The organism is Kribbella sp. NBC_00382, assembly GCF_036067295.1.
GTDB lineage: Bacteria > Actinomycetota > Actinomycetes > Propionibacteriales > Kribbellaceae > Kribbella.
Window position 1 is genome coordinate 3,381,878 of sequence record NZ_CP107954.1, and the last position, 53,966, is coordinate 3,435,843.

Consider the following 53,966-nt stretch of genomic DNA (forward strand, 5'->3'; position numbering starts at 1 on the left):
CGGTGCTGGAGGGCTTTGTAGCGGGGGAGCAGGTCGCGGGGGAATGGCGCCAGCGCCTCGGTGAACGGGGTGCAGGCCATCGTGGTGTCCAGGTGGACGTTGGGGTACGTCTCGGCGAGCTGTAGGTGCTCGGCGTACTCCGGCATGCCCAGGTGGGCGATGACCGCGGTGAGGCGGGGGTGCTTGCGAAGTACGTCGCCCATTGGGCCGGGGCCGGTGTGGCGGCCAGGGATCGGGCCGGAGCCACAGTGGACGACCACTGGTACGCCGGACTCGGCCAGCTGACCCCACACTGAGTCCAACTCGTCGTCGCGCGGGTCGTAGTCGCCGACCTGGACATGCACCTTGAAGATCCGGGTGCCCAGCTCCAGAGCTTCCTTCACGTACTGCGCTGCGCCGGGCTCGGGGTAGAAGGTGCCGCTCGAGACGCAGCCGGGTGTGGTCGCCGCGAACTCCCTAGCCCAGGTGTTGAGCGACTCGGCCATGTCGGGCTTGTGTGGGTAGACGAGTGCGGGGAACCGGCGTACGCCGAGGTCCTGCAGCGTCTGGAGCCGCTCGGCGACCGGTGTGCGGTAGGTGACCGGCCAGGCGGTGCCGTAGTGCTCCTCGGCCTGGTCGAAGTAGCCCCAGACGGCGTCCATCACGCGATCCGGCAGGAAGTGCACATGCACGTCCACCAGCCCGTCGAGCCCCAGCCGCTGCCACCACCCAGGCACCTCGTCATCACGCACGCCGCCACCCTACGTCCGCCGGTACTTGCAATAGCTACGTAACTACGTACTATCCACAATGTGGAGAACCCTGTGGATAACCGGCTCACAGAGCTGGAGGCGCGGATCGCCGCGCTGGAATCCGCCGCGTCGTCCACACCCCCGGAACAGGCGCTGCGAGAGCGGGCCGGGTGGGCGGAGCTTGCAGGGGTGCTGGGGGCTTTGGGGAGTCCGGTGCGGCTGACCTTGCTGGAGGAGATCAGCCGGGGGAGGAACACCGTCAGTGCGTTGAGCGAGGTTGACGGGTTGGGGACTAGTGGGCAGATCTATCACCACCTGCGGCAACTCACCGCTGAGGGCTGGCTCCACAGTCCTAGTCGCGGTACCTTCGCCGTCCCGCCACCTCGTGTGGTCGCCCTTCTGGCAATCCTGGAAGCACTGCAGAGGTAAGACTTGAAAGTATCTATTAGCGCGGGGATCGCCATCGTGGTCGCGCTAGCTGTCGTGGCCGGAGGTTGGCTGGTGCGGCCGCGGACCATCGAACTGGAGTCGGCCCGGACGGGTGACAACAAACTCCAGACCTACATCGACCAGCACTACAAGGGCGCCGGCCACCGGCTGGAAGTAGTTGTCATCGGCGACAACTCGCTGACGTTCGCGGGCCGCGGTGCCAACGAGCACAGCCCGTTCGAGGTCGGCTCGATCAGCAAGGGCTTCACCGGGCTGTTGTTGGCCAACTCGATCCACCGCGGTGAGGTCAAGCTCGACGACCAGGTCGGCACCCTGCTCCCACTCGACGGCGCCGAGGTCGCAACGGCGACTCTCGAAGACCTCGCGACGCACTACTCCGGCCTTCCGAGGACATCGACCAAACCGCTCGACGTGGCGCGCGGCCTGCTCACCACCCTCGACGCGGGCAACCCGTACCCGTACTCCGTCGACGACCTGATCAGCCAGGCCAAAGCCGACGCGGGCGGCCGCGGCCAACCGGCGTACTCGAACGTCGGTGCAGCCCTGCTCGGCCAGGCCCTCGCGCGCAAAGCCGGCCTGAGCTACCCGGACTTCCTCCGCGAGCGGCTGCTGCAGCCACTCGACCTCCAGGAAACCCACGTACCAACGACAATCGACGACGCGGCTCCGGCCGGCTACAGCTCCGGCGGGCGCAAGGAACAGCCGTGGATCCAGGACGGCTACGCCCCGGCCGGGGGCATCGTCTCCAGCGCAGGCGACCTCTCCCTGCTCGCCCAGGCGATGCTCCGAGGCAACGGAGTCGAGGCCCTGGCTCCGATCCGCGACTTCGAGGAGGGCGACCGCATCGGCTACTTCTGGCTCACGAGTCCGTTGGCCGGTACCGACCGCAAGATGGTCTGGCACAACGGCGGTACCGGCGGTTATCGCTCCTTCGTCGGTCTGGACCTCGAGAAGAAGCGTGCGGTCGTGGTGCTGTCCGACGTGGCCGCCGATGTCGACGAGTTCGCCACCAAGCTCCTGGCGGACCAGTCATGAAGTACTTCGCGATCGCCCTCGCCGTCGGCTACCCGTTGGTCGCCCTCTGGCAGATCCACACCAGAAAGCTCCGCGACCGCCTGGACCTGCTGATCGCCCTGGTGGCAGGCGTCCTCTTCCTGCTCCTCGCCCGTACCATCACCAACTGGCAAGAACTTCCGCCCTGGCTCTGGCTGGTAGCCCTCGCCCTGATGGCCGCGGCCACCGCGTACTCCGGCTGGGCCTGGCCAGACCTCCCCTGGCTCAGACCCACCCGCCCACGCCGCCGCGCAGTCTCCGCGACGATCCAACTGATCATCGCCGCGGCACTGCTGGCTCTGCTGGTCTAACCCTGGTCGGTCACCCACAGGCCGGTCAGGCCGCGGAAGTGGGCGAGGAACTTCTCCTGCTCGTGGGCCGGATAGGTGGCCGCGACCGTCTCGCGCAGGATGCGGTCGAAGTCGTCGCCGGAGACCCAGTCGACCAGCTTCGCGTCGAAGTCGGTCAGGTTCTCCGCGCACCACTCGTGGTACCTCGCGGTGTCGAAGTACTCGTCGGCGAGCGCGAGGTACCCCTCCAGCTTGGCGTCGTAGTCGAGCGACTCGTCGTCCGCGATCGCGAAGTACCGCTCGGTGTGCAGGTCGACCTTGGTCCGCCGGCCGGTCGCCAGCGAGAACACCGACCACTTCACCAGCGCGCTGATCGCCCACGGGAAGTAGTAGTGCAGCGAGGTGATCGCGACGTCCGGGCAGGCGTTCGCATAGTCGATCGGGTGCACCGAGTCGCCGGCCACCAGCATCTCGCAGGAGTTGAACTCCCAGCCGAAGAAGGCGTTCACGATCCGGCTGATCGCGACCGCCTGGTGGCCGGCCGACGGGCTGAGGAAGTCGTGCGAGACGGCGTACCGGTTGTGCATCGGCTCGTCCGGGCGGAAGTCCATCACCATCGTCTCGGCGCCGATCGACAGCGCCCGGGCGAACTTCTCGTACTCGACCGTGGCCTGCAGGTGCATCAGCATCTCGCCGGACTCGTCGTACGCCTTGTGCAGGTCGTCGGGGTTGTTGATCCGGGAGACGCCGCGCCAGCCGCCGCCGTCGAAGGGCTTCATGTACATCGGGTAGCCGAGGTCGTCGGCGATCGCGTCCAGGTCGAACGGCTTGTTGTACTTCTCCGACGTGTACGCCCAGCGCACGTTGTCGACCGGGTTCTTGAACGGCACCAGCACGGTCCGCGGGATCTTCAGGCCGAGGCGCAGCATCGCGCAGTACGCGCTGTGCTTCTCCATCGCCTGGAAGGTGAACGGCGAGTTGAGCAGGTAGGTGCCGTTCATCAGCGCGGCCTTCTTCAGCCACTCGCGCGGGTGGTAGTACCAGTAGGCGAGCCGGTCGATCACCAGCTCGACCCGGACCGGATCGTTCAGGTCGAACGGCTCGATGGTCAGCCGGTCGGTGCTGAACTCGTGGGTGGTCCCGCCGGCCTCGACCGGGCCGACCCGCCGCAACAGCGCTTCGAACGCCTGCGGCCAGTCCTCCTCGGCGCCGAGCAACAACCCGATCAGATGCTGAGAGCGGTCAGACACGTGGGACTCCTTAGCAGAATCGGGGCAGGTGATGAGCGAGCTGCTTGCGCCACCAGGGCCAGTCATGGGCTACGTCGTATCCCCAGAGGTCCAGCTCATGGGGAATGCCTTTGGCAGCCAGTACTTCGGCAGTGGCGCGCGCGGATGGCAGCGAACCGGTCGGGTGGGTCTCCCAGTCGCCCTGGCCGACCGTGAGCACCAGGAAGAGCCGCTGGCGCAGCCACTCCAGGTGGTCGCCCTCGAGGTTGGGCAGGTAGTCGATCGGGTTGTTGAAGTACGTCGCGTCGCCGCGCTCGCCCCAGGCGTGCCAGCTGGCCGCGTCGTAGTTGCCCGACTGGCAGATCGCGATCGGGAACAGGTCGGCCCGCTTCACCGCGAAGTTGAGCGCATGGAAGGCCCCGAGACTGCAGCCGGTGGTGATGATGTCCGACGCACCCGGGGTGTCGCTACCGATCGCCGGTACGACGTGGTCGAGGATCCACGACTCGTAGAGCCCATGCCGTCGCGCGCGCTCCTCCAGCGGGATGCTGCGGTCCGACCAGCTCACATGGTCGTACGAATCGACGCAGTACAGCTTGACCCGGCCGGCCTCGATCAGGTCGGCCACTGCCCCGACCATGCCGTTGTTCTCGTAGTCCCAGGCCCGGCCCTGCTCACTCGGGAACACCAGCACCGGGCGGCCGTAGTGCCCGTAGCGGATCAGTGTGCCGGGCCGATCCAGCCCTGGTGCATCCAGCTCAACCTGCTCACGCTCCATGCGCCTCACCCCTGTCCTAGTGTCGCCACCTTGCCATGTCTTTACCTCGTTTGCCTCGTCCCAGCGCGTCCTGCCACTGGGCCGAGGACGGCGACGACTACAGCGAGTACTGCGACCCCACCCAATGCCGTGGGCAACGACCATGCGCTGGACGCCGCACCGACGGCGGCCGGGCCGAGCAGGAAGCCCAGGTAGGCGATCGTAGTGACGGTGGAGATGGCACTGGCTCGCCGCTCAGGACCGGCCCAGGCGCCGGCCATGCTGATGATCGTGGGCGCGCAGACCGACGTACCGAGGCCTGCGACTGCTATGCCGACCAGTGCCAGCCAGGGGCTGCCCGCTGCGGCCGCTAATGTGCTACCGAGGGCTGCGATGACGCCACCGACTACTAGGAGTTGAGCTGGCTTCAGGCGACGCAGGAGGACGTTGCCGGTGAGTCGACCCGTGGCTGCGGCGGCTGCGAAGACGGCTGGTGCGCTGGAGGCGAGTGCCGGTGCCGCACCGAGAGTGGTGTCGAGGTGTACGGCGCTCCAGCTCTGCCAGGCGTTCTCGACCACGAAGGCGAGGGCGCAGAGACCACCGAAGACCAGTAGGGCCGGTTCGAGCCTGCGAGGCGCCTTGCCCTGCACTACCGGCCTGATCTTGGTTGAGCCGGGTGCGAGGACTAGCGCGACCACCAGAGCGACTACGACGAATACTCCGCCGAGTACCGGCAGTGCACCGGCTCCGGCGGCGCGGAGGGCCGCAGTACTGAGACTGGCGACGACTACCGCGATGGAGAAGAGGCCGTGGGCCAGGTTCATTAGTGGCTTGCCGCTGGCGGCCTCGGCGGCGGAGCCGGTCGCGTTGATGGCTACGTCGGTCGCACCTGAGGTAGCGCCGAGCAGGAAGAGTGCACCGCCCAGTGCGACGGCTGAGCCGGCCAGTGCGGGCAATACGCCACAGGCGGCGAACAGTAGGACGGCTACGGGCAGCACCACACCGCCGTACCGGTCGATGAGGTAGCCGGTGAAGCGCATGGAGAAGAGGGCGCCCAGGCCGACGCACAGCAGCGCACCGCCCAGTTGTGCGTCGGTGACGCCTGCCTCGGCCTTCACCGCGGGCAGGACCGCGCCCCAGGCACCCCAGAAGAGGCCGAACGCACCGAACCCCGCGAGCGTTTTGAGCACTCAGGCCCAGACGCGGTTGAGCAGATTGGTCAGGCAGGGATCCAGCACGTCGCGCCAGGCGGTGAAGTTGTGCATGTCGGGGGTCTCGTCGAAGGCGACCTGCAGGCCGAGCTTGGTGAGCTGGGCGGCCATCACGCGGTTGTTGTGTACGTTCTCCTCGGGCGTCCCGGCGGTCATCGAGATCGCTGGGTTGCTCGGGAACGCGGTGGTATCGAGTACTTCGTGGACGAAGGCGGTGACCTCGGCGTAGTACTCGAACTTGGACTCCTGCGGGTCCGTGTCGAGCGTGAAGAACGACCCCGACTGGAGGAACAGTCCGGCGAAGGTGCCGGGGTGGTGCCATTCGGCGTACAGGGCGGCGAGCGCGCCGAGGCTCGCACCCATCAACACCGGCTTCTTGCTCCGGTACGACGCGGTCAGCATCGGCAGCACGTGCTGCGTCAGGGCTTCCGCGTACTCCGGATTGGCGGCGTACCAGAGGTTGCGCGAACTCGGCCGGATGAGGGCCAGCCGCAGCGGCGGCAGCGTGCCGTCGGCAACCATGGCGCCGACGTAGTGGGTCAGCCCGGCGTACGCGGCGAACTCGGGTCCGTCATGGGCCAGCAGCAACGGCAGCTCGAAGGTGGGCGCGATCCCGTCCGGCGCCCAGAGCAGGACGTCGATCGGGCCCACCGGTGTCGGGTCGATGATCAGTGGGGTGAGGCTCGACGCGATCGGCTCGATCGTGATCCAGTCCGGCTCGACGTACCCGGGCAGCGGCAGCCAGGAGTGCTCGCCGAACGCGCCGCCGACTACGCGCGGATTGGTCGGGTCGGTCCGCATGCCGGTGCCGGCGATGTCGAAGAGGTACTCCATCCGGTGCACCGAGGGCCGCGGCAGCCGCAGTTCCCAGCCGTACTCGACCGGCTTGAACTCGAGTTGCTCGGCCGCGAGCCCGAGCTCCTCCCACAACCGGACGCCGGTGAACGCGTGCTCGGGGTCGCCGAGGCGGAACACCACTTCAGCGCCTTCGACCGCGCTCACGATTGCTTCGGGCATCAGACCACGGTACGGCCTTCCGGCGTCCGAATCGTCCGGTATGGGCAGTCGGCGGGCCCGAGATAGGCACCTCGCCACCGTTGTGCACGCTGCGCGGGGGCAGGAAAGTGATGCTGACAACACTTGATCTGGAGAGGTACGACGATGACATCGACCGAACTGACGGCCAAGGACGTTGCCATCGAGTCACTCATGGTGATGGCGAACGGCTCGCTGGAGGACTTCCGTTCGCTGTTCCACCCCGAGGCGACCAATCGGATGGCTGTGGACGAGCCACTCGCCTGCCGTGGCCGCGGGCCGGAGGCGTACTACGCGACCGCGGTGTGGCTGCGCGGCGCGTACGCCGACCTCGGCTGGACGATCGAGGATGCCGTGGTGGAGGGCGATCTGGTTGTCCTGCACGCGACGATGTCGGGCCGGCACACGGGCCCCTTCGTCACGTACGACGAGAACGGGCGCGCGGCGCAGGCGTTCCCACCCACCGGGAAGACCTTCGCCGTGACCCAGTCGCACTGGTTCCGGCTGGCGGACGGCAAGGTCATCGAACACTGGGCCAACCGCGACGACCTCGGCCAGGCGATGCAGCTGGGCTGGATTCCCCCGACACCGGTCTTCCTGATCCGAATGCTCCTCGCCCTCCGCAAAGCCCGCCGCTCGTAAGTACTACTCGCCGGACACCAGTACGGTCACTGCCTCGCCTTGGCGGACCCATTCGTACGCCGCTACGAGCGCCGCGTGCTCGGCCGAGCGGCCCACCAGTACCGGGCTCGCTGTCGGCGGTACCGGCACCTCCCTGTCCTTGTGATGTGCGAATCCGGACCGCGATGTCACCAGATCTGACGACGACGACCCGGGGGTGGATCGGCGAGGCTCGTCGCAGGTAACCCGGCCGACCGATCGCCGGGGCCGACGACGGAGGAGGCACCCGATGCGCAAAGTGATCCTGGTCAGCAACATCACGCTGGACGGCGCGATCGCCGGACCGGACGGCGAGCTGGACTGGATGTCGATGGACCACCAGCTGAACGTCGAGTTCACCGAGCGGTTACGGGCCGAGGTGGACACGATGATCGCCGGCCGCAAGGCCTACCACCAGCTGAACGAGGCGTTCTCGGCCCAGGCGACGCATCCGGACAGTCCGCCGGAGCTGGTCGACTTCGCGACCTGGATGGTGGAGACGCCGAAGCTGGTCTTCTCCCGCACTCTGACCGGTCTGCTCTCGCCGAAGGACCGGCTGGCCACCGCCGACATCCCCGAAGAGATCAAGGCGGTCAAGCAAACCGAAGGCAAGGGCCTGGTCCTCTTCGGCGGCGTGGAAACCGCCCAGCAGTTCGTCCGCCACAACGTCATCGACGAGTACTGGCTCAAGCTGTACCCGGTTGCCCTAGGCAACGGTCGCTCACTCTTCACCGACCTGCTCCACCGAGCCGACCTGAAACTCACCGAGTCGAAAGCCTACGACTCCGGCATCCTCACCCTCCGCTACGTCCCCGCCTGACCCCCACCGCCAAGGAGCTCACCATGTCCACCACCCGAATCACCCGCACCGCAGTCCCCATGTCCGCTTCCTCGACCTCCGCGCCGTCGATGGGATCGCTGCTGCGGGACGGCGCCATCGCCACGGTCCTCGCCGCGGCCGCGACGGCAGCGGTCTCCGCCATCGGTCACGCCGCCGGAGCCAGCCTTGCCCTCGCCGGCAACCGGATCCCCCCGTCCGGCTTCGCGACCATGACCGTCCTCTTCGCCACCCTCGGTCTCGGCATCGCCCTCCTGATCCGCCGGTACGCCGCCAGCCCCCGCACCTCCTGGCTCCGCGCCACCGTCGCCCTCACCGTCCTCTCCTGGATCCCCGACCTGTTCGCCGACGCAGACATCTCCACCAAAGCAGTCCTGATGACCACCCACCTGGTAGCCGCCGCCATCGTCATCCCCACAATCGCCCGCCGCCTACGTGCCTGACAACAAACCGCCGCCCACCGCAGGAAGCGGCGGGCGGCGGTTGCTGTGTACTACCCGCAGTGCTGGGACTTCTCGTCGGCGGTCATCGGAGCGGTCTTCTTGGTGATCAGGCCCTTGGCGTCCTTCACCGGGCCCACCGCCTCGAACTCCTGGTACCAGATGTAGTGGTCGTAGTACTTGTCCGGGAAGTGCATCTCGTACTGTCCCTTGACCCGGCTCATCTCGGTCGCCCGTTCGATCCAGCCCTTCTCGCCCGGCCGGACATCGACGCTGTCGTCCTGGCCGACCGTGCTCGACGTCTCCCAGGTGTGCTGGTACGACGTCTCGATCGACACCTTGAACACCTCGGAGAACCCGTACTCCGCGGAGACCGACACCCCGAAGCTGTTCGACTCACCCGTCGTCTCGGACCACTTCACCGTCGAGCGCTGCAGATCAGCCGTGCAGTTGAAGACGGTGTCGCCGACCTGGTGCACGTCGCCGCGGAACGTCTCCGGCGGCCCGTACGGATGGAAGGTGCAGGTATCGGTGCCGTTGTCGCACTTCTCCAGTAGTTCGCGACCGGTCGGCCCGTCCGCGGCGAAGGCAGGAGCCGCGGTCAGTGTGGTCGCCGCGGCCAGCAGCGCGGCGGTGGTGATGGCGGCAAAATGTTTTGGCATGGCTCTACTTCCTCACTGTGTCGGAAAGGGATGCGGGATCAGCTGAAGCCGACGGACGCGGTCCGGTCGTCGAGCATGGTGCCGACCCAGCCGGTGTTCGTCTTGAACGGCCCGTCGCGATCACCGCCGAGATCGTTCTCCGGATACAGCCAGATCTTGCAGTTCGCCCACGGCTGTACCGAACTGATCCGGTTGTGCCATTCCGGCGGGAAATTGAACTGGTAATTGATCACGCCGTCCGACCCGTCGCACAGACCCGCGCCGACCACCGTGTAGGAGTCGCCGCCATAGTCGCGGTTGTCGAAGAACGTGCCCTGGATGACCTCGCCCTGAGCCTGCTCCGCACCCTTCGTCGAGGCCAGCCGCGCATTCTTCTGCGCTACCTGCGTACGGGCGGAGTCCAGCGCCTCGGCGAGCGTGCCGAAACACCGTGTCGTACCGGCGGAATCACCCACGCAATGCCGGGCGGACGGCTCGGCCGCCTGTGCCGATGGAATTGCCGGAATTGTCGCGGCCAATGTCAGGATACTGATTCCGGCGATCGAAATTCTTTTTCTCGCTGTCATTTGCCTCATTTCCCGGACGCTAGCGGGAGCGCTCTCACCGGGCAATGCCGGGAACACTGACAGCCCTTGACGACGTCGGGCTGTAAAGTCACCGCGACGCAGTTGTGACATCAGGGGTGGTTTGCGCAAAACCGGAGGCGAAATGGTCGATCTGGACGACATCCGGGCGGTGACCGAGGGGTTGCCGCGCAGTTATGAGGTCATAGTGCGCGACCGGATCAAGTTCCGGGTCGGGCGGATCGTGTACCTCGCGCTGTCCCGCGACGAGAAGCAGATGGGCATCGGCTTCCCGAAGGAGGAGCGCGCGGCGGCGATCGCGGCGTACCCGGAGAAGTTCCTGCCGCCCAGCAAGGCCGACGAGCGGTACAAGTGGATCGAGGTCAACCTCGCCGTGCTCGACGAGGAGGAGTTGCGCGAGCTCATCCTGGAGGCCTGGCGGATGTGCGTGCCCAGAAAGGTGGCCGCCGAATACTTCGGCGAGTGACCAAACGGGGGCCTAGGGCAACAAAAGCCGCTTCGCGGTAGGGGTGGCGGGATCGGTTGTCATCCCTGGGGATGATTCCGGGGCTCCCAGGGGGCGACTTGAGTCACGTCCGAACCGTTCCCGGGGAGGATGGAAACCCAGGCTTTCCCCGGCAGGCTTGAAGGTATGACCGGGGACTTCTTGCCACAACGCCGCCAGGCGTCGCTACTTGCTCAACTGCTCACCATCGTCGTGCTCATCGCCGCCGCCATCGGCGGCTGGTACCTCCTGAGCTGACGCCGGCGCAGCCTGGCTGACCTGACGCCAGGCCAGCACGACCTGCTGACCTGACCGTCAGCCCTCCCAGCGCACCTCGGCCTCGCCGGGCCGGACGACGCCCGCCTCGTAGGCGACGACGACCGCCTGGACCCGGCTCGACAGGCCGAGCTTGGACAGCACGCTGCTGACGTGGGTCTTCACCGTGGTCTCGCTGACGAAGAGCTTCGTCGCCAGGTCGCGGTTGGACAGCCCGCGCGCCATCCAGACCAGGATCTCGCGCTCGCGCTCACTCAACTGCGCGAGCGGCCCGGCCCAGCGTCCGGCGGGCGCCGGCGCCGAGTCGGCGGGACCGCTGCCGACCTGCCGCTCCAGCTCCACGCACCGCTCGAGCAGCACCCGCGTCGACGCCGGGTCGACCAACGAGTCGCCGCGATGCACCGCCCGCACCGCCGACACCAGCAGATCCGGATCGGTGTCCTTGAGCAGGAATCCCGAAGCACCAGCCCGTACTGCGCTCAGCACGTAGGCCTCGTCATCGAAGGTCGTCAGCACCAGCACGGCGGGCCGATTCCGGCCGGACTCCTTCGCGGCCTTGGTGATCCGCTCGGTCGCCTCCAGCCCGTCCATCACCGGCATCCGGATGTCCATCAGCACGACGTCCGGGTCGTACTGCGCGATCATCCGGATCGCCTCCTCGCCGTCGCCGGCCTGCGCCACCGTGGTCAGGTCGGGCTCGTGGTCGAGGATCATCGCCAGGCCCATCCGGATCACGCCCTGGTCGTCGGCCACCAGGATCCTGATCTTCTCCGTCACCTCTGCGGCGGCAACCATGCCTGCACTCTCCATCCACCCAGTGGTCCGGCGGCGACGGTCAGTGTGCCGCCACTCGCGTGCGCGCGCTCGCGCATTCCGATCAGTCCGTTGCCGCGGCCGCTCTCCTGCCGCCGGGCGGTCTCCAGCACGTTCACCGGCGGTGGCCCGCCGCTGCCGTTGTCGTCGATGGTGAGCAACTCACCCTGCGGTCCACTCTGCCAGCTCACATGCGCGGCAGTGGCCTTCGCATGCACCATCACATTCGTCAGCGCTTCCTGAATGATCCGTACTGCGGTCAGGTCGGTGGCCGAGGTGAGCTGCCGGCTGCGGGTCGGCAGTTGCATGGTCACGTCGATCCCGACGGCCTTGAGCCGGTCGCCCATCCGCGCGACGTCGGCCAGGTCGGGTACCGGCGCGGTCAACGCACTCGCGCCCGGCGCGGCGGTGTTCAGCACTCGCACGGTCTCCCGCATCGCGGTCAGCGCTTCGCGGCCGCTGGCGGCGATCCACCGTACGGCCTCCCGTAGTGCCTCTGGCTTCTGGTCGGCGACGCGGTCTGCCGCTTGCGCACGGATCACCACCGCGCTCATGTGGTGCGATACGACGTCGTGCAGGTCGCGGGCGATCCTGGTCCGCTCGGCCGCCGCGGCACGCTCGGCCTCGATGGTCCGGAGCCGGACCAGGGCCGTGTTGCGTTGCTCCATCACCAGCAGGCTCTTGCGCCGGCGCAGCGCGTTGGCGCCGAGCAGGACCATGCCGCAGATCAGGGCTTCGGCGAAGACGAACAGGGACAGGTCGATGTAGTCGTACAGGCTGTAGGGGTCGCGGGGGAGGCCCGCGTAGCGATCGCCGTACTTGTAGACGCTGGGCGGGGCGTGGCTCATCACGATCGCGACGACGGCCGGCAGCCCGATCATCAGCGCGGCCAGGCTGCCCATCGTGAAGAACAGACAGGTGAACCGGCGTACTCCGCTCGCTGCCGCGAGATAACCGATCACCAGCAACGGTACGAGGTGCAGCTCCGACTGCAACGCGGCGTCGCTGATCGCGGGCGCGCGGAAGATGCTCAGCCCGATCTGCTCCGCCAGCCCGGTCTCCGCCGCCGCGTAGACGAGCGGATAGCAGATCGACACGATGAGCAGCGTCATCCGCGGCACCATCCGGGCGATCGCGATCGTCAGTACCAGGAACATCCCAGTGACCACGGAGACGCTCGGATTCTTCGGCCGCAGGATGCTGCTGTTGATCACCGCGAGCCCGGCGAACCAGACAACGCCGACCAGCGCGGCCAGCAGGATGTCCTGCTGCCACGCCTGAAGCCGTCGCCATGAGCTCACCTTGCCGTCACCTAGCTGAGCGTAGTCGTGGGTGACAATTTTCGGCTCCTGCGCCAGGAGGGGTGGTTTTCTCCAACTTTTGGATGAGACCGGGCGTCGGACCTGATACCCAGGTCCGACTTAAGGCTGTCCGAGACGGTCCCTGGGACCGATGTGGCGAACCCGCCGAACCGAGAGGCTGTACCCCATGACCAACGACCTGCCGCCGCGTCGCCCGTTCTCGGTGCGAGCCCGGTTGCTGTCTGTCACCGGGGTGGTTGTCGTCGCTTCGCTGCTGATCTGGCACGCCCAGGTGATCGACCTGCTGTCCTTCGACTCCGACGCCGACAAGCAGCCGGTGGTCGCGGGCGGGCCGAACGGCTCACCGCCACCGGCGCCACCGACGCGCAAGCCGGTCAGGAAGACGGCGGCGCCGGTCGAGACGCCGACGTCGGAGTCCAAGCCGAAGAAGACGCCGTCGCCCGAGGCGACCAAATCCAGCCGCAACGAAGAGAAGACGCAGTACTCCGAGGAGAGCATCGAGGGCCTCGGCCCTGTCCTGCGCGGCCGGCTGCGCAAGGCGATGGCCGTCGCGAAGGCTCAAGGGGTGCCGATGCGGATCAACTCCGGCCGCCGCAGCGCCACCAAGCAGCAACGACTCTTCGACGAGGCGCTCCAGAAGTACGGGTCGTACAAGGCAGCCATCCGCTGGGTGCTGCCGCCGGACAAGTCGGAGCACGTGCACGGCCGGGCCGTCGACATCGCTCCGCAGCCGGCGATGGCGTGGCTGGAACGGGTCGGCTGGAAGTACGGGATCTGCCGCGTCTATGAGAACGAGCCATGGCACTTCGAGGCGCTGCGGGCGCCCGGCAGGAAGTGCCCCCCATTGCAGACCAGCTCAGCCGCCGAGCTCGGCTGACCACCACCGAATCAGGAGCGCAACTGATGACGATGACATATGCCCTGCCGGCCACCCGGCGAGCCAACCGCAACCGCCACTCCGTACCGACGCTGTGGCGTCAGGTGATCCGGGGTGCCGCCAAGGACGAGCAGGTCGAGCCGGATCGGTCGGCGCACACGCAACTGGAGATCTACGAGGGCGTGCTGACCGCGTTCGAGCGGCGGACCGAGGTACTGCGGACGATCGACGGCGCCTCCGACCGGCTGACCGCCGTGCTCCGGATCCGTCAGCTGCTCGGCGTCAGCCAGCTGCAGGCGACCGCGATCCTCGAGCTGCAGGCGCAGGGCTTCAGCATCGCCTCGCGCGACCGGGTCGCCCACCGCGCGGCCGAGCTGCGTTCGGCACTGAACCGCTAAGACTTTTCTCCCAGGTAGTCCGATGAAACGAAATCACTGAAAGGAGGGGGTTGTGCCACCGGCCACGGCCGGCCAGGTACGGGCGCTGCTGAGGGGCCCCGCCCAGACCTGGCCGGCCGTGCACCGTTGTGGCGCAACCCCCTCGGGACCGTCAGCCGTCGAGGGCTCGGTCAGCCGTCGACGGGTGGCTCGGTCAGCCGTTGAGGAGTGCGAGGAGGGCTTCGGCGTACGCCTGCTCGGCGTCGTCCGACGGGTAGCGGCGGCCCTCGGTCAGTACGACGGCATAGCCGCCCGGTACCGCCTCGAGCTGCTGGAAGTGGGTGCCGAGCAGCGCGCGCAGTTGCTCCTCGCGCGGCAGCCAGATCACCTCCCGCTGCTCAATGCTGTCGAGCGCCCACTCGGTCGTGCCGTTGAACCCGATCACCTTGCCGCCCGGGTAGTCGTGCACCTCAACCGTCATGTCGCTGACGACGAACACATCGTCGTCCATCTCCCGGTCCGGTACGACGAACCGGTCGCCGGCACCGGGCACCCACAAGGCCCCGGCCTTCCGCAACCTCCGTGCCTGCTCAACCGTGATCACGCTTCCATCGTCCCTCCGCACGCCAAGGGATCAAATGCCCGTGTCACCAGCCGGACCGCTGCGGTCGACTTCGGGCGTCATCGACCGGACTGCGGGCGACAGTCCGAGCGTCAGTGGGTGGACCGCCAGTACTGCTTTCGGTCGCGGTCGCGGACGACGTAGTCGAGCTTGGCGAGCTCCAGCCGGAGCTCTCGCAGGTCGGCCTTGCCCTTGTCGCCCTGGTCGAACGCCTTCGACCGAGCCTTCAGTACTGCGTTCGCCGCGGGCAGCAGGTCCGGATCGTCCTCGACCCAGCGCCGGAACTCGCTCCCATGCGGATCACCGGCATCCGACCACGGGTACCCGTGAGCGCGGAACGCCGCCGGAATCGCCTTCCGCGGCCCCGCGCCCAGCTCATCGTGCTTCTCCCGGGCCAACTCCGCCGACCGGCTGTCCTGCAGCACGATCTCCTTGCCGTCCAGGAACGCGACCGCGACCTTCTCCCGCGGCACCCGGGTGGTCCGCTGGTTCTTCAGGAACTCGACCTCGGTGTTGCTGATCGTCGTCTTGAGCGTGTCCTCCAGTGCCATCGCCGCGAGCAGGACCCCGCCGAGCAGTCCGATCGCGAGACAGATCACGAGCACCCACCAGCCGTCCCATCGCGAGATGAGCTCGAACGGACCTTGGAACGGCACCCACTGCTGCCTGGCCGCCCAGTCGGCGATCCGGGGCAGGAAGAAGCCGAGGACCAGCCCGAGCAGCGGCAGCCCGCCGTACAGGACGAGCTTGTCGGTCGTGGAGTGACCGATCACCGTCTTCGTGGTGGAATCCGTGCTCATCTCCCGCTCCGCTCCGGCCGCATGAGGCCGAAATTAGCAGCGCGCGGGCGGCGTACGGGGTGACTTTGGTAGCGGGCTGACCGTTCCTTGGTCGCTTTCTGGCCGGTTCGGACGCGGGTGGCACGATGCTGGACATGACTGATGGCATCTGGCTGCGCTTCCTGTCCGGTCCCGAGATCGACTCGCTCGGGCTGACCCGGCTGGAGATCGTCGACGCGGTCGAGGCGGCCGTGCGCGATCACGGCGAGGGCGAGACGAGCTTCGAGCCGCGGGTGCATCTGATGCCGGACAACGGCGGGATCGGGCACTTCAACGTGCTGCGCGGGCACCTCAATCGGCTTGGTGAGCACGGCATCAGCGGGGTGAAGGTGGTCGGCGACTTCGTGCCGAACTACCAGGTCGGGTTGCCGAGCGAGCTGGCGATGGCGACGCTGTTCGATCCGACTACCGGCGTACCGCTGGCGGTGCTGGACGCGACGATGATCACGGCCGCGCGGACCGGCGCGATGACGACGGTGGGTGCGCGGTACCTGGCCCGGCGGGACAGCAAGGTGCTGGCGCATGCCGGCGCTCGCGGTACTGCGTGGTGGAACGTCACGATGCTCGACGACCTCTTCGACCTGGACGAGATCCGGGTGACGTCGCGGCGGCCGGAGTCGCGGGAGAAGTTCGCGGCGGAGTTGTCATCGGAGCTCTCCACGCCGGTACGGGTCTTCGCGACCGCGGAGGAGGCGTTCGACGGCGCCGACGTGATCGTCGAGGCGACGAGGCTAATGGAGCCCGAGCCGCTGCTCCGTACTGCTGCGGTGCGCCCCGGCGCCTTCGTCGTCCCCTACGGAACGGTCAGCGCCGTCGAGCTAGACCTGCTGGACGTGATGGACAAGGTGGTCGTCGACGACTGGCGCGAGGCCCAATCCGGTACCTTCGGCGCCCTCCGCCGGCACGTCGACACCGGCCGCCTGTCACCTGAGACCCTGTACGCCGAACTAGGTCAGATCGTCGCCGGCCACAAACCCGGCCGCGAATCCGATGCCGAACGCAACCTCTTCTGGCACCGAGGTCTGTCCCTCTTGGACGTAGCCATCGCCCACCTGATCCTCCGCCGAGCCGAGTCAGCCGACGTCGGCACGATGCTCAGATTCCACTGACATGCTGATCGATTCGGCCGCCGACCTCACTCTCGACCACGTCCTGTCCTCCGATCCTCTGGAACTCTCACCCGACCTCCTCACCCGCCTCGCCACCACCCGCGAAGCAGTCCTCACGGCCCTGGCGACCGGCGCCCCCGTCTACGGCGTCAACACCGGCATGGGCGCCATGAGCAAAATCCGCCTCACCTCCGACGAACAAAGCATCCACCAACACAACCTCCTCCTAGCCCGAGCCGCCGGCGGCGCCCCCTGGCTGCCCCCACTCGAGGCACGAGCCGTAGTAATCGCCCGCCTGAAAACCCTCCTGACCGGCGACGCCGGCGTCTCTCCTGAGCTGTGCCAACAACTAGTAGCCCTGCTGAACAGCGGCCTGGTTCCCGCCATCCCCTCCTCCGGCGCCGGCTCAGCCGGCGAAATCATCCCCCTAGCCCACGCCTTCGGCCCGTTGGTCGGCATCGGCTCACTGCTTGAGGGCGGCGCCGTAGTACCGGCAGAGGGAAAGCTGCCTGCGTTTGAGCTTGGGTCAAAGGAAGGGATCTCTTTGCTGGCTGGGATTCCGGGGGCTACTGGAAGGGCTTGGTTGCAGGTTGGGATTGCCTGGCAGCTTGTGGAGAAGCTGACCCTGGTTGCTGCTGGGGCGATTGCGGTGGTGGGGGCCAACCGCGATCCGTACAACGTCTTGTGTGGAAGGGGGGATGAGCTGCTGGCTGGAGAGTTGGCGCGGGTGCTGGATGCGGCTGGGCCTGAGGAGGAGCCGCGGAGTTTGCAGGCGCCGGTTTCGTTTCGGGTGGTGGGGCAGGTTAATGCGCAGGTGCGGCGGGCGGTTGGGCGGCTGGAGGAGGCTGTGGAGCGGGGGTTTGTGGGGGTGACGGACTCGCCGGCGTTTATTGGTGGGGAGTTTGTTGGTACTGCGGGATTCCATGGGATTGATCTGGCGGCGCACTGCGACCAGCTGGTGGCCGCGTTGGCGCATGCGGCTGAGGTTTCGACGGCTCGGATTCATCGGTTGCTGGATCCGGCGGTGACCGGGTTGCCGGCGCAGTTGGCGGCTGAGCCGGGGCCGCAAGCTGGGTTGGTGACTGTGCACAAGAGAGCCGTTGCCACCAGCCACTATCTGCGCAGGCTGGCGATGCCGTCGGCGGTTGGTGCGCTCGAGACGTCCAACGGGCAGGAGGATGTGCAGAGCTTCAGTTGGGAGGCGGTCGGCGTACTCGCTGAAGCGGTTCGGTTGACGCGTGAGGTGACGGCGTGCGAGTTGCTCGCGGTGCATCAGGCCTTCGCGTTGTCGAAACGTCCTGTCCCAGAAGGGTTACAGGGTCTTCTCGGTGAGGTCGCGAACGTAGTACCGCCGATCGTCGCTGACCGCCCGTTCGGCGTTGATATCGCCAACCTGCTCGAACACATCGTCTGACTACTCCTTGTTTGTTGATCGTCGCTCCGGGTACTCGGCGGTGGACGGCAGTTGCCGAAGACAACGAGAACGGGGATGGTTTCCGATGAGCACCACGCAGGAGCTGGAACGGGCGATGGGGCAGGACGTATATGACGTCGAGGGCCACAAGGTCGGCACGGCGTCCCACCTCTACGCCTCCGATGTGTCCGGGGCGCCCGAGTGGGTGACGGTGAAGACCGGGCTGTTCGGCAGCAAGGAATCCTTTGTCCCGTTGACGGGTGCGCACACCGAGCAGGACGGGCTGCACGTCGGCGCCCACAAGGACGTGATCAAGGACGCCCCGCGGATCGACGACAACGGGCACCTGTCCGAGGCGGAGGCCGCTGAGCTCTACCGCCACTACAACCTGCAGACCGGTACGCCGGGCATGAACGGCCAGCCGGGGATGGACGGGCAGAACGCGAAGCATGCCCAGGGCAAGGACAGCATGGGCAAGGATGCACGGCAGGGTATGGCCGGTCAGGAGTCGATGATCCGGTCCGAGGAGCAGTTGCGCGCGGGCACCGAGACGGTTGAGACCGGTCGGGTGCGGTTGCAGAAGCATGTGGTGACCGAGGAGCAGCAGATCACTGTCCCGGTCAGCCATGAGGAGGTTCGCGTGGTCCGGGAGCCGATGACCGGCACTGAGCCTGGTACCGGCAAGATCCAGGAGGACGAGCGCGAGGTGGTCCTGCACGAGGAACGCCCGGTCGTCGCCAAGGAGACGGTCGCCGTCGAGCGCGTCGGCCTGGAGACCGAGACGGTCCACGAGGAGACGCAGATCAAGGACACCGTCCGCAAGGAACAGATCGAAGTAGACGACACCACCAACCCCCGCAAGCACTAACTCCACCTCACCGGCGCTGCAGCCCCCGTGGGGCTGCAGCGCCGGGTTGTGTGGGCAGGGCCGACCGCCGGGTTGTGTGGGCCGGGCCCACGTGCGCTGTGGGTGGGGGAGCGCCGTGGGGTGTGCTGAGGCTGGTGTGGGTGGGGCGCACACGTGTGGGGTGGGTGCGGGCCACCGGGAGGTAGTCGGGCTCCCGGTGGCGCACTGTCCTAGTTGTGACGAGAGGCTGGACGACGTCCGGCTACTGCCGACCGTCGACCGTAGGTCGGCGGTCGGTGTGGTGGTTAGCTGTGGCTTACCGACAGGCCGTAGATGGTGGTTTGGCCGTAGTTGGTGGTGTTGCAGGGGGTGGAGTTGTCGCAGTTGGCTTGGGTGTAGACGCCCGCCTTGAAGTAGCCGGTGGTGAAGATGACGGGGATCGTCGTTTGCAGGACGCCGTTGTAGTAGGCCTTGATCGAGCCGTTGCTGACCACGAACTTCGCCTGGAAGCGGGTGCCGAGGACATAGTTGCTGTTGACGAGTTTGTAGTGGGTGTCGTTGTCGCGGGTGACGTACAGCGCCTTGCCGTCGAGGCGGAAGGTGGAGCGGTCGTTGCCGTCGTGGATCTGGCCGGAGACCACCTGCGGCTTGGTGTTCGGCAGGTGGTTGATCGCTTCGTCGATCACCATCGTGTGCGTGCCCACGTTCGACGACCAGATCGCCTCGGTGGTGCCGTCGGTCTTCATCTCGCGCAGCTCGGAGCGCGCGTAGGTGGTGTTCGGCGTCTTCACACCGTTCACCGCATTGCGGAACTGCACACCTTCACACGACGTCGTCGGCTTGAACCACGGCGACAGCACATAGGTGTTCAGCCGCGGCCGGGTCACCTGCAGCACCTGGGTACCGGACTGCGCCGGGTCGTCGATCGGCAACTGCACCTTCCAGCGCGTCAGATCCAGAACCTGCGCCGGATAAGTACAAGCAGCCTGTACTGCGGACGCCGCGCCGGCGGTCAGCAGGGCAGCGCTCGCGACGACAGTGGACACAAGAGCAAGGGGGCGGATACCACGCATGGTCGAACTCCTTCGGGGGCGGAAGTAGAGCTATCTGGTGTTCCTCTCAGAACCACTTCGACTTGTCGACGACATTGATCAAGGGGTCACCGGCAACAAACCGCCGGGCGTTCTCCAGCAGTACGGCGAACCGCCGCTCCGCCTCATGAGGCCCGACTCCAGCGACATGCGGAGAGATCAGTACTTCGGGACGCCGCCACAACGGATGCCCCGCCGGCAACGGCTCGACCTCGAACACGTCAAGCGCCGCCCCACGCAACTGACCAGCCGACAGCGCCGCATCGAGCGCGTCGAGCTGAACGGTCGGCCCGCGACCCACGTTGACGAAGAACGCCGACGCCTTGAACAGCTTGAGCCGCTGCGCGTCGATCATCCCCTCGGTATCCGGCGTGTGCGGCACAGTCAGGATCACCAAGTCGGCACCAGGTAACTGCTCATCCAACGCCTCAACCGGCAGCACCTCAGCAAACCCAGGCCGATCACCGGGACGCACATCGATCCCGGTCACCCGAGCGCCGAAGGCGTGAAGCAGCCGCCCGATCTCAGTGCCCAGAGCACCGACCCCGACAACCAGAGCCGTCGCCTCCGACAAGGAGACGATCGCCTCCGGATCCCAGTCTGGATTCCACACAGCAGCCTGTTGATCGCGGACATAGCGTGGCAATCCACGGCACAACGCCAGTACCAAGGCCATCGTGTGCGTCGCGACGTGATCGGTGTACGTATCGCGCATGTTTGTGACGACCACCGGATGCGCGACCAGCTCCGGATAGTAGAACCCAGGCGGCGGCCCAGCCTGCTGCGCCTGCAACCACCTCAGCCGAGTGGTTGCCGCCAGCAACTCAACGGGCAGTACGCCGTACGCCGCATCCGCCGTCCGCAGCGCCTCAGCCGCGTCCTCCACGTTAGGCCGCAACACCGTCAGCCCAGGCACCGATGACATCAGCCGCTCGGCCCAGTCCGCAGTACTGTCTCGCTGCGGCGGCACCATCACCAAGGTCGGACTCATGCGGACTTCGCCTGCCCAGCCTCGAAGATCTCGTGCTCCAACGGCTCACCGGCGACATAACTCGCCAGCTCCGAAGCCATCAACTGCCCCTGCCGCCGACGCTCGGTGTTCAGCGTGCCGGCCAGGTGAGGCGTCACCACGATGTTCGCCGCCGAGAACAACGGCGACCCCGGCAACGGCGGCTCCGGATCCGTCACGTCCAGTACGGCGAAAAGATCCGCGCGCTCCCGCAACACCGCGACCAAAGCATCCTCGTCGATCAACGCTCCCCGCGCGGTATTGATCAACGTCGCATCGTGCTTCATCGACGACAGCAGCGCAGTACTGACCACCTCGCGCGTCTCGTCCAGCACCGGCGCATGCAGGGAGACCACATCGGAGGTAGCGAACAGCTCCTCCAGCGACACCAGCCGAACACCCAGAGCCGACGCGACAGCAGGGTTGACATACGGGTCATAGGCCTGCAAAACGAGGTCATGCCGAGCCAGCAGCCGCGCAGTCGCCTGCCCGGTCGCCCCGAGCGACATCAACCCGACCACCGACCCTGCCGCACCCGGCTCATTCGTCGCCCTAGGCAATGACCTGGCGCCGAAGCGAGCACCCAGCACATACCGCCAGCCGTGCTTCAACGCGTAGAGCACCTGAGCAAGCGTGAACTCGGCAACCGACGCAGCGATGACCGAGTTGGCCGTCGTCACCCGGACATCTCGCGCCCACGACTCAGGCGTGACGATCGACCGCACCGACCCGGCGCCGTACAACACCAAGGCGAGCCGCGGCGCGGCCTCCAGCAACTCAGGCGTGAGCCGCGGCCCGCCCCAAGCGGTGACGATCACGTCAACGTCGGCCAGCAACGATGGCGTCAGCTCAGCCGAAGCGAGCGGTGGGGCGACGATCCGGATCTGCTTCTCAAGAGCGGCACGTTCCTGGTCGCCATAGACATCAGGAAAGCGAGCGAGGTCCATCACATAAAGCCCGTTGAGCATCAGGACACCTCCTGGACCGCAGCACGGATAGCCGCCAACCGCGCGGGCGACGCCAGCCCGGCGTGGTAGTACCGGACCTCCGACGCCCCCGCCGCAACAAGTCGCGCCACCAGCCCAGGCAACTCGGACGGCCGCTCGCCCAGAGCGTTGACATTGGCAACCAACGGTACGCCGGTACGCGTCCCAGCAGCCTTCATCCGAGAGATCGCCGCCTCCTCATCGTCCCAACACTTCAACACAAAAGCCGCCACCTCGACCCCGTTCAACTCGACCCCGACATCCGGCCCCGTCACCTGCGGATCATCCGTTGCCATCAGCAACACATCGCGCCCGTCGGCCAAACCACCAGCCTCCCGGACCAGCCCGCCGATCACCGACCGCCGATGCCGATAGATCTCCAAAGCCCGCTCAGCACCAATCGCGTCGGCCAATCCAGCGCCCGCGTGAGTCCCTTCTTGCAGTTCTCGATCAACAACCGCCCTGATGTCGGCCGCAAGCTCCCCAACATCCAAGGCCAGCGACGCAGCGCAAGCCGGGCAGAGGCAGATCGACAGCAGATCCCGGGCACAGGCGGAGAGATCCGCGCCCGACGTCTTCTCATGCTGACTCGCATGCTCGAACCCGAGCCACCCACAAGCCTCCAGCACCAACGCCGGCACGTCGTACTGCTCGCAAATCTCCTGCACGATCGTCAGCGCGTAATCGTGGACGGCCGGCTGCGCCGGGCAGAGCGCATAGCTGAACACCTCGTCGTAGGCATTGCGCACCGCCAACGAAGGCTCAGAACGCCCGAGCACCGACGAATGGGTGAGCACCACCCAGGCCTCGGTCCGAAGCCCGGCGGCGGCGAGCGCGGCGGACGCAGTACCGAAGCGGTCTTCGTCGTCGACTCCCCAAGTGGGAGCCAGCGGGCGTAGACCTCGCCAGCGTTCCGGCCGCAGACGGAAGTACGCGGCAGCGTGGTCCGCGTGCACCACGCGATGCGATGGATGCCAGGCCGTCGTCGCGCGGACCGAGTGATAGGCCGCCTGCAGCGTCACGGTGTCGATGCCGAGATCCGCGAAGCGGGCGGCCGCGGCGGGATCGCCGACCAGATCCCAGGTGTAGGCGAACGCGCCATGCCTCACCATCGCGGGCCCTACCATCTCGGAATGGCCGGATTCCAATCCGGCTGGATCGCACGCATCGGCGTGACGTCGTCCCGAGTGTCGAAACCACACTTCTCATACTGCTCAGCGAGCCGGCCCAGCGAATCCAGATCCAGCTCGACCCCCAGCCCCGGTCCGGTCGGCACCTTCACGGCACCGTCCGCGAAGTTCAGCACCCCAGGCTCGACGACATCCTCCACCAGATACGGGTAGTGCGTGTCGCAGTCGTAGGTCAGCTCCGGTGTCGCGCCGGCCAGGTGGGTCATTGCGGCGAGGCTGATGCCGAGATGCGAGTTCGAGTGCATCGACAGGCCGATCCCGAAGGTCCGGCAGATCGCGGCCAGCTCGCGCGACCGGCGCAGTCCACCCCAGAAGTGATGGTCGGACAGGATCACCTGGACGGCGTCGACCCGGATCGCCGGCGGCAGATGACTGAAGGCGGTCACGCACATGTTGGTGGCCAGCGGCATCGAAACCTCGCGCGCCACCGCGGCCATACCGTCGATCGTCGCGGTCGGATCCTCGAGATACTCCAGTACGCCATCAAGCTTCTTGCCGACGGCAACACTGGTCTCCACAGTCCAACCTGCGTTGGGATCCAGGCGTAGCGGATGATCCGGGAAGACCTCGCGCAGTGCGAGGATGACCTCGGCCTCCTCAAGAGGCGGGAGCACACCGCCCTTGAGCTTCAGCGACTTGAAGCCGTACTCCGAGACCAGCCGGCGAGCCTGGGAAACGATGCCTGAAGCATCCATCGCCTCACCCCAACTGTCCGGCTCGTAGTCCGGCGGCGGAGTGTGCGTGGCGGGCTTGAAGAACAGATAGCCGCTGTACGGTACGGCGTCGCGCACTTGCCCGCCGAGCAACTCCACCAGCGGGCGGCCGAGTGCCTTGCCCTGCAGATCCCAGCAGGCGATCTCGAAGGCCGACAACACTGTCGCGAGCGTCTTCTCGTCACTCGCCTCGCCTACCAGCCCGTGGTTCGCTAGTCCGGCGGCCGAACCGAGCGCCTCGCTGACGATCCGCTCCAGCCCGTTGAGGTCGAAGGGGTCCAGCCCGGCCAGTCGGGGCGCCACCTGGCGCAGCTTGGTCAGTACCGCCAGATCGCCGTATGTCTCGCCGAGTCCGGTGAGGCCTTCGTCGGTACGGACCTGCAGGATCGAGCGCAGCGCGTAGGGCTGGTGCAGGCCCTGGATGTTGCGCAGTGGCGGGTCCTTCATGGCGATCGGCGTGATGACGACATCGGTGATCTTCATGCGACAGCCTTCTTCCGGACGAGCGTCAGACCTTGCTCCAGCAGGTGATCCAACTCTTCCAGGTGTTCGGGTAGCGGATCCGTCAGCGGCGACCGGACCGAGCCGACGTCGGTCAAGCGCCTCCGGACGGCGGCCTTGACCAGCGAAACGGCGTACCCGGCACCCTTGTCCCGCAGCTTGACCAGGGGAAGGTAGAAGGCGGCTAGCAGCTCGTCGAGACCTGCCTCATAGGCATGCGCGATCTCCGGGGCGAAACAGTGCACGGCCGACGAATAGGCCTTCACGCCGATCGCGGCGTACGAGCGTGCGGTCACCTCGGCCGTCGGAAGCCCGTTGAAATAGGTCAGGTTCGGCGCGGCCGCCATGATCCGCTGCAGCAGGTCGAGGTCGCCGAAGCCGTCCTTGAAGCCGATCACGCCGGGGATCCGGGCAAGCTCGGCCGCGCTGTCGGCGGTGAAGATCGCGTTGTCGCGCTGATAGGCGATCAATGGCAGGCCGGCCGTCGCCGCGAGGCCGCGGAAATGGTCGAGCAGTCCCTGCTGTGACGGCTTGATCAGATACGGCGGTAAGACGAGCAGGCCGTCCGCACCTGCTTCGCGTGCGGCAGCGGCGTACTGGCGGGCTATCGCGGTTCCGTAGCCGGTACCGGCGAAGACGGGCAGCGCGCCGGCTGCCTCTTCTACTGCGGCGCGGACCGCGGCGGCGTACTCGTCGAGGGTGAGCGAGAAGAACTCACCGGTCCCGCAGGCGGCGAAGAGCGCGGCCGGCCGCGCGTCGATCTGGTGCCGCAGATGCTCGCGGTAGGCGCCGAGCGCGAGTGCTCCGTCGGCGTCGAAGGCGGTGACGGGGAACGACGAGAGTCGGTCGAGCTGCATGGGAAGCCCTCTCGGTAAGCGTTTGCCATCGGACCTTAGTCCGGCGCCGCGCCGCTGACAAGACCTGGCCTGAAAGCGGTTTCTCAGCCTTTGGTTGCGGAATGCCTCGTACTGCGCGACGCTGTGCAAGCGTTTTCTCGAAGGAGGGTTGCGTGCAGAACCGCCCGGGCCGCGCCCCGCGGATCACGATCAGCGACGTCAGTACGGCGGCCAACGTCTCGGCCGCGACCGTCTCGCGCGTCCTGAACGGCACCGCCAAGGTCGATCCGCAGCTCGTCGAGCGCGTGCACGACGCCGTCCGCGAGCTCGGCTACCGCCCGAACGCCGCCGCCCAAGGTCTGGCCCGCGGCGAGTGGGGCACCATCGGCGTCCTCGTCCCGGACCTCGCGAACCCGTACTTCCCTGAGGTACTCAAGGCCGTCTCGGCCGTCGCCCGCGCCCACGGCCGCCGGATGATGGTGATGGAGTCCGACGAGGATCCCGCGCTCGAGTACGAGCTGGTCGAGGACCTGATGCGCTGCTGCGACGGCGTACTGCTCGCCTCGCCACGGATGCCACGCGCAGAGCTGGTCGAGCTGCTCGGCCGCGACCATCCGATGGTGCTGTTCAACCGGGTGGTCGCCGGTGCGCGAGTGCCGTCCATCTCGGTCGACTTCACCGCTGGGATGACCCAGGTCTGTGGACATCTCGCGCAGCTCGGGCACCGACGGGCGGCGTATCTGGGCGGACCGCCGGCCTCATGGGGCAACGACGAGCGTGTCCGCGCCTTCGAGGCCGCCCGAGCATTCGGGCTTGAGGTGACGGTGGTCGAGTGCGGCGGGTCCACCAGCCAGGCCGGGTACGACGCGGTCGCGGCGGTGCTCAAATCGGACGCGACGGCGGTACTGGCCTACAACGATCTCGTCGCGCTCGGGGCGATCGCGCGACTGCGGGAGCTGGGCGTCGGCGTACCGGATGAGCTGTCGGTGATCGGGTTCGACGACATCTCGCTGGATCGGGTCGCGCACTCGAATCTGACCACCGCGTCGGTACCGCGGGACGAGTGCGGGCGACGGGCCGGGGAGATGCTGGAACGGTTGCTGGTCAACGACTACGACGACGAGCCGTTGTACCTGCCGATGACGCTGCAGATCCGCGACACGAGCGGTCCGCCCGCCGTACGGTAGGCGCATGAACTCGCTGCCGCCCGAGCCGCTGCCCGCGCCCGAGGCCTTCAACGAAACCGCGCCCGCGCTGGCGTCCGTACCGACGGATGGCGCCGGTGAGCAGGCGGCCGCGCGCTATCCCGATCTCTACCAGGCGGCCACCAACGGACCCGCGACGTTCCGGCACCTCGTCCAGGCGCACCAGCTCGCGGCATCGACCGATCAGCTGGCCTGCGATGCGGGCAACTGGTTGATCCCAGCGCTGTCGCAGAAGTTCAGTGAAGCGCATGGCGGAATCGAGAAGGAGTACTACTGCAGCGAGGTGGTCGGCGGTTGCCTGCTGGCCAAGGACCGCGCGGTCTACTCGATCCTCAACTCGCCGCCGCCCGAGCTGGTGGATTCGGAGATCGCCTGCAAGGTGGTCGCGAAGGAAGCGCTCTACGGCCTGCAGGGCAAGGGCGTCGTGCAGCAGCTCGAGGAGGCGACCGACCACGCGTACTCCGGGCTGACCCGGGTGATGGTCGCGGCCGACCTGGTCGCCGGCGGTGGGACTCCCGAGGAGGTCGCGGCGTCGATCGCGGCCGCGAAGAACGAGGTCTCGGTGGTGAAGGCGCGGGTCGAGGTGCTGCTGCAACGGCAGGCGCGGCTCGAGTACTTCCAGGGTGTGCTCGGCGGGATCGTACCGACGTTCCTGCTGGTCATCCTGTTCGGCCTGGCCGCCAATGCCTGGTGGCGCAGCTCGCTGGTGCCGTCGGCGTTGGTCGCGGCGATCGCGATGTCGGCGCTCGGCGCGACGATCAGCGTGATCCAGCGGATGTCCAAGGGGTCGCTCGTGATCGACCACAGTTCGTCCCGCTGGCAACGCACGATGCTCGGCGCGTTCCGGCCGGGGGTGGGCGCGATCTTCGGGTCGCTGGCCTACTTCACCTTGCTGGCCGGGGCTTTGGCCGGTGGAGCCGCTGTGAGCACTCCCGGTTCGGTGGCTGTCTTCGGGCTGACCGGATTCGCGGCTGGCTTCAGCGAGCGGTTCGCCACTGACATGCTCGATCAGGCCAGCAAGTTGATTGCCAAGTAGATGTACGTTCCCAAGCATTTCGCGGCGGACGAGTCCGCAGTACGGGATCTGCTGGTGGGTCATGGCGCCGGCGACCTGATCACCAGTACTGCGGACGGCCTGCTGGCGACGTTGTTGCCGTTCATCTACGACCCCTCCGTCGGTGAGCAGGGCGCGTTGCTCGGGCATCTCGCGCGCAACAACCCGCAGTGGAAGACGCCGGTACTAGGGGAGGCGCTGGCCATCATCACCGGGCCGGACGCGTACATCTCGCCCTCGGCGTATGCCTCGAAACAGGAGAACGGGCGGGTCGTACCGACCTGGAACTACGTGATAGCCCACGTCTATGGCGAGCTGGTGATTCACGACGATCCGGCATGGCTGGATGGGCTCGTCCGGCGGCTGACCGAGAAGCACGAGGCCCAGTTCGCCGAGCAGTGGTCGGTGGACGATGCGCCGGAGGCGTATGTCAGCGGGCAGTTGCGCGCGATCGTAGGCGTCGAGCTGGTGATCAGCCGGATCGAGGCGAAGGCGAAACTCAGCCAGAACCGGTCCGGCGCCGATATCGACGGGGTGGTTTCCTCGCTCGAGGCGCGGGGCGACCTGGCGTCCGCTGAGGCGGTCCGCGCGGCGAAGCCGGAGAAATAAAGGCGACATGCCGATCGGGTAGTAGCTTGTCGACGGGTTGTGTCGTTGGGGAGACGTACGGGCCGAGGTGGATCGCGGACCGGGCCGTTGGTTGAGCCTGGCGATCGTCTAGCCTGGGGCGGGTTTTCAGTCGGCGACGTGGAGGATTGAGTGAAGCGGTTCGTAGTACCGCCGACCTGGCCGACGCCGCCCCGCCGTAGCTGGATGCCACCCAAGACCTGGCGTCCCGACCCGTCCTGGCCGGCCGCGCCCGACGACTGGAAGTTCTGGATCGACGGCAAGGGCAACGCTGTCCGCGGCCCCGTCGGCCGGTACGGCGGTCCCTCGCAGCGGGTGGTGGCGCTGGGCTCTGTCGGCCTGGTGCTGTTCCTGGCGGTGAACTTCTGGGCGTTGTCCGCGATCGGGTTGTTCGACGGCGGACCGTCGGACTCACAGGCGCTGCCGGCGCCCGACGATCGCAGTACGACGCCGTCGGTGCAGCCGAGCACTCCGCCGAAGACGACCACGACGGCCGAGACCTCCGCGCCGCCGCCGGTCGTGAAGACGACCCGGCCGCCGACGACTCCGACGCCCACCAAGACGAAGACGACGACGAAGAAGCGTCAACGCGAGGACAGCAACCCGACGCCGACGAAGCCGCCGACCACCAAACCGACGACGGCCAAGCCGACCCGCCACACCCCGAGCCGGCGGCCGACCCGCGAAGAGATCATCCAGGCGTACTGCACCGCCCAGGGCTACGACGCCGCCTGGTGCGACCCGGACAACTGGCCCGACTCCGACGGTCCCTGAGTCCTCGGGCGACTCGCCTTGGCGTGACCGTGTCGACGGGACGCGCAAGCATGGCCTGAGATGCCGCGCTGGGGCCGAGGCGGTGGGTCAGCGAGGAGGCTTGTGATGCGGGAACTGACGGTCGACATGTTCAGCACCCTGGACGGGTACGGCGGCGGCGGGCCGCAGTCGGCACCGTACTGGGGGTATGGCGGCCCGGGACTGGACGCGTGGATCGAGCGGCAACTCGCGACCGAGCACGTCATGGTGATGGGTGCCACGACGTACCGGACGATGGCCGAGATCGTTCAGCAGGACGAGGATCCGAGCTTCGCGCGGATGGCCGAGCTGCCCAAGGTGGTCTTCTCCAAGACGCTGACCGCACCGCTCAGTTGGCCGAACACGACGGTGATCAGCGAGCCGATCGAGACCGCGATCCCCGAGTTGAAGGCGCTCGATGACCTGCCGATGCGCACGATCGGTAGTGCCACGCTGATCCGCAGCCTGTTCGAGCACGACCTGGTCGACCGCGTCCGGGTGATGGTCTTCCCGACGCTGCACGGCAGTACCGGCGAAGGTCCGGTCTTCGCGGGCCTCCCCGACGTGACGCTGGACCTGGTCGGCACCGAAACCGTCGACGACCGCCTGGTCCTGCTCGACTACCGCGTCGGGAAGCGCCTCTAGACGATGTTCTGTTCGGCGCGCAGGCCCGAGGTCTGGAAGCGGGTGGCGTCGAGTGGAGAGATGTCCACGAAGGGTTGGCGGGCGAGGTACAGGTCTCGGATGATCTCGCCGATCGCTGGGCCTTGGAGGAAGCCGTGGCCGGAGAAGCCGGTGGCGTAGAGGAAACGGCTGATGTCGGGGGACTCGCCGATCAGGGCGTTGTGGTCGGGGGTGTTCTCGTACAGGCCGGCCCAGCCGCTGGCCAGGCCTGCGTCCAGTAGTGACGGCGCTCTTTGCTCCATGGCGGCTGTCAGTCGGGGGAGCCAGGAATCGGTGCGGTTGAGGTGGAAGCCGGGTTCTTCCTCGGGGTCGGACATGCCGACCAGGAGGCCGGGACCTTCGCCGTGGAAGTAGAAGGTGCTGCTGAAGTCGATGGTCATCGGCATGTCGCGTGGCAGGCCGGGAATCGCTTCTGTCACGACGATCTGACGACGCAACGGTGTCACCGGGAGGTCAACGCCGACCATCGCCGCGAGTGGTGCGGACCAGGCGCCGGCCGCGCAGATGACGGTCGACGTGGCGACCGTGCCGCGGCTCGTCCGGACCGCGCGGATCTCGTTGCCGACCGCATCGATCCCGGTGACCTCGCAGTTGGTGACCAGCCGGGCGCCGAGTCTGCGGGCAGCGGTGGCGTAGCCGAGTACGACGGACTCCGGCGTACAGTGCCCGTCGTTGGGGGAGAAACAGGCGGCGACCAGGCCGTCGGGCGAGAGGATCGGCGCGAGCCGGACCGCCTCGTCGACGTCGAGCATCCGGGTCGGCTGGCCGGCCGCGTTCTGCAGCCGGGTGCTCTCCTCGAACAGCTCGACCTGCTCGTTTGTGGAGAGCAGGAACAGGTAGCCGACCTGATGCAGGTCGATCTCCTGCCCGGGCCGCTGGCCGAACCGGGCGAACGCCTCCAGGCTGCGCGCGCCGAGCGCGATGTTCAGCTCGTCGGAGAAGTTCGCCCGGATGCCACCGGCCGCCTTCGAGGTCGACCCCGACCCGAGCTCGTGCTGCTCCAGCAGCAGGACGTCGGTGATACCGGCCTCGGCGAGGTGAAAGGCGATACTCGTGCCCATCACCCCGCCGCCGACGATGACGACCTCAGCGCGTGCCGGCAGCATTACGGCAGCAAGAAGTCGTAGTCCGCCTCAACCGTGACGGTGTCCATCTGTGCTCTCTGCAGCTTGCCGGAGTAGTCCCAGTTCAGCGACTGCCAGCGGGTGAACTGGTCGAGCACCCAGATTCCGCTCTGCCGCGAGCCGTTGCCCGACTTGCCGTTGCCGCCGAACGGCAGATGCGCCTCGGCGCCGGAGGTCGAGTTGTTGACGCTGACCATGCCCGCCGAGATGCCCTGGGCGAACCGGAACGCCTTGTTCGGATCGGTGGTGTAGATCGAGCTGGACAGCCCGTACCCAGACTTGTTGCCCAGAGCAATCGCTTCGTCGAGGGTCCGGTACGTCGTGATGCCGACGATCGGCCCGAACGTCTCGTTCAGGAACAACTCGTCGTCCGGCTGGACCTGGTCGACGATCACCGGGTGGTAGAACAGGCCCTTGGCGGGATCGCCGACGAAGCCCTCGCGCGGATTGTCCGCGCCGACCCGGCCGGTGGAGCCGATCACGGTGTGGTGGGCGCTGATCCAGCCGAGCGACTTCTCGAATCCGGCGGCGAACTTCTCGTCCAGCAACGGCCCGAACAGCACGTCCTGGGTCGGGTCGCCCATCGCGGCCTCCCGGACGGCTTTGCTGAAACGGGTCACGAACTCGTCGTGCACCGACTCGTGCACGATCACCGTTCCCAGTGAGGTGCAGCGCTGGCCCGCAGTACCGAAGCCGGAGAAGAGGGCGCCTTCGACGGCCAGGTCGAGTTCCGCGTCCTCGGTGATCACCATCGGGTTCTTGCCGCCGAGCTCGAGGCAGGGCGTCTGGAGATGGCGGCCGCAGAGTTCGCCGATCCGAGTACCGACCTCGCTCGACCCGGTGAAGCCGACCTTGTCGATCAGCCCGGCCTGCAACGACTGCTCCAGCCCGGTGAAGGTGTCCGGCCCATCGGCGTACACGAGATTGAAGACCCCGGCCGGTACGCCGGAATGCGCGAAGATCTCGTAGAACGCCTCGGAGACGACCGCGGAGTACTCCGCCGGCTTCCAGACGACCGTGTTGCCGCAGAGCAGCGCGGGCACGATGTACCAGGACGGGACCGCGACCGGGAAGTTGCCGGCCGAGATGACCGCGACCGCGCCGACCGGGCGGCGGAAGGTGAACAGCTGCTTGTCGGGCATCTCCGACGGCACGGTCTGGCCGTAGAGCCGGCGGCCCTCGCCGATGAAGAAGTCGCAGGTGTCGATGATCTCCTGCACCTCGCCGAGCGCCTCCGCGAGCGGCTTGCCGATCTCCCGGGTGACGAGCGCGGCGAGCCGGTCCTTGTTGGCGGTCATCAGCCGGCCGACGTTCGCGATCACCTGACCACGCTGCGGCGCGGGGAGTGCCGCCCACCCCGGCTGTGCGTCCTTCGCTGCCTGAGCGGCCCGGACGAACACCTCCGGCCCGGCGGACCCGATGGTGCCGACCACGTCGGCGGTATCCGCCGGATTGGTCGACGGCGCGGTCCGTACCGGCCCCTGCACCCGCTCCCCGTTGACCACGGACAAGATCACAGACGACACAGGTGGGTCCTCTCGCTCGACGCTTCCGGTGCCCCCCACCCTCAGCCATCCCGCCCCACTTGCCAACCCCACCCCGCGCGCCCACCCCGCCGCCCCCGCGCCCCGCCGCCCCCGCCCGCCGCCCGCGCCCGCCGCCCCCGCCCCGCTGCCGCGCCCTCAGCGGGCCCGTGGGCCACTTTGTGCTCCACCTGAGTGAATCGGTGCCCGGGAAATGCTCAGGTCGTGCACAAAGTGCGGGGTTGGGGTCGGGTGGCGGAGGGGACTGGGTGGGGATGGCGTGTGAGAGTGCTGGGGTGAGTCTGAGTGATGAAGAGATCGCCGGGATGTCGCCGACGGAGCGGCGGGAGTTGATCCGGCGGCTGTTGCCTGAGTCGCCGCTGGTTCCGCAGCGGCGGATGCTTCAGCGGCTCCGGAAGTGGCGGCTGCTGCTCCTGGTGCTCTGCGTCGCGGTGCTGGTGCCGTGGACCGTGTACCTGGGCGTCACGCTGCCGAGCCGGTACGTCGCCCGGCACTGGGTGGCGACCTGGGTCGGCTTCGACATTCTGCTGATGGTGATGCTGACGGCTACCGCGATCGCGGGTTGGCGGCGTCGGCAGCTCGTGTTCCCGACGGCGTTCGCGTCCGGCGTCCTGCTGATCTGTGACGCCTGGTTCGACGTGATGACGAGTCAGCCGGGGGCAGACCTGATCCAGGCTGTGCTCAGCGCGCTGGTGATCGAGCTTCCGCTGGCGATCGTGTTCATCGCCGGGCCGCTGAGGTTGATGCGGATCGTGGCGACCCGGCACGGGCTGGTCGAGCCGGGCACCCGGATGTGGCGGGTCCCGATCCCGTTGCCGGAGCTCTGGGCCGATCGGACGGTGCCGAAGGGGTGAGGCTTGTGAACGTAATCACAAGCCGGTAAACTCCGTCGTACAGCAACCAAGTCGGAGTTGACTGGAGGCGTACATGACGGAGCGCAAACCGCCCGGGATGAAGACCCAGGACTGGGTCGAGGCGCAGATCAAGCAGGCGCAGGCGCGCGGTGAGTTCGACGATCTGGCCGGCACGGGCAAGCCGCTGGCCAAGCTCGCGGACCCGCACGATCCGGACTGGTGGGTGAAGGACTTCATCCGCCGGGAGAAGATCGAGACCGACGCCCTGCTCCCACCGTCGGTGCAACTCCGCAAGGAGAAGCAGGCGCTGCAGGACAAGCTCGCGGTACTACGCACTGAAGCCGAGGCCCGCGACTACCTCCAGGACCTCAATCGCCGCATCCTGATCCAGATCCGCGACGCCACCGGCGTAGTCGTCCCTGTCGGGCCCGTCGACGAAGACGAAATGCTCGCCGAATGGCACAAAGGTCACGAGGCCCGCCAAGCAGCCCGAGCCAAAGCCCGCGAATCCGAACCACCCCCGCAGCCGAAGCGCAGCATCTGGCAACGCATCTTCAGCTAACCCGCACCCCCCGGCACCCGGCCCGCCGCAAAGGCGCCCCGTATGCGCCTCCCCATCCGCGCAATTTCGGGGGTTAACCCCTCACCTTGTGGGTTGCCACCCCTGAACCACGGGTGACAACCCACCATTTCGGCGGTTAACCCCTGAAATGGCGGGCTAGGGCTGGAGGAGCTTGCGGGCGGCGGACTCGATTGTTTCTTCGCTGAGGAGGACCTGGCGGGCTGCGTTGCCCAAGGGGACGAAGGAGTCTTCGCTGGTTACTCGGGCCAACGCACCCGTGTAGCCGGCGTCGATGAGGGTGGCGAGGATGCCTTCGGAGACGCCGCCGGAGCGGCGGGTCTCGTCGACGACCAGGACCCGGCCAGTGGTTGTTGCTTCGCGCAATAGATCTTCCACGGGTAGGGGCGCCAGCCAGCGGAGGTCCAGGACGCGGACCCCGGGGAGCCGGGCGGCGACGCGGAGGCTCATCGGGAGGCCGTTGCCGAAGGTGACGATGGTGAGGTCGCGGCCTTCCCCGTACGTCCGCCCGCGCCCGATCGGCACATGCGCCGTCGGATACGGCGCCAGCCACTGGTCGTCGCCATCCACCTGCAGATCGCGCCGGTGGTACAAGGCGATCGGCTCCAGGAACACCGACACCGTGCCCTCCGCCCGAGCCGCCGCCGCGCACGTGTGCAACATCGCCGCGGCGTCATCCGGCCGCGACGGCGACGCGATCACCAACCCCGGGATATCCCGCAGCACCCCGATCGCATCGTCGTTGTGGAAGTGCCCACCAAACCCCTTCTGATACCCATACCCAGCGATCCGCAGCACCATCGGATTGCGGTACTGCCCTTGCGAGAAGAACTTCAGTGAGGCCGCCTCACCCCGCAACTGATCCTCGGCATTGTGTAGATACGCCAGATATTGAATCTCCGGCAACGGCAACAACCCCGACACCCCGGCCCCCAGCGCCAGCCCGAGAATCGACTGCTCATCAAGCAACGTGTCGAACACCCGAGCGGCCCCGTAGGACTTCTGCAACCCGCGGGTGACCCCATAGACCCCACCCTTACGAGCGATGTCCTCACCGAACGCCAACGCTTCCGGGTACGACGCAAGCACATCACCGAGCGCCCGATTGATCGACTGGCTGAGCGTCAGCAATTCAGCGCCCACAGAGCGACGAGGCAACGACTCCTCGACGATCGCCTTGTCCGGCAGGGCCAGCGGCGCGGCCACGGCAGCGGCCGATGACAGTTGCGGAAGGCCGGCCACTTCGCGCGCGATCCCGAGTACCTCGGCACGCTTGTTCTCGTAGAGCTCGATGATGTCGTCGGCGTCGTAACCAGTTGCCAGCAGCAAGCGCGCAGTACCGAGCAGTGGATCGAGTTCCTCGTCGGCGAGCAGCTCGGCCGGAGTCCGGTAGGCCGCTTCGACGTCTGACCCGGCGTGGCCCATCAGCCGAACCGTCCGCAACCGCAGGAACGCCGGCCGCCGATTCCGTCGTACGAAGGTCGCCGCCTCCGTTGCCATCGTCAACGTCGCGGCGAGATCGGTGCCGTCGGCATCGAAATACCGGAGGCCGTGCCGTTGCCCGTACGCCTGCTTGATCCAGCCATCCGGGGTGCGCACGCTGATCCCGATCCCGTTGTCCTCGCAGACGAGCAGCAACGGCATCGGGATGCCCTGGTACGACGCGTGCAGCGCAGCGTTGATCGCGCCGGTCGCGGTCGAGTGGTTCGCCGAGGCGTCGCCGAAGCTGGCCACCACCACGGCATCGGCCGGCCACGGCGACGGTACGCCGAGCTTCGCCGCCCGCGCGATCGAGAAGGCGACCCCCATCGCGCGCGGCAGGTGCGAGGCGATCGTCGACGTCTGCGGGATGATCGCCAGGTCGTGCCGCCCGAACACCTTGTGCCGGCCGCCCGAGATCGGCTCGCTGGTCGCCGCCGCGACGCCGAGCAGGATGTCCCGCAGCCCGTCCTTGTCCCGGTACTGCGCCGCGCGCGCCAGGTAGAACGCCCCCGACCGGTAATGCAGCAGCGCGGGGTCAGTCGGCTCGAGAGCCGCCGCGACGGCCGCGTTGCCCTCGTGCCCGGCCGAGCCGATCGTGTAGTACCCGTGCCCCTGGGACTGGAGCCAGCGGGCGGCCAGGTCGGCGTGACGGCTGCCGAGCTGAGCGTCGTACAGGCTGAGCAGTACCTCGGCCGGATGCTCGCAGGGGACCGGTTTGAGCGCGCGGACCCGGTCGGCGAAGAGCTCGTCGACGGCGGTCACAGGTAGATCCTCACCAGCAACATGATCCGTGAAGTCAGCAGAAACCACAGCCCTGCCCACAGGTCGGGCGCGTTCACGCCCTGGCAGGCGCCTCGAACCGGATCATCTCCGAGGCCAGCTCGCCGCCCCAGCTGATCGGGATCCGCCCGATCTCCCGCCAACCGGCCCGCTGATAGAACTCGACCGCTCCGTGCCGGCTGTTCACCACATCCAGAATCAGCTGCCGGCCCTGCTCAGCGGCGAAGCCGGTCGCGTACTCCAGCAGTTGCCGCCCGAGCCCCGCTCGGGTCCGCCGGGGATCCACGAACAAGCGCTCAACCAAGGCCGTGTCCGACCTCTCGGCGGTGACGATCAGATGCCCCGCGATCTCGCCGTCGAGCGTGAGCACCCAGCTACCCAGCGCCTCCTCGGGGGACAGCCACCCACCGGGATCGGCCGGCCAGTTCAGCGGATAACCGGCGGTCTTGTGGACCTCCGCGAGGAGCCGGACACAGTCTTCGAGGTCGGCCGCCGTGCGGGTCCGAATCAGGATGCTCGTCATTTCGGGCATCGTTTCATGCTGGACCGGAACCGATCCACGCGGTAAATCGTTGAGAGAACAGGTTGTTTTCTCTGTGTGAGGCGAGATGCGCGTACCCCTCTGGCTTCGGCGTACGGCGGTGGCGGCCGGCGTCGGGATCGGCACGTCCGGACTGCTGGCCGGTGTGATCATGCTCGGCCCGCTGGCCTCGTCGATCCTGCTCGCCGTGGTGCTCGCGCTGATCTGGCCGCTGGCGGCGGTGATCAAGTACCTCGCCGACGAGACCCCGTACCAGTCCCCGCTGCTCGTCGCGGCCGCGGCTGCCGGCGCTGTGCTCGCGGTGCCGGGGCTGATCCGGTTGCTCAGCTGGGGTGCGCTCGGGTTCGTGATCGCGATGATCGCGGCGGTCATCTTCGTGCTGGTCGACCTCGCGCTGCCGGACACCCGTCGCGAGCGGCGGCCCCGGCGTCGGCGGCTGGGCGGCGGGCGGTTGGGTCGACGGCGCCGCGACGCGGAGTACGGGGGACTGATGAAGCTGACGCATGCGGAGCACCTCGAGGACGAGAAGCTGATCGCCTCGCTCCAGTGCCCGCTCACGATCGAGGAGCTGTGCGGGGTCTGGGGCGAAACGACCACGACGCTCGCGCAGGGGGCCGGGCCGCGGGATCGGCAGGCTGTCGCCGAGGTACGCCGGATCTGCCTGGACGAGTTCGAGCGGCGCAACCCCGACGGCTTCCAGCGCTGGCTCGACGCCGGGGCGCCCGCGGACCCCGGCGTCTACCTACTGCCTTAGTTCTTGTCGAGTACTGCTGTCACAGCAGTCGCCGTACTGCGCGCTGACGCCGGGTTCTGCCCGGTGACCAGGCGGCCGTCGGTGACGACCTGGTCGGTGAAGTCGGCGGCCGGGTGGTGGATCGCGCCGCGGGCGGTCAGCTCGTCGGCGAGCAGGAACGGGACGACCTCGGTGAGGCCGACCGCGTTCTCCTCGGAGTTGGTGAAGCCGGCGACGTTCTTGCCGTCGATCAGGTAGCTGCCGTCGGAGAGCTTGAGCTCGACCAGCCCGGCCGGGCCGTGGCAGACCGCCGCGACGACGCCGCCGTTCTCGTAGATCCCGGCCGCGAGCGAGGCCAGCTCCTTGGCGCCGGGGAAGTCCCACATCGCGCCGTGCCCGCCCGCGTAGAAGATCGCGTCGTAGTCGGTGGCGGTCAGCTCGGCGGCCGTCTTGGTGTGCTCGACGTCCGCCTCGGCGAAGAACTGCTTCTGGTCCGGGTCGGCCTCGTCGGCGCCGTCGACCGGCGGCTTGCCACCGGCGACCGAGACCAGGTCGACGTCGTAGCCGGCGTTCTTGAAGACGGTCCACGGCTCGGCTGCCTCGCCGGCATAGAAACCAGTACTCCGGCCGGTGTCGCCGAGCTGGGAGTGGCTGGTGAGGGCAATCAGTACGCGTGTCATGTGGTCCATCATTGCCGGGCGACCCATCGGAGACCAATAGGCATTCGATGGGTCAGGCATAGGATTCCTGATGTGACGATCTCGCTCGACCTGCTGCGGAGCTTCCTGGCGATCCACCGGGCCGGGTCGATCACGGCGGGCGCGGAGCAGCTGGGGTTGTCGCAGCCGACCGTGACGGCGCATCTCCAGGCGCTGGAGACGGCGGTCGGGCGGCCGTTGTTCGAGCGGCGGGCGCGCGGCGTACTGGCGACTGCCGCGGGTGATGAGCTGGCCCGGCGGATCGCCGACCCGATCGACACGCTCCAAGGCCTGGTGGTCGACGAGCTGGACGAACCGGTCGCCGCGACGGTCCACCTCGGCGGCCCGGCCGACTACATCAGTCATCAGGTACTGCCCGCGCTGGCTGGCCGCCTCGCAGATGGCCTTGTCCTGCGTACCCGCTTCGGCCTTCCGGACGAGCTGCTTGCCGGGTTGCTGGACCGCTCGCTGGACGTCGTCATCAGCTCGGTCCGCCCGCGCCGCCCCGGCGTACAGGTGACGCCGCTCTACGACGAAACCTTCGCCCTGGTGGCCGCGCCCCGCTGGTACTCCGGTACTCCGGTGAGCGCGCCCGACCAGCTGCGCCACATCCCCTTGGTGGCCTACGCGGAGGAGGCCCCCATCCTCCGCCGCTACTGGCGAAGCGTCTTCGGAGTACGCCTGACTAGAAGCGTCGCTCTCGTAGTACCGGACCTCCGCGGCGTCCTGGCGGCCGTGCTCGCTGGCGCCGGCGCAAGCGTCCTACCCCTGTACCTCTGTGAGCCCGACCTCAAAGCCGGCCGACTCCGCCTACTAGCCGACCCCGAACTCCCACCTCTCAACACCGGCTACCTAGCCATCCGCTCCGACGCCGGCCCCCGCAGCCCCGCCAGCCTCCTAAGAACCATCCTCCTCGAATCCCTGAGTTAACTCCTCAAGCCGCGACCGCAGCATCCTCGGCCGGATGACCTGATAACCGAGCAGGAACAGGTAGAGCGCCACCAACGCAATGCGCCAGCGCGAGCCGTCGAAGATACCGACGATGCTGATGGCCAGGAGAAGGCTCCAGATGATCACCGACCGCAGCCGCCAGCGGCCAAGGAGCTCCAGCTGATGCCTGGCCAGCCGGATCGCCGCAGCACGCACGTTCGGATCAGCCGGAACAGGTCCTCTCCGCAAGGCACGCCCCGCGGCTCGCCGGTCAACTCGTGAGGTGTCCGGCCCTACCGCCCGCACCAAATGCTGCAGCTGCCGCCGTAGGGTGAAAGCCATCGCGATCCCGAAGGCCAACCCGACGACCGCGCCGGAGATCGCAGCACCTCTGAGGCTGTCCCCGTCGCTCCTGCTGATGAACCCCATCGCAGCCCCGAACGGAACACCGGTCACCACACAGATGACCCAGGCCGGAGTCTTCTCCACAGATACGCGCACGCTCAAGGATCACCCACCCAGCCCGATTCGCAGCCTCGGCCGGGCTGTGGTTGCAGGTTGTTGCAGTGGGTCAGGCGGCTTTCTTCTTGCTGGTCTTCTTGGCCGCGGTTTTCTTCGCGGTGGTTTTCTTCGCCGGCGACTTCTTGGCGGCCGCCGTCTTCTTTGCCGTGGTCTTCTTGGTGGTCGTCTTCTTGCCGGAGGCGCGGCGGGAGCGGGCGGCTTCTACGCTGGCTCGGAGGGCGGTGACGAGGTCGGTGGTGGTGGTCGCCTCGGGAGCGTCCTCGCTGACGACGATCTCCTTGCCCTTGCGTTTGTCGGCGACGAGCTTCTTCACGCGTTCGGTGTAGCTGTCCTTGTAGTCGCTCGCCCGCCAGCTGCCGCTCATCGCCTCGACCAGGTCGACGGCCATCGAGAGTTGCTTGCCAGTGGAAGACTTGGCGGGCAGGTCGCCGAGTTCCTCGGCCGGGTCGCGGATCTCGTCGGCGAAGAACATCGTCTCCAGCACGATCACCTTGCCGTCGGCGCGGATCGCGGCCAGGTACTCCTTGCTGCGCATCACGAACGACGCGATGCCGGCCCGGTTCGTCTTGGCCAGCGCGTCCCGCAACAGCCCGTACGACGAAGCGTTCTCGGCATCCGACGGCGCGAGGTAGTAGCTCTTCTGGAAGTGGATCGGGTCGATCTCGTCCAGGTCGACGAACCGGGTGATCTCCAGCGAGCGCGACCGGCCGGGCGCGATGTCGGCCAGCTCCTCCTGCTCGACGATCACGTACTCGCCGCCGCCGACGTCATGGCCCTTCACGATCTTCTCGTAGTCGACCTCACGCCCGGTCCGCTCGTTCACCCGCTTGTTCCGGATCCGGTCCGAGGTACCGCGCTGGAACTGGTGGAAGTCGAGGTGATGCTCCTCGGTCGCGGAGTACAGGCCGACCGGCACCGAGACCAGCCCGAAGCTGATGAACCCACTCCAGATCGCGCGCGCCATCTTTCGAATCCCTTCTCACCGGACTTCACTCGCATCCGGTGATCGGGTACCCGTTCAGAGCCGGTTGTATCGCTTCTTCGCCTCGCGGCTGTCCTTCTGCGCCGCGCGAGCCGCCTTGCGAGCCTCATCCAGCTCCTCGCCGACCCGGTGCACCGCCTCCTGCGCCTCGGCCAGCGCATCCCGGGCATCGCTGAGCTGGGTGTCGAGGTCCGCGACAACAGCCTCCGCTGCCTCAGCCGCCGCGACCGCGTCGTCGAGCTCCTTCTTGGCGGCCGCCTTCTCCGCTGCCTCGCGCTCTTCCTCTTCCCGCTCGGCCTTCTCCCGCTTCGCCTTCGCGGCGGCCGACTCGGTCTCCTGCTCAGGCTCCGGTACTTCGGCCTTGGCACGGCGACGGTCTTGAGCACGCTGGCGCCGCTCGTCGGTCAGCGGCGTGACGTTGGACGGCTCCCCGCTCTCGTCCACGACCCCGAACCCGACATGCCGCAGCGCACTGCTGAGCCGAGCCTCGCGGACCGCCTCACCAGCAGCCGGGTCGACCAAACCTGCGTCGAGCGTCTCGCGCAGCTTCTGCCCCACATCCGCGCTGACCTTCTGTCCCTCGCGCTCGGCGAGGCCGGTCGCGGATTTGGACAGCTGGTCGAGGAGCTTGTGCCGCCTCGGGGTCAGCTCCCGCAGCTTCTCACCGTCGAGATCGGCGGTCGCCTGCCGGAACTCGTCACCCAGCGCGAGCAGATCGTCGATCTCGTCCGGCAGTTCCCGGGCGAGCAGATTCGTCAGCCAGGCGGCGACGGTCGGCTTGCGCAGCGCCTTCAGCCGGGTCGAACCGAGCTGATCGCCGTCGGCTTTCAGTTGTTTCGCCAGCTCGTTGCGCCGGGAAATGAAGTCGGCCGACGGCGCTGCATAGAGCGCGTCGGCCGCCTCATCGAAGTCCACACCCCGACGCTACCCGAACAAACGGTCGCGATCAGGGCATTGCTGTGTCAGTCCTTGAAGGCGTCCTTGACCTTCTCGCCGGCCTGCTTCAGATCCGCTGTGGACTGGTCTACCTGGCCCTCGGCCTGCAGGTCCTCGTTGTCCGTCGCGTCGCCGGTCTTCTCCTTGATCTTGCCCTTGGCTTCCTCGGCCGCGTTCTTGAGCTTGTCTCCGATACCCATCGGGTCTCTCCTCTGTCGCTGCGAATCGGACCCACCCCCGGTGCCCCGCGATCCGAGACCTAACCAGCGACCTCTTGTAATCGTTTACGTAAGCGATTACAAAGCAGCTATGCGCGTGACTGTCCCGGCCCTCGCGGCCGCTCTCCTGGTCAACTTCCTGCTGCCGTCAGCCGGTCCCACGACGTCGCCCAAGGCGCCTGAGCCAGGCACGATCACCGCCGCGAGCCTCCACTCGAGCACGCTCGGTGAAGACCTCGCCTACAACGTGTATCTCCCAGCCGGGTACGCCGCTACGACCACGCGCTACCCAGTCCTCTACCTGCTGCACGGCCGCGGCGACTCGATGGCCGCGTGGACCCAGGTGAAAGGCCGGCTGGACTCCATGATCGCGGACGGTGAGATCCCACCGACGATTGCGATCATGCCGGATGCGCCGTGGAGTAGCAGGGCGAGCTACTACGTCGATTCGGCGTACAAGGGCAAGGACCCAGGCCGCCCAGTCGAGACGGCGCTGATCCACGACCTTGTGCCGCACGTGGACGCGACATACCGGACGATCACCGACCGGACGGGGCGGGCGATCGCCGGGTACTCGATGGGTGGGTCGGGCGCGTTGCGGTACTCGATGGTCTATCCGGAACTGTTCGGTGCCGCGATCGCGCTCAGTCCGGCGGTGTACTCGCCGCAACCGCCGAAGGACTCGAGCGCGCGAGAATTCGGTGCCTATGGCAAGGGTAAAGACACGTTCAGCGAGGCGGTCTACCGGAAGCTGAACTATCCGGCGGCGTTCAAGACCTTTGCCAGCAAGGGACTGACATCACACCTGTTCATTGCCGTGGGCGACGATGAGTACAAGAACCCGAAGCCCAAGGACTACCAGCACGACCTCGACTTCGAGGCGCATGTGGTGTTCAACCAGGCGGTCCGGGTGCCGGGGCTGACCAGCGAGTTCCGGGTCGTCAACGGCGGGCATGACTGGGACGTGTGGGGGCCGACCTTCGCCGAAGGCGCGAAGTACATCTTCCAGACCATCGGCAAGCCACCCGTGACGCCGATGAAGGCTGCGCTGTCCGGTACGCCGGGGGAGGATCGCGCGGGTGGAGTCGCGGTCGACGAGGCGGGCAACAGTTATGAGGCGATCGCCGCCGAGGGGGCGGTCGAGGGGCAGCCGTACGCCGGGGGCAAGGACGTGGCGCTGACGAAGTACGGGCCGGATGGCGGGCGGGTGTGGACGCGTGAGTTCGGGACGGTGGGGACCGAGCGCGCGTATGGGGTGGTGCTGGATTCGCAGGGGCGGCCGACCGTTGTGGGGTACACGACGGGGAGTGGGTCGGATGATGCGTTCGTGGCGCAGTACGACGTACAGGGGAATCAGCGGTGGTTCACGAAGCTGGGGACGGCGGCTGCAGATCGCGGGTATGCGGTGGCGGCGGATGCCGACGGGTCGATCTATCTCGGTGGTTATACGAAGGGTGAGTTGGGTGGGGTGAATGCGGGGGACAAGGACGTGTTCCTCGCGAAGTTGGATGCTGAGGGCAAGCAGGTTTGGGTGCGGCAGTTCGGCAGCGCCGGCGAGGAGAAGGGGATGGCGCTGGCGGTGAGCGGCGATGGCGTCTACCTCGCGGGCATGACGGCGGGGGCGTTGGGCTCACCTGTGGGAGATGTCGATGGGTTCGTCGCGCGGTTTGATCGCGACGGGAATCGCTTGTGGGTAAAGCAGTTGGGGACCGAGCAGGCGGATGAGTTCTGGGCGATGACGGCTGACGGGGCTGGTGGGGTGCTGCTCACGGGCTACACCGCGGGTTCCTTTGCAAGTGACCTGGTGGGCGACAAGGACCTCATCGTCGCGCGAGTTGATCCGGATGGTGCGGTGGTGTGGAAGGACCAGCTCGGCACTTCGGGGAACGACAAGGGCGCGGCGATCGCGCGGGATGAGACCGGGTTTGTCGTTGCTGGGTTCACGGATGGGGCGCTGGGGAATGCGGTGGGGAAGTTCGATGCGGTGCTGGTGCGGTACCGGGCTGATCAGACGCGTGGGTCGTTTGAGCAGTTCGGCACGACTGAGGATGACGGCGCGGATGCGTTCGCCGAGGCCAACCTGTTCGTGGCGAGCCGGCACGGCACGGCTTATGTGTCCGGCCTGACGGCAGGCGATACCGCTGATCAGCAGGCGATCGGCAACGGGGACGTGTTCCGGATCAACTTTGCGGGCTAGGCCTGTCGAGTGGGACCGTGAGGTCCTTACGAAGGCGGTCGAGGATGCCGCGGAGGAGACGGGAGACCTGCATCTGGCTCACGCCCAGTTCGTTGCCGATCTCTTCCTGGGTGAGGCCGCCGCAGAAGCGGAGGGCGAGGATCTGGCGGTCGCGGTCGTCGAGGTCGGAGACGGCCGGCGCGAGGGTACGGACGTTCTCGACGAGTTCATAGCCCTGTTCGGAGTCGGCGACCGTGTCGACCAGGCGCGCTCCGTTGTCGGCCGCCGCCGGGGCGTCGAGTGAGAGCGTGTTGAAGCAGCCACGGACCGACGCCGCTTCGGCGACCTCGCCAGGGTCGGTGCCCAAGGCATCGGCCGTCTCCTGGTCGGTCGGGAGGTGGCCGAGTTGCTGGGTCAGCTCGGGCTCGGCGGCCGCGATGGACCCTTGCATCTCCTGGACCCGGCGCGGCGGGCGGACGACCCAGGCGCAGTCGCGGAAGTAGCGTTTCAGCTCACCGCGGATCGTCGGCACGGCGTACGCGAGAAAGGCCGTCGACGCGTCGGGGCGGTAGCCGTTGGCGGCCTTGACCAGGCCGAGGTAGGCGACCTGCTCGAGGTCGTCGCTGTCGACGCCCTTGCGGCGGTAACGGGCGGCGATCGATCGCGCCACCGGCGCGTTCAGGATGATCACCTCGTCGAGCAGCTGCTGCCGCCGCGGGTCGGCGACGCCGTCCGCCTCGGTGAGCAGGTCATGCGTGGAGTCGGCGATCAGAGTCTGCGATTCGGTACTACGGGATTCGGTACTACGGACAGCTGCGGTCGTCACGGTGAGAAACCTCGTCGTGTCGGTGCTGCGGTGGTGGCGTCATTGCTGAACCACTCCTCCACCAGATCAAACCGATCGGCCTGACGCAACCCCTCCTGTGTTACAGGTGTTTGAATCTCACCCCGTTTGGGGTGGTTGGCGGCGGGCACCTGAAGTGGGTCACACAACGTCGGGAGGGGTCACCGACGCGTCATTGCACGGGGTATCAGCCGCCGGACGCCTGCACGGCTCCGGCTCGTAGAGAAAGGAACGACCATGCTCCTGATTCTCTGGATCATCGCGGCGATCCTCGTCATCAGCGGGATCGTCTCACTCGTCCGCGGGCAGCTCCTGATGGGCGCCGCCCTGATCGTCGTCGGCCTGCTGGTGGGCCCGGGCGGCGTGAGCATCTTCACGTAACCCCAGCTACCAGAAGTGGTGTCCTCGGACACCAAACGGTGACCTTGAACAAGTTATTTCTTGTTCAAGGTCACCGTTGCCTGTTCAAGGCCGCCAGTAATGGCTAGGGGTGTCGGAGGACTCGTTGGGCGGTGGCCATCCGGAGGGTTTCCAGGTCTTCGATCTGCTGGGCCACCTGGGTCAGCAGGCTGTCCAGTTCGGCGGCGTCGAAGCCGGGCTCGTCGTCGGCCAGCGAGCGGAGGATCCGGAAGCCGGCGGCTTTGCCTTCGACGGCGATCCGGAGGGTCTCGAGCTCGACGAGGTCGCTCAGCGGGGAGCGGCGGAGGATCTCGCCGTTGGGCTTCAGGCGGGCGAGTTTCTCGGCCATCCAGGCGCCGGCGTTCTTCAGCTGGTCCGGCTTGGCGCCGACGGCGGCGAGGTACCGCTCGAGGGCGGTCCGTTCCTCCTCGACCTCCTGCACCATCTTGGCCAGCGCAGTACGGACGACCGGGTCGGTCTGCTGGTCCGCTGCTCGCTTGAACAGCTCGATACCGGCGGAGGAGCCTGCGTAGTGGTCCTGCAGATACGTGGCAAGGCGTGCTTCGTCGATCATCACGACCTAGTACCCCTCGAACAAACACTGCCGGTACTTGTCAGGGTTTAGCGATTGACTGGGTGCCGTGAGAGCTGACTGCTGTGGCGTCGTGGATCTGAGGCAGTACACCGTCTATCCCGGCCGTCGGGACGAGTTGATCGAGGTCTTCGACGAGGCGTTCCTCGAGGGGCAAGAGGATCAGGGGATGCATCTGGTCGGGCAGTTCCGCGATCTCGACGATCCGGATCGGTTCGTCTGGATCCGGGGCTTCCGTGATCTGCCGGCTCGGGAGGCGGCGCTGAACGGCTTCTACTACGGGCCGGTCTGGAAGGCGCGGGGTGCCGAGGCCAACGTGACGATGAAAGACTCCGACGATGCCTTGCTGCTGAAGCCGATCTCGCTTGGCTCCGATTATCCGGAGCTTGGCGCGGCCAGGCCGCCGGTCGATGCCACGGAGGTTCCGTCGTCGGTGGTGGCCGGGGCGGTCTATCACCGCGGTTCGCCGGACGACGGATTCGGGGAGTACTTCGCCGACCAGATCGCGCCGGTGCTGACCAGGACCGGCGCAACGCTCGCGGCGACCTTCGAGACACTCGTTGCCGAGAACAACTTCCCTGCGTTGCCGCTCAGGGATGAGGTGGTGCTCGCCTGGTTCGCGGTCTTCCCGAGCGATGCGGCGTACGCCGAACATCGGCGTCAGCTCGACACTTCGCGGACGTGGCAGAACAAGGTGCTCCCGGAGATCATCTGCCGCTCGGTTGCGCCACCACAGCAGCTCAGGCTCCGGCCGACAGCCCGCTCACAGTTTCGCTAGATCACCCGTGGAGTTGCCGTTTGCTGACGCGCGGTGCGGAGCAGGACTCGGGTGCGGAGTTCGTCGCGGCCGACCATCTCGCGCAGCTCGGTCAGCACCCGATCGGCGGAGTGGCGGAGCTGGTCGAGGTCGGCGTCCGGGTTGATCGTCGTCTTGAGTTCGGCGACGACCTCACCGCGATCGGTGATCAGGTGACCGCTGCAGGACCGTACGCCGGGATCTGCGGCCAGTACTTGAGCAGCAGCGCCGACAGCCGAGTCGACGTCGGCGCTCAGCCGGCCTTCCGCCGAGCTACCGTCGAGTGCGAGTCGATTGAGTCGGCGACGCGGGATGTGACGCAGCAGCCAGGCCAACGCCAGCAGTACGAGGATGATCCCGGCCGCACCCGTTGCCCATGGCCACCAATCCTCGGTGACCACGGTCGGAGCGTCGGTGATCCTGACCTTCGACGGAGCATCGGCGAAGACGTCGTACTTCCATGCGAGTGCCGCCGCGCCACCGACGAGGAGTAGCAGACCCAGTACGAAAGCAACCAGGCGATCCAGGGCAATCAATCCTCGGCCCATCTCAGCTCTCCTCCAATCGCACGTGGGTGCGGATGCGGGGCGGGCGGTTCAGCGGCGCGAGCCGGCTGGTGACAGCGGCCTCGAGTTCCTCGCTGACATGCGCGGCGTCTGTGGTGGTGACGGCGTTGACAGTGATCCGCCGCCGCTTCGCCGAGGTCGTTGCCGAGAGCACCGAACCGACGTCCGTGGCAGCGCCGGCGGCAAGCCGGGCGGCGTCCTTGGGCCGGATCCAGACCGATGAGTCGCCGACCTGCCATTGCGTCGTCCGGCGGGGTTTGAGGGCGGCGATCAGGAACCACAGCCCGATCAGTACTGCGGCGATGCCCGCGGGCACCATCCAGCCGGCGGGCTCGATCAGCTTGACCTTCTCGGCCAGCGAGCCTGACCAAGACTCGCCCTTCACGACGTCGAGTGCTTGCAGGGCATCACGGATCGCCGCGGCGCCGAGTAGGCCGAGGGCGATCGCGCCGATGATGCCGACGGGTACCGCGGCCGGAGTACGGACTGGTCGTTTGGCTGCGGTCACAACACCCTCCTCGGTGGGGCGATCGTCAGTTCGCGATCGGGCAGCACGGTGTCGATGTGTACGTCGACGGTGTCGACGATGAGACCGGTCAGGGCGTTCACCTGTTCGGCAACCGCTGTGCGGGTGTCGGCGGCGACCTGGGCGAGCGGGCGGCCCCAGAGGGCGGCGATTCGGATCTGGAGCCGGACTCGCTCGCCGGCCTGCCGCGCCTCCGCACGCGGTAGGCCTCGCCCGAAGGTCGCCTCCTGCTTGGCGACGCCGGGGACGCGGGTGGCAGCCACCTCGGCGATGCGTTCGGTGACGCGCGGCTTGATCTCCGTGCGGCCACGATGGTCCAACTCGCCCGCGGCGGCCCCGAAGTCGGTCGCGGGCGCGGAGTCGGTCACCGGCAGGGTGTCGGTTGCCGGCCCGGCGTCGAGGAGGGCTTCGTCAGCCACGGCGCTTGGGGCGGAAGACGTCGTCGATGGACTTGGCGCCTTCCAGGTACCGGCCGACCGCGTAGCCGACGCCGCCGAGCACGAGCGCGAGCAGGAACCCCAGAAACCCGCCGGCCGCGGCCGCGACCGCCAGCAGCAGCCCGGCGAACAGACCGATGATCGGATAACTCACAAGATCTCCTTGGCAGCAGCAGTAGTCGGACGTTTCACAACATCCTCGACAGTCACAAACACCGGTACGCCGGTCAGCTCAGCCACCAGATCCCGAACTGTCTCGGCAGTCCCCCGGACCGGTTCCCCCCACTCCAACGTCAGATGCACCTCAGCCCGCTCCGGCGTAATCCGGACGCCGGACACCCGCCGCCCCGGCAGGTAGGTCGCAACCTCCCCGAACACCCCACCATGCAGGCCAACCACTCCTGGCACGGACCGCACCAGAGTCGCTACCTGGTCAGCAAGATCTTCCGGAGCCGGGGTGCTCGAGACGGTCACTGAACGCGGCGTTCGGGGAGGTCGTCGGTGTCTTCGGTGTCGTCTTCGCCGTCCAGGTGGACGTCGCTGACGGCGATGTTGACCTCGGTGACCTCCAGGCCGGTCATCCGTTCTACGGCGCTGATGACGTTGCGGCGGATGCCCTGGGCCAGGTCGGCGATGCTGACGCCGTAGTCGGCGACCACCTCGATGTCGACGGCGGCCTGCTTCTCGCCGACCTCCACCGAGACGCCCTGCGACAGGTTGGTGCGCGATCCGGGGATCCGCTCGCGCAGCATGCCGACGGCGCGGGCGGTACCGCCACCGAGGTTGTGCACGCCGGTCACCTCGCGGGCGGCGATACCGGCGATCTTCGAGACCACCGTGTCGGCGATCGCGGTCCGGCCGTAGTCGCTCACCAGCGCGCTCGTCGCCGGCTCGGTCACGACCTCCGTGCCGGCCTTCGTGGACAGACTCTTCGCGGTCAGGCTCGTCTCAGCCATGTCATCCCCTCGTTGATTGCCATCTGCAACTGTGTTCGACACCCGGTACGACGAGGCGGAACACCCCGATGTCACGCGGATCGCCTAGGTTGTTCGTGTGAACGGGGTCACTGGATCGGTGCGAGTTACCGTACGGCCGCAGGCCGACGGTTGGTCGCAGGCCGGTGACGACGCGCTGCGCCGGGCTGCCGCGCTCGGTGACGCGGACGCGTTCGCGGCAGTCATCGAGCGGCACGGTCCGGCGATGTTCCGGTACGCGCGCCGTATGCTCAACGATCACGGCGATGCCGAGGAGGTGGTCCAGGATGCGTTCGTCGCTGCCTGGAAGGCGCTTCCCGACTTCCGTGGCGAGGCCAAACTGCGGACCTGGCTCTTCACTCTCACGGCCCGCAAGGCGATCGACCTGCTGCGCAAGAAGCGACCGACGCCGGTGGCGGACGAGACCCTCACCGGGATGCCCGCCGGCGGCTCCGACCCGGTCGAGCCGGCCGTCCGGACCGAGCTGCTCGAAGCGCTCGACGCCGCATTGGCCGAGCTGCCCGACCGGCAACGCGCGGTCTGGCTGCTCCGCGAGGTCGAGGAGATGAGCTATCTCGAGATCTCCGAGGTGCTCGCGACGACGCCGACCGTCGTACGAGGTCAGTTGGCGCGAGCCCGGGTCGCACTCCAGGAGAAGCTGGAGGACTGGCGATGACTGAAGACATCCTGCGCCGCGCCGCGGCCGAGGCCCGCTCGGCACCCGAGCCGGGTTGGGTCGACATCTCCACCCACATCCAGCAGAAGCTGCGATCCGTCACCCGCCGCTCCCGGCCGATCCTGGCCGAGGCCGACAGCGGCGGTCCCCTGTACGTCGCCGACCACGTCCTGGTCAGCCACCTCCGCGCAGCCATCAACGCGCTGCCCGGCTGCGAGCTCTCCCGGGTCTCCTTCGTCGGCGAGGACGGCCGGGCCACCGGCGCTGCCGTCGAGGTCGTCGCCTCCTACGGCCAAGACCTCGCCGCCCTCGGCGAGCAGGTCAAGGCCCTCACCTTCGAGGTCATCACCGACCTCCTGGGCCCCGTCGAACCGCCCTTCGGCACCGACGGCATCGACGTCACCATCACCGATCTCTCCGACCACTGATAAATCAGTTGCGCCGCCGACAGGCGGGCTGCATCCTGATCCAGAACTGTGCAGCTACGAAGGCTGCCTGGACTAAGGAGGGCTGGACGAATGGCCATCACTGCGCTGCGGCATGTCCGCGTCAGCCTCACTTCTTTCTCCAGGAGCACATCCGATGTCTTCCGACGTCTTTCGTACCGACCACCAACTCTCTGACCTCGACGATCGCTGGGCCGCACTGGCCGGCGACGAGTCCGAACCGGACGTTGCCGACGCCTTCGTCTTCCACTTCAGCGAAGTGGAGGAGCAGCTGGCGCCGGATCAGCGCTGGTCCACCTGGCTGGATGTCGAGCGCGGTTCTCGCGGGCCTGAGCCCCGCCCTTCGTGGGTGGTGACGGAACAGGCCGCGATCGATACCGAGCTCGGCATCCTCAAAACCGGTAAAGAGGCCGATGTCTTCCTGCTCGAGCGAGCAGTGGAGCAGATCGGCGACAACCCCGCGCGACGGTCGCTACTGGCCGCCAAGCGGTACCGCAGTGAAGAGCACCGCTCGTTCCATCGCAGTACGTCGTACGTCGAGGGCCGGCGTACTCGCAACAGCCGCGACACCCGCGCCTTGGCGAAGAAGTCTTCCCATGGCCGCAGTGTCGCGGCCGGGCAATGGGCCTACGCGGAGTGGGACGCACTCTGCCGGCTCTGGAAGGCCGGGGTCCCCGTTCCGTACCCGGTCCAGGTCGACGGCATCGAGCTGTTGATGGAGTTCATCGACGACGGTGATGGCGGCGCGGCACCCCGGCTGGCGCAGGTCCGTCCCAAGGGCGAACTGCTCAGCTCGTACTACGAGCAGCTCCGCGACGGCATGCGCGAGCTGGCCAGGGCGGGGCTGGCGCACGGCGACCTGTCGCCGTACAACGTGCTGGCCCAGGGTGAGCGGATCGTGATGATCGACCTCCCACAGGTCGTCGACATCGTCGGCAACCCGAAGGGGATGGACTTCCTGATGCGCGACTGCCACAACATGTGCACCTGGTTCACCAACCGCGGCCTGGAGGTCGACGAACACGAACTCTTCGCCGACCTCCTCACCATGGTGTTCTAACCGATTGCTTTGGCGGCGGCGCGACCCGCGGTCCGGCCAGTGAAGAGGCAGCCTCCGACGAAGGTGCCTTCGAGCGACCGGTATCCGTGGACCCCGCCGCCGCCGAAGCCGGAGACCTCGCCGGCCGCATAGACGCCGGGCAGCGGGGTGCCGTCGGCGCGGAGGACGCGGGAGTCCAGGTCGGTTTGCAGGCCGCCGAGGGACTTGCGGGTCAGGATGTTGAGCTTGACCGCGATCAACGGGCCGGCCTTGGGGTCGAGGATCTTGTGCGGGGGTGCGACCCGGATCAGCTTGTCGCCGCGGTAGTTCCGGGCGCCGCGCAGCGCGGTGACCTGGAGGTCCTTGGTGAAGGTGTTCTCCATTTCCCGGTCGCGGGCGAGGATCTGGCGCTCCAGCTCGGCGTACTCGATCAGGTCGGAGCCGACCACCTCGTTCATGCCGCGGACCAGGTCGGACAGGTTGTTGCGGACGACGAAGTCGGCGCCCTTGTCCATGAACGCCTGCACCGGAGCGGTCGCGCCGCCGCGGGCCCGGCCGAGCACGCCCTTGATGTCCTTGCCGGTGAGGTCCGGGTTCTGCTCCTGGCCGGAGAGCGCGAACTCCTTCTCGATGATCTTCTGGGTGAGCACGAACCAGCTGTAGTCGTAGCCGGTCTTCATGATGTGCTCGAGCGTGCCGAGGGTGTCGAAGCCTGGGAACAACGGCACCGGCAGCCGCTTGCCGGTCGCGTCGAACCACAGCGACGACGGCCCGGGCAGGATCCGGATCCCGTGCGAGGGCCAGATCGGGTCCCAGTTCCGGATGCCCTCGGTGTAGTGCCACATTCGGTCGCGGTTCACGTACCGGCCGCCGGCCGCCTCGGTGATCGCCAGCATCCGGCCGTCGACGTGCGCCGGTACGCCGGTGATCATCTCCTTCGGCGGCTTGCCCATCCGCTCCGGCCAGGACTCCCGGACCAGGTCGTGGTTGCCGCCGATCCCGCCCGACGTGACGATCACCGCCTGCGCCGTTAAAGCGAAGTCCTCCACCTCGACCCGCGAGCTGGAGACGCCGCGGGCGACGGTGCTCGGCTCGAGCACCTTGCCGGAGACGCCGTCGACGACACCGCCGGTCACCGTCAGCTCGTCCACCCGGTGCCGGAAGCGGAACTCCACCAGCCCCTTGGCGACCGCCTCGCGGACCCGGCGCTCGAACGGCGCGACCAGGCCCGGCCCGGTGCCCCAGGTGATGTGGAAGCGCGGCACCGAGTTGCCGTGGCCGTCCGCGTTGTAGCCACCGCGCTCGGCCCAGCCGACCACCGGGAAGAACCGCACGCCCTGGGCATGCAGCCACGGCCGCTTCTCGCCCGCCGCGAAGTCGACATACGCCTCGGCCCATTGCCGGGCCCACTTGTCCTCGTCGTCCAGCCGGTCGAAACCGGCCGAGCCGAGCCAGTCCTGGAAGGCCAGGTCGCGGGAGTCCTTGATGCCCATCCGGCGTTGTTCGGGGGAGTCCACGAACATCAGCCCGCCGAACGACCAGAACGCCTGCCCACCCAGGGAGGCCTCCGGCTCCTGGTCGAGCAGCAGCACCTTCTTGCCCGCGTCGGCCAGCTCGGCGGTGGCGGCCAGCCCGGCCAGGCCGGCTCCCACCACGATCACATCAGCATCCATCGGTGCCCACTCCCTCGCGTCGGTCGTCCATGTATAGCGGACGCCTCGTAGCGGTGAGATTACCCTTTACTGCGCTGCGCGTTGTTGCAAGAATTAGCCCGGTGACGACCCTTTCCGCGCAACAGCTGAGCCTGCCCGCCGCTTCCCTCGGCGAGGAGAACCCGCTGCCGCCGCTGCGCTCGAGCCAGGACATGCACCACGTCGAGAACCTGGCCGAGCTGCCGGCCGAGATGCGCGAGAACATGACCTACCCCGATCACCTGCAGACGATGCTGCCCACCCTCGTCCAGGACGGCTACGACCGTGACCTCGTCGAGCGCGAGCTGCCCTCGCTGGTCCTGGAGAACGACCGCCTCCGGGCCACCATCCTCCCCAGCCTCGGCGGCCGCCTCTACTCCCTTGGCCACAAGGCGAGCGGCGACGAATTGCTCTACCGCAACCCGGTCCTCCAGCCGGCCAACCTCGCCTTGCGCAATGCCTGGTTCGCCGGCGGCGTCGAGTGGAACCTCGGCAGTACTGGCCACTGGACCGGCACCTGCTCACCCATGCACGCGGCCCGCGTCGAAGGCCCGGACGGTACGCCGGTACTACGCCTATGGGAGCTCGAGCGCACCCGCAACCTGATCATCCAGCTGGACTTCTGGCTCCCCGAGGACTCCGAGCAGCTGTACGTCGGTGCGCGGATCCAGAACCCGTCGAGCGAGACCGCCCCGGCGTACTGGTGGTCGAACATCGCGGTCGAACAGTCGCCGGGGACGCGGGTACTCGTCCCGGCCGACCAGGCCTGGCGGTTCGGGTACGGCAATCGGCTCGACCTGGTCGGCGTACCGGAGTACGACGGGGTCGATCTGACCTATCCGATGCGGCACCGGCGAGCGGTCGACTTCTTCTTCGAGCTGCCGCCGGAGGAGCAGCCCTGGATCGCGTCACTCGATGCCGAGGGCAACGGATTGGCGCAAGCGTCGACGGACCGGTTGCGCGGCCGGAAGCTGTTCGTCTGGGGCGAATCGACCGGTGGCCGCAGGTGGCAGGAGTGGCTCTCGCCGGGCTTGCAGGGACACGGGTACGCCGAGATCCAGGCCGGCCTGGCGCGGACCCAGATGGAGCACCTCAAGTTGCCAGCAGCAACCAATTGGCACTGGCTGGAGGCGTACGGGCGGGTCAGCGTCGACCCGGCCAAGGCGCACGCGGAGGACTGGAAGACGGCTCGGACGGCCGCGGGCGAAGTACTGGAGCCGGTACTACGTTCGCTCGCCGCCCGCGAGGAGGAGTGGCTGACCGTCATCGACG

At 67.6% G+C, this 53,966-nt stretch carries 64 protein-coding genes (2 of these 64 running past the window's edge); 28 read left to right on the forward strand and 36 right to left on the reverse strand.

Annotated features, from left to right (window positions below):
• Positions 1-731 carry the 5' portion of an amidohydrolase family protein gene (locus OHA70_RS16470; RefSeq protein WP_328333408.1) on the reverse strand. The gene continues 139 nt to the left of window position 1, outside the view, so the window shows 731 of its 870 coding nt (coding positions 1-731); it begins with the start codon at positions 729-731; its stop codon lies beyond the left edge, outside the window.
• A 60-nt stretch (positions 732-791) separates the two neighbouring features.
• On the opposite strand from OHA70_RS16470, the gene OHA70_RS16475 reads away from it, so the two are divergent.
• Genes OHA70_RS16475 through OHA70_RS16485 form a run of 3 tightly spaced genes read left to right on the forward strand, consistent with a single transcriptional unit; the run spans position 792 to position 2,545 of the window.
• On the forward strand, positions 792-1,160 hold the full coding sequence (locus OHA70_RS16475; protein ID WP_328333410.1) for an ArsR/SmtB family transcription factor: 369 nt from the start codon (positions 792-794) through the stop codon (positions 1,158-1,160).
• A gap of 36 nt (positions 1,161-1,196) precedes the next feature.
• Entirely contained in the window at positions 1,197-2,216 is a 1,020-nt protein-coding gene (locus OHA70_RS16480) for a serine hydrolase domain-containing protein (protein WP_328333412.1), read from the forward strand.
• Complete coding sequence (locus OHA70_RS16485) at positions 2,213-2,545, forward strand: hypothetical protein (RefSeq protein WP_328333414.1); 333 nt, start codon at positions 2,213-2,215, stop codon at positions 2,543-2,545. The genes OHA70_RS16480 and OHA70_RS16485 overlap by 4 nt, the downstream gene beginning before the upstream one ends.
• Here OHA70_RS16485 and OHA70_RS16490 read toward each other — a convergent pair.
• From OHA70_RS16490 to OHA70_RS16505, 4 genes are read right to left on the reverse strand one after another with little or no spacing between them, the layout of a single operon-like run.
• Positions 2,542-3,774: an ATP-grasp domain-containing protein gene (locus tag OHA70_RS16490; RefSeq protein ID WP_328333416.1), complete on the reverse strand. Its 1,233-nt coding sequence runs from the start codon at positions 3,772-3,774 to the stop codon at positions 2,542-2,544. The two genes, OHA70_RS16485 and OHA70_RS16490, sit on opposite strands and share 4 nt — an antisense overlap.
• A gap of 10 nt (positions 3,775-3,784) precedes the next feature.
• On the reverse strand, positions 3,785-4,531 hold the full coding sequence (locus tag OHA70_RS16495; protein WP_328333418.1) for an esterase family protein: 747 nt from the start codon (positions 4,529-4,531) through the stop codon (positions 3,785-3,787).
• A gap of 41 nt (positions 4,532-4,572) precedes the next feature.
• Positions 4,573-5,700, reverse strand: a complete 1,128-nt coding sequence (locus tag OHA70_RS16500) for an MFS transporter (protein ID WP_328333420.1) — start codon at positions 5,698-5,700, stop codon at positions 4,573-4,575.
• The gene (locus OHA70_RS16505; RefSeq protein ID WP_328333422.1) at positions 5,701-6,738 is read right to left on the reverse strand and encodes an alpha/beta hydrolase; all 1,038 of its coding nucleotides are present in this window, start codon (positions 6,736-6,738) and stop codon (positions 5,701-5,703) included.
• Between the two features lie 144 nt (positions 6,739-6,882).
• On the opposite strand from OHA70_RS16505, the gene OHA70_RS16510 reads away from it, so the two are divergent.
• On the forward strand, positions 6,883-7,398 hold the full coding sequence (locus tag OHA70_RS16510) for an ester cyclase (RefSeq protein ID WP_328333424.1): 516 nt from the start codon (positions 6,883-6,885) through the stop codon (positions 7,396-7,398).
• Between the two features lie 3 nt (positions 7,399-7,401).
• Here the strand turns inward: OHA70_RS16510 and OHA70_RS16515 are convergent, their stop codons facing one another.
• Positions 7,402-7,527 (reverse strand): hypothetical protein, encoded by a 126-nt coding sequence (locus tag OHA70_RS16515; RefSeq protein WP_328333426.1) that lies wholly within the window; start codon positions 7,525-7,527, stop codon positions 7,402-7,404.
• A 139-nt stretch (positions 7,528-7,666) separates the two neighbouring features.
• On the opposite strand from OHA70_RS16515, the gene OHA70_RS16520 reads away from it, so the two are divergent.
• Positions 7,667-8,236 carry a dihydrofolate reductase family protein gene (locus OHA70_RS16520; RefSeq protein WP_328333428.1) on the forward strand — a complete coding sequence of 190 codons (570 nt, stop codon included), beginning with the start codon at positions 7,667-7,669 and terminating at the stop codon, positions 8,234-8,236.
• A 23-nt stretch (positions 8,237-8,259) separates the two neighbouring features.
• Complete coding sequence (locus OHA70_RS16525) at positions 8,260-8,697, forward strand: DUF6069 family protein (protein ID WP_328333430.1); 438 nt, start codon at positions 8,260-8,262, stop codon at positions 8,695-8,697.
• A gap of 50 nt (positions 8,698-8,747) precedes the next feature.
• On the opposite strand, the gene OHA70_RS16530 is transcribed toward OHA70_RS16525, so the two are convergent.
• Entirely contained in the window at positions 8,748-9,356 is a 609-nt protein-coding gene (locus OHA70_RS16530; protein WP_328333432.1) for a hypothetical protein, read from the reverse strand.
• 38 nt (positions 9,357-9,394) lie between these two features.
• The gene (locus tag OHA70_RS16535; protein WP_328333434.1) at positions 9,395-9,931 is read right to left on the reverse strand and encodes a hypothetical protein; all 537 of its coding nucleotides are present in this window, start codon (positions 9,929-9,931) and stop codon (positions 9,395-9,397) included.
• A 133-nt stretch (positions 9,932-10,064) separates the two neighbouring features.
• Between OHA70_RS16535 and OHA70_RS16540 the strand changes: the two genes are divergently transcribed.
• A complete protein-coding gene (locus OHA70_RS16540) occupies positions 10,065-10,406 on the forward strand; it encodes an MmcQ/YjbR family DNA-binding protein (protein ID WP_328333436.1) in 342 nt (113 codons plus the stop codon).
• Between the two features lie 333 nt (positions 10,407-10,739).
• Here the strand turns inward: OHA70_RS16540 and OHA70_RS16545 are convergent, their stop codons facing one another.
• Positions 10,740-11,477, reverse strand: a complete 738-nt coding sequence (locus OHA70_RS16545; RefSeq protein WP_328335144.1) for a response regulator transcription factor — start codon at positions 11,475-11,477, stop codon at positions 10,740-10,742.
• Positions 11,474-12,814 carry a sensor histidine kinase gene (locus OHA70_RS16550; RefSeq protein ID WP_328333438.1) on the reverse strand — a complete coding sequence of 447 codons (1,341 nt, stop codon included), beginning with the start codon at positions 12,812-12,814 and terminating at the stop codon, positions 11,474-11,476. The genes OHA70_RS16545 and OHA70_RS16550 overlap by 4 nt, the downstream gene beginning before the upstream one ends.
• Before the next feature lie 187 nt (positions 12,815-13,001).
• Here OHA70_RS16550 and OHA70_RS16555 point away from each other — a divergent pair, with 187 nt between their 5' ends.
• Positions 13,002-13,712 carry a M15 family metallopeptidase gene (locus OHA70_RS16555; RefSeq protein WP_328333440.1) on the forward strand — a complete coding sequence of 237 codons (711 nt, stop codon included), beginning with the start codon at positions 13,002-13,004 and terminating at the stop codon, positions 13,710-13,712.
• Positions 13,713-13,738: 26 nt separating this feature from the next.
• Positions 13,739-14,110 (forward strand): hypothetical protein, encoded by a 372-nt coding sequence (locus OHA70_RS16560; RefSeq protein ID WP_328333442.1) that lies wholly within the window; start codon positions 13,739-13,741, stop codon positions 14,108-14,110.
• Between the two features lie 193 nt (positions 14,111-14,303).
• On the opposite strand, the gene OHA70_RS16565 is transcribed toward OHA70_RS16560, so the two are convergent.
• Positions 14,304-14,693, reverse strand: coding sequence for a pilus assembly protein CpaE (locus tag OHA70_RS16565; protein WP_328333444.1), 390 nt, complete (start codon positions 14,691-14,693; stop codon positions 14,304-14,306).
• A gap of 110 nt (positions 14,694-14,803) precedes the next feature.
• Positions 14,804-15,511, reverse strand: a complete 708-nt coding sequence (locus OHA70_RS16570; protein WP_328333446.1) for a YqeB family protein — start codon at positions 15,509-15,511, stop codon at positions 14,804-14,806.
• A gap of 134 nt (positions 15,512-15,645) precedes the next feature.
• On the opposite strand from OHA70_RS16570, the gene OHA70_RS16575 reads away from it, so the two are divergent.
• The 3 genes from OHA70_RS16575 (at position 15,646) to OHA70_RS16585 (ending at position 18,941) form a co-directional block, all read left to right on the forward strand.
• Entirely contained in the window at positions 15,646-16,659 is a 1,014-nt protein-coding gene (locus OHA70_RS16575; protein ID WP_328333448.1) for an ornithine cyclodeaminase family protein, read from the forward strand.
• A 1-nt stretch (position 16,660) separates the two neighbouring features.
• Positions 16,661-18,073, forward strand: coding sequence for an aromatic amino acid lyase (locus OHA70_RS16580; protein WP_328333450.1), 1,413 nt, complete (start codon positions 16,661-16,663; stop codon positions 18,071-18,073).
• An 85-nt stretch (positions 18,074-18,158) separates the two neighbouring features.
• Complete coding sequence (locus OHA70_RS16585; protein ID WP_328333452.1) at positions 18,159-18,941, forward strand: YsnF/AvaK domain-containing protein; 783 nt, start codon at positions 18,159-18,161, stop codon at positions 18,939-18,941.
• A 284-nt stretch (positions 18,942-19,225) separates the two neighbouring features.
• Here the strand turns inward: OHA70_RS16585 and OHA70_RS16590 are convergent, their stop codons facing one another.
• Genes OHA70_RS16590 through OHA70_RS16615 form a run of 6 tightly spaced genes read right to left on the reverse strand, consistent with a single transcriptional unit; the run spans position 19,226 to position 25,267 of the window.
• On the reverse strand, positions 19,226-19,993 hold the full coding sequence (locus OHA70_RS16590) for a polysaccharide lyase family 7 protein (RefSeq protein WP_328333454.1): 768 nt from the start codon (positions 19,991-19,993) through the stop codon (positions 19,226-19,228).
• Positions 19,994-20,039: 46 nt separating this feature from the next.
• Complete coding sequence (locus OHA70_RS16595) at positions 20,040-21,002, reverse strand: D-2-hydroxyacid dehydrogenase (RefSeq protein ID WP_328333456.1); 963 nt, start codon at positions 21,000-21,002, stop codon at positions 20,040-20,042.
• Positions 20,999-21,988 carry a hydroxyacid dehydrogenase gene (locus OHA70_RS16600; RefSeq protein WP_328333458.1) on the reverse strand — a complete coding sequence of 330 codons (990 nt, stop codon included), beginning with the start codon at positions 21,986-21,988 and terminating at the stop codon, positions 20,999-21,001. The genes OHA70_RS16595 and OHA70_RS16600 overlap by 4 nt, the downstream gene beginning before the upstream one ends.
• Positions 21,988-23,118: a hypothetical protein gene (locus tag OHA70_RS16605; protein ID WP_328333460.1), complete on the reverse strand. Its 1,131-nt coding sequence runs from the start codon at positions 23,116-23,118 to the stop codon at positions 21,988-21,990. The genes OHA70_RS16600 and OHA70_RS16605 overlap by 1 nt, the downstream gene beginning before the upstream one ends.
• 8 nt (positions 23,119-23,126) lie before the next feature.
• On the reverse strand, positions 23,127-24,392 hold the full coding sequence (locus OHA70_RS16610) for a glucarate dehydratase family protein (RefSeq protein ID WP_328333462.1): 1,266 nt from the start codon (positions 24,390-24,392) through the stop codon (positions 23,127-23,129).
• The gene (locus tag OHA70_RS16615) at positions 24,389-25,267 is read right to left on the reverse strand and encodes a 5-dehydro-4-deoxyglucarate dehydratase (protein WP_328333464.1); all 879 of its coding nucleotides are present in this window, start codon (positions 25,265-25,267) and stop codon (positions 24,389-24,391) included. Before OHA70_RS16615 ends, OHA70_RS16610 begins: the two co-directional genes overlap by 4 nt.
• A 152-nt stretch (positions 25,268-25,419) precedes the next feature.
• On the opposite strand from OHA70_RS16615, the gene OHA70_RS16620 reads away from it, so the two are divergent.
• The 5 genes from OHA70_RS16620 to OHA70_RS16640 all read left to right on the forward strand — a co-directional run bounded on the left by OHA70_RS16620 (position 25,420) and on the right by OHA70_RS16640 (position 29,569).
• On the forward strand, positions 25,420-26,433 hold the full coding sequence (locus OHA70_RS16620) for a LacI family DNA-binding transcriptional regulator (protein ID WP_328333466.1): 1,014 nt from the start codon (positions 25,420-25,422) through the stop codon (positions 26,431-26,433).
• A 4-nt stretch (positions 26,434-26,437) separates the two neighbouring features.
• Positions 26,438-27,487: a hypothetical protein gene (locus OHA70_RS16625; RefSeq protein ID WP_328333468.1), complete on the forward strand. Its 1,050-nt coding sequence runs from the start codon at positions 26,438-26,440 to the stop codon at positions 27,485-27,487.
• Entirely contained in the window at positions 27,488-28,114 is a 627-nt protein-coding gene (locus OHA70_RS16630; protein ID WP_328333470.1) for an FMN-binding negative transcriptional regulator, read from the forward strand.
• A gap of 150 nt (positions 28,115-28,264) precedes the next feature.
• Positions 28,265-28,906, forward strand: a complete 642-nt coding sequence (locus OHA70_RS16635) for a hypothetical protein (protein WP_328333472.1) — start codon at positions 28,265-28,267, stop codon at positions 28,904-28,906.
• Positions 28,907-29,011: 105 nt separating this feature from the next.
• Positions 29,012-29,569 (forward strand): dihydrofolate reductase family protein, encoded by a 558-nt coding sequence (locus OHA70_RS16640; protein WP_328333474.1) that lies wholly within the window; start codon positions 29,012-29,014, stop codon positions 29,567-29,569.
• Here the strand turns inward: OHA70_RS16640 and OHA70_RS16645 are convergent.
• Together OHA70_RS16645 and OHA70_RS16650 are read right to left on the reverse strand one after the other, a co-directional pair.
• Entirely contained in the window at positions 29,566-30,714 is a 1,149-nt protein-coding gene (locus tag OHA70_RS16645; RefSeq protein WP_328333476.1) for an NAD(P)/FAD-dependent oxidoreductase, read from the reverse strand. The two genes, OHA70_RS16640 and OHA70_RS16645, sit on opposite strands and share 4 nt — an antisense overlap.
• Positions 30,714-32,258 (reverse strand): aldehyde dehydrogenase family protein, encoded by a 1,545-nt coding sequence (locus tag OHA70_RS16650; protein ID WP_328333478.1) that lies wholly within the window; start codon positions 32,256-32,258, stop codon positions 30,714-30,716. The genes OHA70_RS16645 and OHA70_RS16650 overlap by 1 nt, the downstream gene beginning before the upstream one ends.
• Before the next feature lie 293 nt (positions 32,259-32,551).
• On the opposite strand from OHA70_RS16650, the gene OHA70_RS16655 reads away from it, so the two are divergent.
• On the forward strand, positions 32,552-33,130 hold the full coding sequence (locus OHA70_RS16655; protein WP_328333480.1) for a hypothetical protein: 579 nt from the start codon (positions 32,552-32,554) through the stop codon (positions 33,128-33,130).
• A 73-nt stretch (positions 33,131-33,203) separates the two neighbouring features.
• Complete coding sequence (locus OHA70_RS16660; protein ID WP_328333482.1) at positions 33,204-33,692, forward strand: J-domain-containing protein; 489 nt, start codon at positions 33,204-33,206, stop codon at positions 33,690-33,692.
• Between the two features lie 156 nt (positions 33,693-33,848).
• Here OHA70_RS16660 and OHA70_RS16665 read toward each other — a convergent pair whose 3' ends face one another.
• The gene (locus OHA70_RS16665; RefSeq protein ID WP_328333484.1) at positions 33,849-35,954 is read right to left on the reverse strand and encodes a thiamine pyrophosphate-dependent enzyme; all 2,106 of its coding nucleotides are present in this window, start codon (positions 35,952-35,954) and stop codon (positions 33,849-33,851) included.
• A gap of 73 nt (positions 35,955-36,027) precedes the next feature.
• On the reverse strand, positions 36,028-36,495 hold the full coding sequence (locus OHA70_RS16670; RefSeq protein ID WP_328333486.1) for a GNAT family N-acetyltransferase: 468 nt from the start codon (positions 36,493-36,495) through the stop codon (positions 36,028-36,030).
• 85 nt (positions 36,496-36,580) lie between these two features.
• Here OHA70_RS16670 and OHA70_RS16675 point away from each other — a divergent pair, with 85 nt between their 5' ends.
• A complete protein-coding gene (locus tag OHA70_RS16675; RefSeq protein WP_328333488.1) occupies positions 36,581-37,267 on the forward strand; it encodes a hypothetical protein in 687 nt (228 codons plus the stop codon).
• Here OHA70_RS16675 and OHA70_RS16680 read toward each other — a convergent pair.
• Positions 37,264-37,926: a type 1 glutamine amidotransferase domain-containing protein gene (locus OHA70_RS16680; protein WP_328333490.1), complete on the reverse strand. Its 663-nt coding sequence runs from the start codon at positions 37,924-37,926 to the stop codon at positions 37,264-37,266. The genes OHA70_RS16675 and OHA70_RS16680 overlap by 4 nt on opposite strands.
• A gap of 72 nt (positions 37,927-37,998) precedes the next feature.
• Here OHA70_RS16680 and OHA70_RS16685 point away from each other — a divergent pair, with 72 nt between their 5' ends.
• Positions 37,999-38,874, forward strand: coding sequence for a LysR family transcriptional regulator (locus tag OHA70_RS16685; RefSeq protein ID WP_328333492.1), 876 nt, complete (start codon positions 37,999-38,001; stop codon positions 38,872-38,874).
• Here OHA70_RS16685 and OHA70_RS16690 read toward each other — a convergent pair.
• From OHA70_RS16690 to OHA70_RS16705, 4 genes are all read right to left on the reverse strand, one after another.
• Complete coding sequence (locus OHA70_RS16690) at positions 38,842-39,375, reverse strand: hypothetical protein (RefSeq protein WP_328333494.1); 534 nt, start codon at positions 39,373-39,375, stop codon at positions 38,842-38,844. The genes OHA70_RS16685 and OHA70_RS16690 overlap by 33 nt on opposite strands.
• Positions 39,376-39,445: 70 nt before the next feature.
• Positions 39,446-40,360, reverse strand: coding sequence for a non-homologous end joining protein Ku (gene ku, locus OHA70_RS16695; RefSeq protein WP_328333496.1), 915 nt, complete (start codon positions 40,358-40,360; stop codon positions 39,446-39,448).
• A 54-nt stretch (positions 40,361-40,414) separates the two neighbouring features.
• Positions 40,415-41,293, reverse strand: a complete 879-nt coding sequence (locus tag OHA70_RS16700; protein WP_328333498.1) for a hypothetical protein — start codon at positions 41,291-41,293, stop codon at positions 40,415-40,417.
• 47 nt (positions 41,294-41,340) lie between these two features.
• A complete protein-coding gene (locus OHA70_RS16705) occupies positions 41,341-41,514 on the reverse strand; it encodes a CsbD family protein (protein WP_328333500.1) in 174 nt (57 codons plus the stop codon).
• A 109-nt stretch (positions 41,515-41,623) separates the two neighbouring features.
• On the opposite strand from OHA70_RS16705, the gene OHA70_RS16710 reads away from it, so the two are divergent.
• Positions 41,624-43,729: an alpha/beta hydrolase-fold protein gene (locus OHA70_RS16710; RefSeq protein ID WP_328333502.1), complete on the forward strand. Its 2,106-nt coding sequence runs from the start codon at positions 41,624-41,626 to the stop codon at positions 43,727-43,729.
• On the opposite strand, the gene OHA70_RS16715 is transcribed toward OHA70_RS16710, so the two are convergent.
• A complete protein-coding gene (locus OHA70_RS16715) occupies positions 43,713-44,534 on the reverse strand; it encodes a sigma-70 family RNA polymerase sigma factor (protein ID WP_328333504.1) in 822 nt (273 codons plus the stop codon). The two genes, OHA70_RS16710 and OHA70_RS16715, sit on opposite strands and share 17 nt — an antisense overlap.
• Positions 44,535-44,789: 255 nt before the next feature.
• Here OHA70_RS16715 and OHA70_RS16720 point away from each other — a divergent pair, with 255 nt between their 5' ends.
• Positions 44,790-44,933 (forward strand): GPGG-motif small membrane protein, encoded by a 144-nt coding sequence (locus OHA70_RS16720; protein ID WP_203590735.1) that lies wholly within the window; start codon positions 44,790-44,792, stop codon positions 44,931-44,933.
• A 103-nt stretch (positions 44,934-45,036) separates the two neighbouring features.
• Here OHA70_RS16720 and OHA70_RS16725 read toward each other — a convergent pair whose 3' ends face one another.
• Positions 45,037-45,525 carry a hypothetical protein gene (locus OHA70_RS16725; protein ID WP_328333507.1) on the reverse strand — a complete coding sequence of 163 codons (489 nt, stop codon included), beginning with the start codon at positions 45,523-45,525 and terminating at the stop codon, positions 45,037-45,039.
• Between the two features lie 67 nt (positions 45,526-45,592).
• On the opposite strand from OHA70_RS16725, the gene OHA70_RS16730 reads away from it, so the two are divergent.
• Complete coding sequence (locus OHA70_RS16730) at positions 45,593-46,321, forward strand: NIPSNAP family protein (protein ID WP_328333509.1); 729 nt, start codon at positions 45,593-45,595, stop codon at positions 46,319-46,321.
• Here the strand turns inward: OHA70_RS16730 and OHA70_RS16735 are convergent.
• From OHA70_RS16735 to OHA70_RS16760, 6 genes are all read right to left on the reverse strand, one after another.
• Positions 46,318-46,887 (reverse strand): hypothetical protein, encoded by a 570-nt coding sequence (locus OHA70_RS16735; RefSeq protein ID WP_328333511.1) that lies wholly within the window; start codon positions 46,885-46,887, stop codon positions 46,318-46,320. The two genes, OHA70_RS16730 and OHA70_RS16735, sit on opposite strands and share 4 nt — an antisense overlap.
• Position 46,888: 1 nt before the next feature.
• Positions 46,889-47,413 (reverse strand): DUF6286 domain-containing protein, encoded by a 525-nt coding sequence (locus tag OHA70_RS16740; RefSeq protein WP_328333513.1) that lies wholly within the window; start codon positions 47,411-47,413, stop codon positions 46,889-46,891.
• The gene (locus tag OHA70_RS16745; RefSeq protein WP_328333515.1) at positions 47,410-47,850 is read right to left on the reverse strand and encodes an Asp23/Gls24 family envelope stress response protein; all 441 of its coding nucleotides are present in this window, start codon (positions 47,848-47,850) and stop codon (positions 47,410-47,412) included. Before OHA70_RS16745 ends, OHA70_RS16740 begins: the two co-directional genes overlap by 4 nt.
• Positions 47,843-48,022: a DUF2273 domain-containing protein gene (locus tag OHA70_RS16750; protein WP_328333517.1), complete on the reverse strand. Its 180-nt coding sequence runs from the start codon at positions 48,020-48,022 to the stop codon at positions 47,843-47,845. Before OHA70_RS16750 ends, OHA70_RS16745 begins: the two co-directional genes overlap by 8 nt.
• Positions 48,019-48,276, reverse strand: a complete 258-nt coding sequence (locus tag OHA70_RS16755) for a hypothetical protein (RefSeq protein WP_328333519.1) — start codon at positions 48,274-48,276, stop codon at positions 48,019-48,021. The genes OHA70_RS16750 and OHA70_RS16755 overlap by 4 nt, the downstream gene beginning before the upstream one ends.
• Positions 48,277-48,338: 62 nt before the next feature.
• Positions 48,339-48,824, reverse strand: a complete 486-nt coding sequence (locus tag OHA70_RS16760; protein WP_328333521.1) for an Asp23/Gls24 family envelope stress response protein — start codon at positions 48,822-48,824, stop codon at positions 48,339-48,341.
• Positions 48,825-48,942: 118 nt separating this feature from the next.
• Here OHA70_RS16760 and OHA70_RS16765 point away from each other — a divergent pair, with 118 nt between their 5' ends.
• The 3 genes from OHA70_RS16765 to OHA70_RS16775 all read left to right on the forward strand — a co-directional run bounded on the left by OHA70_RS16765 (position 48,943) and on the right by OHA70_RS16775 (position 51,024).
• Positions 48,943-49,518: an RNA polymerase sigma factor gene (locus OHA70_RS16765; protein ID WP_328333523.1), complete on the forward strand. Its 576-nt coding sequence runs from the start codon at positions 48,943-48,945 to the stop codon at positions 49,516-49,518.
• A complete protein-coding gene (locus OHA70_RS16770) occupies positions 49,515-49,946 on the forward strand; it encodes a hypothetical protein (RefSeq protein ID WP_328333525.1) in 432 nt (143 codons plus the stop codon). The genes OHA70_RS16765 and OHA70_RS16770 overlap by 4 nt, the downstream gene beginning before the upstream one ends.
• 154 nt (positions 49,947-50,100) lie before the next feature.
• Positions 50,101-51,024: a serine protein kinase RIO gene (locus OHA70_RS16775; protein WP_328333527.1), complete on the forward strand. Its 924-nt coding sequence runs from the start codon at positions 50,101-50,103 to the stop codon at positions 51,022-51,024.
• Here OHA70_RS16775 and OHA70_RS16780 read toward each other — a convergent pair.
• Positions 51,021-52,676, reverse strand: coding sequence for an FAD-binding dehydrogenase (locus tag OHA70_RS16780; protein WP_328333529.1), 1,656 nt, complete (start codon positions 52,674-52,676; stop codon positions 51,021-51,023). The genes OHA70_RS16775 and OHA70_RS16780 overlap by 4 nt on opposite strands.
• A gap of 101 nt (positions 52,677-52,777) precedes the next feature.
• Here OHA70_RS16780 and OHA70_RS16785 point away from each other — a divergent pair, with 101 nt between their 5' ends.
• Positions 52,778-53,966 carry the 5' portion of a DUF5107 domain-containing protein gene (locus tag OHA70_RS16785; RefSeq protein ID WP_328333531.1) on the forward strand. It continues 731 nt past the right edge of the window, so only the first 1,189 of its 1,920 coding nucleotides appear in the window; the start codon lies at positions 52,778-52,780; its stop codon lies beyond the right edge, outside the window.

Bases quoted from the DNA above. Each gene is read 5' to 3' on its own strand.
- OHA70_RS16485 (WP_328333414.1), top strand. From the start codon at position 2,213: ATGAAGTACTTCGCGATCGCCCTCGCCGTCGGCTACCCGTTGGTCGCC.
- OHA70_RS16495 (WP_328333418.1), bottom strand. From the start codon at position 4,531: ATGGAGCGTGAGCAGGTTGAGCTGGATGCACCAGGGCTGGATCGGCCC.
- OHA70_RS16505 (WP_328333422.1), bottom strand. From the start codon at position 6,738: ATGCCCGAAGCAATCGTGAGCGCGGTCGAAGGCGCTGAAGTGGTGTTC.
- OHA70_RS16510 (WP_328333424.1), top strand. From the start codon at position 6,883: ATGACATCGACCGAACTGACGGCCAAGGACGTTGCCATCGAGTCACTC.
- OHA70_RS16520 (WP_328333428.1), top strand. From the start codon at position 7,667: ATGCGCAAAGTGATCCTGGTCAGCAACATCACGCTGGACGGCGCGATC.
- OHA70_RS16525 (WP_328333430.1), top strand. From the start codon at position 8,260: ATGTCCACCACCCGAATCACCCGCACCGCAGTCCCCATGTCCGCTTCC.
- OHA70_RS16530 (WP_328333432.1), bottom strand. From the start codon at position 9,356: ATGCCAAAACATTTTGCCGCCATCACCACCGCCGCGCTGCTGGCCGCG.
- OHA70_RS16535 (WP_328333434.1), bottom strand. From the start codon at position 9,931: ATGAGGCAAATGACAGCGAGAAAAAGAATTTCGATCGCCGGAATCAGT.
- OHA70_RS16540 (WP_328333436.1), top strand. From the start codon at position 10,065: ATGGTCGATCTGGACGACATCCGGGCGGTGACCGAGGGGTTGCCGCGC.
- OHA70_RS16555 (WP_328333440.1), top strand. From the start codon at position 13,002: ATGACCAACGACCTGCCGCCGCGTCGCCCGTTCTCGGTGCGAGCCCGG.
- OHA70_RS16560 (WP_328333442.1), top strand. From the start codon at position 13,739: ATGACGATGACATATGCCCTGCCGGCCACCCGGCGAGCCAACCGCAAC.
- OHA70_RS16570 (WP_328333446.1), bottom strand. From the start codon at position 15,511: ATGAGCACGGATTCCACCACGAAGACGGTGATCGGTCACTCCACGACC.
- OHA70_RS16575 (WP_328333448.1), top strand. From the start codon at position 15,646: ATGACTGATGGCATCTGGCTGCGCTTCCTGTCCGGTCCCGAGATCGAC.
- OHA70_RS16580 (WP_328333450.1), top strand. From the start codon at position 16,661: ATGCTGATCGATTCGGCCGCCGACCTCACTCTCGACCACGTCCTGTCC.
- OHA70_RS16585 (WP_328333452.1), top strand. From the start codon at position 18,159: ATGAGCACCACGCAGGAGCTGGAACGGGCGATGGGGCAGGACGTATAT.
- OHA70_RS16590 (WP_328333454.1), bottom strand. From the start codon at position 19,993: ATGCGTGGTATCCGCCCCCTTGCTCTTGTGTCCACTGTCGTCGCGAGC.
- OHA70_RS16595 (WP_328333456.1), bottom strand. From the start codon at position 21,002: ATGAGTCCGACCTTGGTGATGGTGCCGCCGCAGCGAGACAGTACTGCG.
- OHA70_RS16600 (WP_328333458.1), bottom strand. From the start codon at position 21,988: ATGCTCAACGGGCTTTATGTGATGGACCTCGCTCGCTTTCCTGATGTC.
- OHA70_RS16605 (WP_328333460.1), bottom strand. From the start codon at position 23,118: ATGGTGAGGCATGGCGCGTTCGCCTACACCTGGGATCTGGTCGGCGAT.
- OHA70_RS16610 (WP_328333462.1), bottom strand. From the start codon at position 24,392: ATGAAGATCACCGATGTCGTCATCACGCCGATCGCCATGAAGGACCCG.
- OHA70_RS16615 (WP_328333464.1), bottom strand. From the start codon at position 25,267: ATGCAGCTCGACCGACTCTCGTCGTTCCCCGTCACCGCCTTCGACGCC.
- OHA70_RS16625 (WP_328333468.1), top strand. From the start codon at position 26,438: ATGAACTCGCTGCCGCCCGAGCCGCTGCCCGCGCCCGAGGCCTTCAAC.
- OHA70_RS16630 (WP_328333470.1), top strand. From the start codon at position 27,488: ATGTACGTTCCCAAGCATTTCGCGGCGGACGAGTCCGCAGTACGGGAT.
- OHA70_RS16640 (WP_328333474.1), top strand. From the start codon at position 29,012: ATGCGGGAACTGACGGTCGACATGTTCAGCACCCTGGACGGGTACGGC.
- OHA70_RS16645 (WP_328333476.1), bottom strand. From the start codon at position 30,714: ATGCTGCCGGCACGCGCTGAGGTCGTCATCGTCGGCGGCGGGGTGATG.
- OHA70_RS16660 (WP_328333482.1), top strand. From the start codon at position 33,204: ATGACGGAGCGCAAACCGCCCGGGATGAAGACCCAGGACTGGGTCGAG.
- OHA70_RS16670 (WP_328333486.1), bottom strand. From the start codon at position 36,495: ATGACGAGCATCCTGATTCGGACCCGCACGGCGGCCGACCTCGAAGAC.
- OHA70_RS16675 (WP_328333488.1), top strand. From the start codon at position 36,581: ATGCGCGTACCCCTCTGGCTTCGGCGTACGGCGGTGGCGGCCGGCGTC.
- OHA70_RS16680 (WP_328333490.1), bottom strand. From the start codon at position 37,926: ATGACACGCGTACTGATTGCCCTCACCAGCCACTCCCAGCTCGGCGAC.
- ku (WP_328333496.1), bottom strand. From the start codon at position 40,360: ATGGCGCGCGCGATCTGGAGTGGGTTCATCAGCTTCGGGCTGGTCTCG.
- OHA70_RS16705 (WP_328333500.1), bottom strand. From the start codon at position 41,514: ATGGGTATCGGAGACAAGCTCAAGAACGCGGCCGAGGAAGCCAAGGGC.
- OHA70_RS16710 (WP_328333502.1), top strand. From the start codon at position 41,624: ATGCGCGTGACTGTCCCGGCCCTCGCGGCCGCTCTCCTGGTCAACTTC.
- OHA70_RS16720 (WP_203590735.1), top strand. From the start codon at position 44,790: ATGCTCCTGATTCTCTGGATCATCGCGGCGATCCTCGTCATCAGCGGG.
- OHA70_RS16725 (WP_328333507.1), bottom strand. From the start codon at position 45,525: ATGATCGACGAAGCACGCCTTGCCACGTATCTGCAGGACCACTACGCA.
- OHA70_RS16735 (WP_328333511.1), bottom strand. From the start codon at position 46,887: ATGGGCCGAGGATTGATTGCCCTGGATCGCCTGGTTGCTTTCGTACTG.
- OHA70_RS16760 (WP_328333521.1), bottom strand. From the start codon at position 48,824: ATGGCTGAGACGAGCCTGACCGCGAAGAGTCTGTCCACGAAGGCCGGC.
- OHA70_RS16770 (WP_328333525.1), top strand. From the start codon at position 49,515: ATGACTGAAGACATCCTGCGCCGCGCCGCGGCCGAGGCCCGCTCGGCA.
- OHA70_RS16775 (WP_328333527.1), top strand. From the start codon at position 50,101: ATGTCTTCCGACGTCTTTCGTACCGACCACCAACTCTCTGACCTCGAC.
- OHA70_RS16780 (WP_328333529.1), bottom strand. From the start codon at position 52,676: ATGGATGCTGATGTGATCGTGGTGGGAGCCGGCCTGGCCGGGCTGGCC.